This is a genomic window from Psychrobacillus vulpis, assembly GCF_006861825.1.
GTDB classification, from domain to species: Bacteria; Bacillota; Bacilli; order Bacillales_A; family Planococcaceae; genus Psychrobacillus; species Psychrobacillus vulpis.
Genome location: NZ_VDGI01000001.1, coordinates 363,393 through 421,063, shown reverse-complemented (window position 1 = coordinate 421,063; position 57,671 = coordinate 363,393). Strand labels below are relative to the sequence as shown.

Genomic DNA, 57,671 nt, shown 5'->3' with positions numbered 1-57,671 from the left:
TTACAAGGATTAACAGCGCAGTATTTAACAAGAGATAGCTATAAAGTAGGAGCTGGAGATACAATTTTAGTTCACGCTGCTGCAGGTGGAGTTGGGCAAAACTTAATTCAAATTGGAAAATTACTTGGGGCAAAAGTGATAGGGCTGACATCCTCAATAGAAAAGTCAGAAGCGGCAACTTCCGTTGGAGCAGACTACGTTTTTCTATACAAAGATAATTGGATAAATGAAGTGAAGGAAGTAACGAACGGTGTAGGAGTAGATGTTGTTTATGAGTCAGTCGGATCTACGTTAGAAGAAAGTTTTGAAGTCACTAGAATTGGCGGAACGGTTGTATTTTATGGAATGTCTGGGGGAGATCCATCACTTGTGGATCCAAGAATGCTGATGGATACATCCAAAACCTTAACTGGTGGAGACCTTTGGAATGTGCTGACATCCTATGAGGAAAGAAAAGTGCGATCCAAGCAATTATTTGATTGGATTTTAGAAGGGAAAATAAGCTTGAAAGAGCCTTCCATTTTTTCGTTGAAGGATGGAGCAGCAGCTCACTGCCTATTAGAAAGTCGAAAAAGCGTCGGAAAAGTCCTTTTAATACCTTAAATGTTTACTAAACTTATTTCGTGGAATAATAAGAGGGAACAAACAGATAAGGAGTGAGGAAATGGCTAAAATAGCAACATTAATCACAAACATGTTTGAAGACGTAGAGTACACAAGCCCTGCCCAGGCCCTGAATGACGCAGGTCACGAAGTATTTACTATTGAAAAAGAAGCAGGGAAAGAAGTCACTGGGAAACAAGGCGAAGCCAACCTGACGGTGGACTATAATATTGATGATGTAAAACCAGAAGACTTTGACGCATTATTCATTCCTGGTGGATTTTCCCCAGATATATTAAGAGCAGATGACAGATTTGTTGAATTCGCAAAAGCATTTATGGACGCAAAGAAACCTGTATTTGCAATCTGTCATGGCCCACAACTGCTCATCACTGCCAAAACATTAGAAGGCCGTGATGCGACCGGTTATAAATCAATTAAAGTCGACTTAGAAAATGCAGGAGCCACTTACCACGACAAAGAAGTATTCGTATGTGGCAATCAACTCGTAACGAGCCGTACACCTGATGACTTGCCTGCATTTAATAGAGAAATCGTCAAACTACTTAAATAGAAAGTATCGCTTGCGTAATGCGCAAGCGTTTTTTTGTTTAGGGGTTGGAATCTTATACAGGGCTTGGAATTTGCTCATGCGACGATTGAATTTGCGAATAGAGCCGGTGAATTTGCGCATGGAGTGGGTGAATTTGCATAAAGGGCATTTAATTTGCGGATAAAGCCAAAGAGTTTGCACTGGGGAACGGAATTTGCAGATACGGCACTTGAATTTGCGTATGGAGCGTCTGAATTTGCACATAGGGGTATCGAACTTGCATATAGAGAAAAAGAGTTTGCACTTGGCCTGGGAATTCGCGTATACGGCACTTGAATTTGCGTATGGAGCGTCTGAATTTGCACATAGGGGTATCGAACTTGCATATAGAGACAAAGAGTTTGCACTTGGCCTGGGAATTCGCGTATACGGCCCTCGAATTTGCGCATAGAGTAGGTGAATTTGCACATAGGGGTATCGAACTTGCATATAGAGAAAAAGAGTTTGCACTTGGCCTGGGAATTTGCGTATACGGCCCTCGAACTTGCGCATAGAGTAGGTGAATTTGCATATAGGGGTATTGAACTTGCGGATAAAGCCAAAGAGTTTGCACTTGCCATCGGAATTTGCGAATAGAGCGTCTGAATTTGCACATACGGGTAATGAACTTGAGCCCGATATTTGATCTCTAGACATAGGAGCATCGAACGTGTCCACCCGAAAGAATATCAACCTGAATACATATTAGATGACATAAAAAAAGGATCGTTAATTATCGATCCTTTTTCGGAGAATAATATGTCCAGGCTCCTCCTCTATTCGATTGTAGGTTCATTTTTTTGAGCATTCTAGACGCTGTATAAATAGAATCTACACCACAAAACTCTCGGAATTCTCGATTAGAAATATAATTTTTAATTAGTAAAAAATAATCATGAATAGTTTTGACGTGTGCATACATGGAATTTTTCTTGCAATTGGGGCATGTCCAAGTTCGGGGAAATCGTATCATGCCAAAAAGACCACAATGTGGGCATTCAACACCAGGTATTAAATCTTTTGGGGCAATTTGATAAAACTCACATAATGGTGGGAAAGTAAAAGAAGATTGTTTCTTTATAATCATTTGATCAAGAGCATGGAATTTTGTTTCAGATAAAAGAGGGGAAGGATATCCGGAGTACATATCTATAATTTTTTCGATAATACTTTCTAGCTTATAAATTGGATAGTGCGCAGGTTTTTTTCGAATTCTACAAAACCTCGGTGTCATAACAACAGCCCCAGTTAATTTAATTTCTGGGAAATCAATTCGAAGCCACTCTTTCAAAAATCTTAAATGCTTCATGAACTGGTAATACGGATTTGGATAAGACGTTTCCAATTGATTTTCATCTTGCCGATAGAAATCCTCTGACTCAGCATCAAAATACAAATCTCCATATATATTTTTGGATTCCAAGACTATACAACAGCGATCCGTCAAAATAAGACAATCGATTTGCACTCTCCAATCATCCATCTGCAACCGAACATTGGAATATATCTTGAATTGGCAAGGTAATCTTAGTTCTAATAGTTTTTGTAACAGACGAGTTTCTCCGCGTAATCCTGCTTCCATTCTACTAATATTATCTCGAATAGATTCTGCTTTCTTATGCAAATCTGGAATTCTTTTAAGTAAGACATAATGATTTTCAAAGGGTTTTTCCGTATTCAATCGTGATATTCACCTCCATTCTCCATAAATCATAACATAAAATACAGAATGTTCATTGTATTCTTACTATATATACTGGGAAATGTTTTTTATTGACACAAAATAACAGATTAAGTATGATGAATGTGCTGCATAAGAGGTCTTACCTTTTTGATAGTCGCGTAGATTTGGAGGGAAACGAATACGCGTAAAACTTAGGAAAACAATTACAGCGCCAGAGCTGAAGAAATCGGACGGAAATGTATCTTCAGCAGACGAGGTGGAGGTTATCGAAAATTCGGCGGATGCCTCCCGACCGTATTTGCCCGGTTGTTATTCTTTTTCAGAAACCATACAAGTGATTGTATGACAGAGGGGAAAAGAAGGCATTCTTAGCTTAATGAGTGACTGTGAAAAAACAGGTCGCTGATTTTGACATGAATGTAAACGGAGGAAATGAGAATATGTGTGGAATTGTAGGATATATTGGAGAAGCAGACGTAAAGGAAATTTTATTAAAAGGTTTAGAAAAATTAGAGTACCGCGGATACGATTCAGCGGGAATTGCTGTGCTCAATGAAGATGGAGTAGTCGTATTCAAAGAAAAAGGTCGAATTGCTGATTTACGTGACGTAGTGGACGAAGACGTAGATGCGAAACTTGGAATCGGGCATACTCGCTGGGCAACACATGGTGTCCCAAATCAACTAAATGCGCATCCTCACCAAAGTGCAACAAAACGTTTCACGCTTGTGCATAATGGTGTAATCGAAAACTACCACCTAATGAAAAAAGCGTATTTATCTAAAGTAGAAATGGCTTCTGATACAGACACGGAAGTGATTGTACAGTTAATTGAAAAATTTTCATCTGAAGGACTATCAACAATTGATGCACTTAGAAAAACATTGCATCTTATTCATGGTTCGTATGCACTTGCACTTCTAGACAAAGAAGATGCAAATACTATATATGTTGCAAAAAACAAATCACCACTTCTTGTAGGGTTAGGTGATGGATTTAATGTTGTAGCATCTGATGCAATGGCTATGTTGCAAGTGACTGAGCAATATGTAGAGCTTCACGATCAAGAAATCGTTATTGTGCATAAGGATTCTGTTGAAATTCAAAAACTAGATGGTTCAATCGTAGAGCGTCCTGCTTATAAAGCGGAGTTAGATCTGAGCGATATTGAAAAAGGAACATATCCTCATTACATGCTAAAAGAAATGGATGAACAACCTGCTGTTATTCGTAAAATTATTCAAGCATACCAAAATGATCAAGGCGAGCTTACGATTGATGCAAATATTTTGAAAGCACTTCAAGATGCAGACCGCCTTTACATTATTGCAGCAGGAACAAGCTATCACGCAGGTTTAATTGGTAAAGAATATTTCGAGAAGATAGCTGGTATTCCTGTAGAAGTGCATATTTCTAGTGAATTTGGCTACAATATGCCAATTCTTTCAGCAAAACCATTATTTATCTTTATCACACAATCAGGTGAAACAGCAGATAGCAGACAAGTGCTAGTGAAAATAAAAGAAAAAGGGTACCCAACAATTACGATGACAAACGTACCTGGGTCAACACTTTCTCGCGAAGCAGATCATACTCTTTTACTTCACGCAGGTCCAGAAATTGCAGTAGCTTCTACTAAAGCATATGTTGCACAAGTGGCAGTATTAATGGTAACGGCTTCTGTATTTGCACAGTCTCAAAATAAAAAAGTAGATTTTGATGTTGTGAAAGAACTGGGTATTGCAGCAAATGCAGTTCAAACGATTGTAGATTCCAAAGAAGAAATGGAACAAATTGCGACAGAATTTTTAGCAACAACTAGAAATGCATTCTTCATTGGACGAAACATCGACTTCTATGTAAGTTTAGAGGGTGCTTTGAAACTAAAAGAAATTTCCTATATTCAAGCAGAAGGATTTGCTGGTGGAGAATTAAAACACGGTACAATCGCACTTATTGAAGATGGTACGCCAATTTTCGCTCTTGCAACACAACAAGCTGTAAGCCTAAACATTCGTGGCAACGTCAAAGAAGTAGTAGCACGTGGTGCAAACCCATGCATTATTGCAATGGAAGGCTTTGAAGAAGACGGAGACCGCTTCGTGCTTCCAAAAGTACACGAGCTATTCTCACCATTAGTAGCAGTAGTGCCTTTACAGCTGATTAGTTATTATGCAGCATTACACAGAGATTGCGATGTGGATAAGCCGAGAAATTTGGCGAAGTCGGTTACAGTGGAATAAAAAAAGCTACAAAGTCACGACGTTTATGTGAAGAGACAATAAAGATGTATACTCTACAATAAAATGTAGACTAAAATAAGATGTATACTAAATATAGTGATTGTATAAAATCGTATTCAAGAGGTATTACTCTTGAATACGATTTTTTTCTTTTACTAAAAATATATAAGGTGTTCCTCCATGACAAAGCGTAAAAATAGTTGGTCTGAAGAGAAAAAAGAACGTTACATAAAAGAAGGTAGAGGCCAAGCGGAGCAAGAAAATTATATTCCTTGGTTGAAAATACAGGATGTCTCTTCAGATGGAAACGTATCACGATTAATTAGTTGGAAAACCAAAAGGCAGCATGAATTTTATCAAATTTAGAAAGAGACTATTTCGTTTTATTAGAATGGGCAGTTGACGTAGTAGATATTAGGGAACAGTTTCCATTGAAAGATAAAGAAACATTTAATATCGCTGAAGAAAAAGGGATTGCTCATTCAGTGGATAACGTTACAAAAACACTAATTATAATGACAACTGACTTATTTATTACTGTTATTAAAAATAATAAAAAAGAGTTTTTAGCCAGAACTGTAAAGCCTAGTAGTTTCCTGGAGGATAAAAGGGTACTAGAAAAATTTGAAATAGAAAGAGAGTATTGGAAACGAAATGAAATAAAATGGGGAATTGTGACTGAGAGGGGAATATACACTGAACTTACCAGAAATATTTTATGGATACATAAATATTATTATTAGATGAACAGAACGATATTGACAATGCGATTTTTTTCTTACGTATATACTTTCTAAAAAGGATAAGAATGAAAAAGTTACAGAAATATGTAATAAATTTGACGAAGATATCACTTAGAAACAGGGTCATCATTGAGCTATATTAAGCATTTTATAGCTCGGAATAAAGCCATTTCTCCCAGGATACATACAACCAGATTTTGGGGAACGAGGTGCAGAAGACTATCGTTTAGACGTCAAAATAACACTAGAACAATATACTAAAATTATAATAAATTTTGTCTTACATTATAACAAAAATTACTATATGAAAAATTATCTTAGAGATACAGATAAAATTGAAGACAATGTTAAGCCAACTCCTAATGAACTTTGGAAATGGGGAGTAAAAAATATGGTAGATTATTCGCTATGTGATTTTAAGTCGCAGTGGTTAGATTTAGTTCACCAAAATCAGACTTTATCAAAAACTGAGCTAAGAAAGAAGAACCCTTCAATTTATATGAGATTATATAGGGGTGATAAGGAATGGACTTACAAAAGAGACGTATAGAATGGTCTGTAAATCAGTTAAAAGATGAAGAGCTAACTAGATGGAAAATAAGGCGTAAGGCAGGAATCAAGGACTCTTATTATAAAGAACTTGAGGAAGACATAAATCGATATTTATAGCAAGTTTACCTATAAGGAAATTTAAACACCTTTTTTAATAAAGGTGTTTTTATATTAATCGAAAATCTAAATTTATAATTTTTATACGCTTAATGATGTAAATAGTATTCAGTGGAGCAGAAAAAGCCACCTATGAATTAAAATATTTTCATAAAAACAGTTGCAATTAATATATAAGCGGAATATTATATAAGTAAATCATTATGCGCTAATAATCAAATTGATAGGAGGTAGTTCAATGGAAATATCAACGATTGAAATCGAAAAAGCTGCAACAATTTTAAAATTGTTGGGTGATAAAACAAGACTAACAATGCTTAAAATGCTGGAGACACACGATTATTGTGTTTGTGAATTTGTTGAAATTTTTAAAGTAAGTCAGCCAGCTATAAGTCAACATGTAAGGAAGTTAAAGGATGCTGGGTTGGTACGTGAAATGAGAAGAGGTCAATGGATTATCTATTCAATGAACAAGGATAGCGACGTTTTTCCTTTTGTCCAAAGTTTGATTCATCATCTTCCAAACCAAGATTTTAAACTACAAGAATTAGAAGCACAGGGATTACGTATCTCTTGTGATTAATGGAGGTTAGCACTTTGTCGCCAGTAATTTTAGCATCATTGATTTTCTTGGTAACGCTTATCTTTGTCATATGGCAACCAAGAGGTTTGAACATAGGTTGGTCCGCCTGCGGAGGAGCGGTTATTGCATTATTATTGGGGGTTGTTGATTTTAGTAATGTGATAGAAGTAGTAGACATTACTTGGAATGCAACATTATCCTTTATCGCGATTATCCTCATTTCTTTAATATTAGATGAGATTGGATTATTTGAATGGGCTGCCTTACATATGGCAAGGGCTGCCAAAAGTAATGGTATTAAAATGTTCGTTTATGTAAGTGTTTTAGGAGCCATTGTTGCTGCCTTTTTTGCCAATGATGGGGCTGCATTAATTTTGACACCAATTGTTTTAGCGATGGTTCGTAATTTGAACTTCAAAGAAAAAATGGTCTTCCCATTTATTATGGCGAGTGGATTTATCGCGGATACAACCTCGTTACCATTGGTGGTTAGTAACCTTGTTAATATTGTATCAGCCGATTTCTTCAATATTGGTTTCGTGGAATATGCTTCACGAATGATTATTCCGAACATATTTTCACTAATAGCAACTATAGGTATCCTATTATTTTATTTTAGAAAAAGCATACCAAGAACATATGATTTATCTAAGCTAAGAGAACCAAAAGAAGCAATTCAAGATATAAAAATGTTCCATTTATCATGGTATGTTCTTGCTCTATTGCTTGTTGGTTATTTTATTAGTGAATTTATTAACATTCCCGTTTCGATTGTTGCCGGAATTATAGCTATATTTTTTATTATTATGGCAAGAAGAAGTACTGCAGTTGATACAAGAAACGTTATAAAAGGAGCTCCATGGAATATTGTATTTTTCTCAATTGGTATGTATGTTGTCGTATATGGGCTAGGAAATGCAGGACTTACGAGTGTGTTAGCTGGCGTGATTGAAGTAGCTGCAAATCAAGGTTTGTTCGTGGCTACGATGTCAATGGGATTCATTGCTGCTTTCCTATCCTCCCTAATGAATAACATGCCAACCGTTATGATAGACGCTTTAGCAATTGCAGAAACAAATACTACCGGAACTATACGTGAAGCACTTATTTATGCCAATGTCATTGGATCTGATTTAGGACCAAAAATCACACCTATTGGCTCACTTGCAACGTTAGTATGGCTTCATGTTTTATCTCAAAAAGGCGTAAAAATCTCGTGGGGAACTTATTTTAAAACTGGTATTGTCATAACGATTCCAATACTGTTCATTACATTATTAGGTCTATATATTTCGTTATCATTTTTCTAATATGAGCAACCAATTTACGTAAATCAAAATAAACTAATACTTTTTATTAAGTTGAAACCAAAGGAGATTACTAATTATGTCAAAAAAAACACTTTACTTTTTATGTACAGGAAATTCATGCAGAAGCCAAATGGCAGAAGGTTGGGGAAAAAAATATTTAGGTGATGAGTGGGAAGTTCTAAGTGCAGGAATTGAAGCACATGGCTTAAACCTGAATGCTGTTAAAGCAATGAATGAGATTGGAATCGATATTTCTAATCAGACTTCAGATATTATTGATATGGAAACGTTAAATAATGCAGATTTTGTAGTTACACTTTGCGGGGATGCTGCGGATAAATGTCCAATGACACCACCTCATGTGAAACGTGATCATTGGGGCTTTGACGACCCTGCAAAAGCACAAGGTACTGATGAAGAGAAATGGGCTACCTTCCAACGAGTTCGTGATGAAATTGGTAACAGAATCAAGCATTTTGCTGAAACAGGCAATGAATAAATTTACACCAAGAGAGCATTCTCTTGGTTCTCTTTTCATCAAAATATAAGTATATGCTTATTTAATATTATGACGGGGGTTTTTGCATGAAAAAAGTAGAAATTTTTGATCCTGCGATGTGTTGTTCAACAGGTGTCTGTGGACCAAGTGTTGACCCAGAATTAACAAGAGTAGCTTCGGCTCTGTATTCTCTCGAGAAAAAAGGGCTTAATATTACACGATATCAATTAACAAATAATCCGGATAAGTTTGTGGGGAATGGTGCAGTAAATAATGTTTTACATGAAAAAGGAATAGATGCTTTGCCAGTAATTTTAGTAGATGGTCAGATTGTAAAACTCGGATGTTATCCAACAAACGATGAACTAGCAGAATGGTTTAATGTAGATTTAGAAGAACTAAAAGAAAAGCCAAAAGTTCGACTTTCGATTGATTTAAATTCACTTTAAAACGGAAGGAAAAGATAAACATGTTTCAAGCTTTTCAGCCAAAGAATGTAATAAATACCGCATTTTTATTTTTTACGGGAAAAGGCGGGGTAGGAAAAACGTCAACAGCATGTGCTACAGCTGTTTCATTAGCGGATAAAGGGAAAAAGGTGTTGCTAATCAGTACAGATCCGGCTTCCAACTTACAAGACGTATTTGGTATCGAATTAACTAATATGCCAAAAGTAGTTCCAAATGTTGAGAATCTATATGCATGTAACTTAGACCCGGAGGCTTCTGCAAAAGCCTATCGTGAAAAGGTTGTGGGACCTTATAGAGGTAAACTACCTGAATCTGTAGTAGTCACAATGGAAGAGCAATTATCAGGAGCGTGTACTGTAGAAATAGCTGCATTTGATGAATTTACAAGCTTGCTTACAAACACAGAAATAGTAAGTCAGTATGATCATATTATTTTCGATACAGCACCAACCGGCCATACTTTACGACTTTTACAACTTCCAACAGCATGGACTGGGTTCCTAGAGGATAGTACACATGGTGCATCATGTTTAGGGCCATTATCGGGCTTAGCAGATAAAAAAAATCTTTATTCCAAAGCAGTTGAGGTTTTAGCTGATCCAGATAAAACTACATTAATTTTGGTTACAAGACCTGACGTCTCCTCCCTTTTAGAAGCTGATCGTGCCTCTATAGAACTAAAAGATATCGGGGTTAAAAATCAAATTGTTATTGTAAACGGACTACTTCGCGAATACATCCAAGAGGATGAAGTATCATCCGCATTTTATCAACGACAAAGAAATGCTTTAAAACAGATGCCTAGAAATTTGAAACAAGCTGTGACATATTCTCTCCCTTTTGTTTCATATTCCTTGACAGGTATAGAAAACCTTCGCTATCTGTTTAAAATGTACACTTTACCAACCACTATATCTAACAACCAAACTGAAACATATAACCATCTAAAATTAAAGGATGTTATAGATGACTTTTCCTCCTCGGATACAAAGTTAATCTTCACTATGGGTAAAGGTGGGGTAGGAAAAACAACAGTCGCATCAGCCATTGCAGTTGGTTTAGTTGAAAAAGGACATCGGGTCCATTTAACAACGACAGACCCTGCTGCACATCTTAATTATCAATTTCAAAGTAGTTTAATGAATCAAAACCTAAGTATCAGTTGTATTGATCCAAAACAAGAAGTAGAAAAATATAAAGCAGATGTTTTATCAAAAGCTAGTAAAGATCTTGATGAAGATGGTATTACATACCTACAAGAAGATCTAAATTCACCTTGTACGGAGGAGATTGCGGTATTCCGTGCTTTTGCAGAAGTAGTAGCAAAAACGGAAAATGAAATCGTTGTCATCGATACAGCACCGACAGGTCACACTTTATTGTTGTTAGATGCAGCGCAATCTTATAGTAAGGAAATAGAGAAATCTACTGGCGAAGTCCCAAAAAGCGTGGAAAAATTACTTCCACTACTTCGAGATCCAAAAGTAACAGAAATAGTTATCGTAACACTTGCCGAAGCAACTCCAGTATTAGAAGCATCTCGCTTACAAGAAGACCTTAGACGAGCAAAAATAAGCCCAAAATGGTGGGTGATTAATCAAAGTTTATATGTTACCGATACGATTGATCCTGTATTAAAAGGTAAAGCAATGGCTGAAGTGGAATGGATTCATGAAGTAAATGACAAGAAGGCAATAAACTGTGCAATAATTCCATGGCTACATGAAGAAAAAGTGGGATATGACAAACTAAAAGATTATATTAACTAAATGGTGGGTGAATAATTATGGAAAAGGTCGTAATTTTAGGAACAGGTCCTGCAGGATTAACAGCTGCTATTTATTTAGCACGAGCCAACATGAAACCAATCGTAATTGAAGGAGATCAACCTGGAGGGCAGTTGACACTAACAACAGAAGTTGAAAACTTTCCGGGATTTATTGATGGGATAATGGGCCCGCAATTAATGGAAAATATGCGAAAGCAAGCTGAACGTTTTGGAGCCGAATTTAAAAGAGGCTGGGTAACGGATATTGATTTTTCGAAAAAGCCACTTCGCTTACAAGTCAGTGGTTTGGGAGAAATTGAGACTGAATCCCTCATTCTTTCGACTGGGGCTTCAGCTAAACTTTTAAATATACCAGGGGAAAAAGAAAACATAGGGCGAGGTGTTAGTACTTGTGCAACGTGTGATGGATTTTTCTTCAGAGGTAAAAAAGTAATTATCGTTGGCGGTGGAGATTCAGCATTAGAAGAAGCAAATTTTCTAACGAAGTTCGCAAATGAAGTAGTTATTGTTCATAGGAGAACAGATCTTCGTGCCTCTAAAATCATGCAAGACCGTGCAAGAGAAAATTCAAAAGTATCATGGCAACTTAATAAAACACCTCTAGAAGTGGTTGCTAGTGAAAACGGAGTTACAGGGTTAAAAGTAACAAATAATGATACCAACGAAGAAGAATTTATCGAAACTGATGGAATTTTTGTTGCGATTGGTCATACACCAAATACGTCTTTCTTAAATGGCCAAATAGAAACAGATGAAACTGGATATATCCAAGTAGTACCTGGTACCACTGAAACTAATATTCCTGGTGTCTTTGCGTGTGGAGATGTGCAAGATAATAAATACCGTCAAGCAATTACCGCTGCGGGTACTGGATGTATGGCAGCTTTAGATGCTGAAAGGTATTTAGAAGGAAATGCCGTTCATGATTGGAGTAAGTCACAATAATCTAAGAGGGTGAATTAAATGACATTAATGAATTACCATGAATTGATTAAAAAACGTATTTATATCGGTGGTGCTGATGATGTAGATGATGTACTCGGAAATGAAAAAGTAGACATAGTATTTGATTTAAGAGTAGAATCACCAAATGGAAGCTTAAAGGATAAAAGAGTACACAGTCCAATTATTGATGATGCAGATCAACAAGACACTTCTATAAAGAACTCAATTGAACAGGTAGTAAAAGCGTATAATGAAGGGAAAAATGTTTACTTCCACTGTCAAGGTGGAAGTAACCGTACTGGCACTGTGGCGATTGGAACATTACTTTCTTTAGGCAAAGCAAACACTATTGAAGAAGCAGAAGAAATAGCTAAAAAAGTACGACCTAAAATTAGTGTAAAACCAGAAATGAAAGAAGCTTTGAAAAGAATTTTTCCAAATGCATAAAAAATTTAGGAGGTAGAAGTAAATGAATATTACAGATGGAGCGAAAAAATTATTAGAAAACGTTCTCAGAGAAAAGGGTTCAGAGGGTATTCGTCTTTTTACTAATGCTGGTTGCTGTGGACCTCAATTTGCATTGTCTTTAGATGCACCGCTAGAATCGGATACAATTCAAACTATTAACGGAATTAAACTGGCAATCGATTCACAAGTTAATACTACTGAAGGTCTGACTCTTGATATAGAAGAAAATGAAGTAGGTACAGGACTGGTTCTTATAGGAGGAAGTAGTGGTTGTTAATGAAATAGTACTATAATTATGCTTTCAAATTATGCTGAACTCAAAGCACTGGGTTGTTGGTATTGAATAAGTATAGGGATAGAAATAAGCTATATAAACTGCAAACAAAAGAGACCATTTTAAATTGATTAAAATGGTTTCTTTTCTTTATCATCGGTCTTATAAAAAATTGATTTCAATGATCTTTTATTTGCGAAATGCAAATAATTTATTCGAAGTTTTATTAAGAAATTGAAATTGTTCCTCTTTCTCTTCTATAGGAGGTTGACCAAAGAATTGCTAATAATAAAAATAAAATTGTCCCCCCCCAGTAAATGTAGGAGAAACCATTTTCTAATCCTATGAACAAGAAACTAATAAATGGACCAATGGATGCCCCAAGATCTTGAGCTATTGAATATATAGTAAGGAATGAAACTACATTTGAGTTCTTTGAAATGTCTAAGGCAATTGCATCAACAATTGTCGTAAGAGAGGTTGCTGCAATCATGACAAGAAAAGTAAAGAAAATCAATATTAGGATTGGAAGTTCATTAGAAATGATTCCAAACGTCAAACTTGCAAAAATTAGTGACATAATTAATACAGGCACTCTTCCTTTGACCCCATCAGACCAAGTTCCAAAACGTACCCCTAAAAATGGGCCCCATATCCATTGTAGCGATAAAATAATACCAGTTAGGAAAGTTGCACTGATCACAGTTCCGAACAAGATGACACTTTCTCCATGGTTTTGCTCAATTACAGAACTTAATGTTGATATAAATATCCCTTGAAATAATAAAGTGATACAGAAACCAGTAAAAACAATCCTTCCTCTGCCTAGTTTGAGACTGTTAACAATTGGATTCTCTTTAAATACAACCTTATCCTTATTATCCTGCACATGGTCTTTTAAAGGAGTTGTTTTAACATACAAGAAAATCATAGGTAGAGCTAACAGAGTAAGACTACCGAAAATAATCGAAATAGTACTTAAACCCATTATTGGCACCAGCAGACCTCCTGCTAACATGCCTACTAAGCTCCCTAATCGATATAGTCCATTGTAAAGACCAATTGATTTTCCCCTATTATTTTCTTCAGTATTAAAGGCTACAAACGATAAACCTCCAATTCTCAAAAAGGACCATGCAATACCCCATACCCCACGGAGAATAATCCATGCAATAAATCCATTTAATAATCCATAGCCTAGTGTCGTAAGACTACCTAATATGATCGCAATTACTAAACCTGTTTTTAGAGATATCCTATTATATATCCATCCAACTATTGGATTCAAGGGTAGTCGGATCAACCGATTAATAGATAGAATTACTCCAACTTGCCAAATCGAATCAAGACCTACTTCTTTCCAATACAAGGGCAACACAATGTATAACATTGAATCGCCGAACAGACTTATTGCAGTAATCAAGGCCACAAAGACAATTACAGATGATTTACTTTCCCCTTTGCTTGAATCGGACAATACTTATCACTCCTAACTCAGCATCGAATTAACTTAAGATTCTTACTAAGTAAGGATATGATGGTTTATTGCAAATTGCAACTAAATTTCAAGTGGAAATTTTATTAACTTTTTTCCTCACACTTTATCAATAAAGCTGACCGGTTAGCTGATAAAGAATCCTAACTATTAATTTTTATTACCATTTCCCAAAATTAATCTTACAAAGTGTAACCATAAGCGGCCATTTCTTTCAAAATAATATAAAAAATTGTATTTTACAAATAAATGTTGTATAAATATGTTAAGAGAAAAAATGATAGCATAGTTGCTTTTATATGGTTTAATAAATAAAAATCTTTATTAAAAGGACATTTCATAGCGAAAATTCAAACGAAGATTTATACAACGTGAAATTAATTACACTAACAACGGTTGCCTAAATGGTATTCATTGAATACATTTCTCTTAAAATACTTGCAAAATACAAATAAAAGGGAGTGTTAATGTGAAAAGGATTTTAGATACAATTGTTATTGGTGGCGGGCAAGCAGGTCTTGCTTCAGGATATCATTTACAAAAAAAGGGGTTGCGATATCTTATATTGGAAGCGAGCAATCAGGTAGGCGGTTCGTGGCTACATTATTATGACAGTCTTAAACTATTCTCTCCAGCAGGATTTTCATCGCTTTCAGGATTAAAATTTCCCGGAGAGCAAAATCGTTATCCGAATAGAGATGAAGTAGTTCAGTATTTAAAGGATTACAGGAGACATTTTCAATTGCCAGTTCGAACCAACCAACGCGTAAAGACAGTTGAAAAAAGTGGAGAAGGTTTTATTGTTCGTACGATGACAGAGGATATTTTTCATGCAAGAACCATCATCAATGCGACCGGCTCGTTTAATAATCCATTCATACCAAGTATTGCGGGGCAAGAAGAGTTTAAAGGATTAACACTGCATTCCTCTGAATACAAAAATTCGCAGGGATATCTCAATCAAAGAGTGGTGGTCGTAGGACGAGGAAATTCTGCAGTACAAATAGCAGTTGAGTTGTCCGAGGTGAGTCAGACATCATTAGCTGTGCTAAGACATGTCCAGTTTGTGAAACAACGTATATTCGGTAAGGATTTGCATTTTTGGATAAAACTAATTGGCTTTGACGCATTTCCATTTTGGAGATTTAGAAAAACCGCACCGAGTTCTAGTGCTGTAAACGATACGGGCCAATACAAAGAGCGATTAGCGGGAGGAAAGCCGGATCAACAACAGATGTTTACCTCCTTTTATGAAAATGGCGTCATTTGGCCAAACGGGATAAAAGAACCGGTGGATACAGTAATTTATGCGACAGGTTACAGACCACAACTTCCATATCTTCAAGCGATTGGTGCGTTGGGTGCGGAAGGAAAGCCGGTTCATAAGGCGGGAATAAGTAATGTACCTGGTCTATATTATGTAGGGATGGAAGGGCAGCGTTCCTTTGCTTCTGCTACCTTGAGGGGTGTGGGACCGGATGCGCAGTATGTTGTAAAGAAACTAGTTCATTATCTGAGACATTGAATGCAATTGCACAAACTGAATTGAAGAAAGAAATTTAGTATAAAGCTACAATATACTTTGTTATTGGATGTGATGGAAGCGATATATTAGCAGATAAAAAACCAAGCTAATTAAACGTTAGAATGCGTTTGATAGTAGCTTGGTTTTAATTTTACTTCGTCTATTAAGAGGGTTGTTACCGATTTTCAGCTCCCTCTAAGTAGCGATAAAGTGTTGTTTTACTGATGCCTGTTTCATTTTTAATATCAAGTAAAGTGAATGTGCCAGAGTGGTACATGGTAATCGCCTTTTTAATGTTGTCATCAGATTTCTTAGGGCGCCCAATGGATTTGCCTTTTTCCTTTGCTTGTGCAATTCCAAGTGTTGTAGATTGTTTTACGATATCGGATTGAAATTGAAGCATATGTAGCATCATGTCCTGCAGAGAGAGTGTTAAAACTTCATTGCTTTGAATCTCTTCCATTAAGAAATGAATAGTAACTCCATCTTTTTCAGATAGTTTTAAAAGTTCAACGAGATGTCTTGTCGTATCGGCTAGCACAAACATTCTCTCTACGACAATTGTATCGCCATCTTGTAATGCCATGAGCATGGCTTCTAGTTGTTCCCTCTTCTTCGGTGAACCATGTGATTCACGATAGATTTTTCTACATTGCGTTTGCAAACTGCCGAGTTGATTTTCACACTGTTTATCATCATATAATGGCCTTACATAGCCGTAAATCATTCTATTCGCTCCTAACTAATTCCCGAAAGCGTTCCTTTTTGGGAATAAAAGTGTTATGATAATCAAAGAATTTTAAGAATAAAGGAGATTATCATGCAAAGTATAAAACAACAATGGTTTGGAAACGTGCGTGGCGATATATTATCAGGTATTGTCGTTGCACTTGCACTTATTCCTGAAGCCATAGCCTTTTCCATTATCGCAGGGGTTGACCCTATGGTCGGTCTATATGCGTCATTTTGTATCGCTGTCATTATCGCATTTGTTGGTGGTAGACCAGGTATGATTTCAGCAGCAACGGGTGCTATGGCCCTACTTATGGTTCCATTAGTAAAAGATCATGGTCTAGATTATTTATTAGCGGCTACGATTTTAACTGGTATTATTCAAATATTATTCGGTGTGTTTAAAGTAGCGAAGGTAATGAAGTTTATTCCTAATGCCGTTATGATCGGCTTCGTTAACTCATTAGCTATTCTAATATTTTTAGCACAAGTACCACATTTCATCGGTATTTCTACCATGACATATGTATTTGTTGCTGTGACACTTTTACTTGTCTATACATTACCACGTTTTATAAAGGTGCTGCCAGCGCCACTTATTGCGATTGTCGGTTTAACGGCTGTTGCACTCTTTAGTGGGGTGGAATTAAAAACAATTGGGGATTTAGGTAATATTACGCAAACCCTCCCATCTTTCTTAATTCCTAATGTACCGTTTACATTTGAAACACTTCAAATTATTCTTCCTTATTCAATTGCTTTAGCTATCGTTGGTTTACTCGAATCATTATTAACGTCTCAAATTGTTGATGATATGACAGCAACAGAAAGTGATAAAAATAAGGAGGCAAGAGGGCAAGGGATTGCAAATTTCATTAATGGATTTTTTGGCGGAATGGCTGGTTGTGCAATGATTGGCCAATCTGTGATTAATGTTAAGTCTGGAGGTCGTGGACGTTTATCGACACTTGTAGCTGGGTTATTTTTGATCTTTTTAATCATCGTGTTAGGTGATTTAGTGGTAAAAATTCCGATGCCTGTACTTGTGGGGATTATGATTATGGTAAGTATCGGTACATTTGATTGGAATTCATTTAAGTATTTAATAAAAGCGCCACGTACAGATGCCTTTGTAATGCTTGCGACCGTCATAATCGTTGTTTATACACATGACTTATCAAAAGGTGTCATTGCGGGGGTGATTTTAAGTGCTATCTTCTTCGTAGTAAAAATATCGACACTGAAAATTACAAAACAAGATTATCGTTATATTGTAGATGGTCAGCTTTTCTTTGCCTCAACTGATGCTTTTATTGATTACTTTAAAAAAGAAGAAATGCAAGAGAAAAATATTCAAATTGATTTCTCAAATAGTCGCATTTGGGATGATTCAGGCGTAGGGGCATTATTGAAAGTAAAAGGGATGTTGAGTGAAAATGGTATTAAGGTGGAAGTAGTAGGATTAGATGCTTCAAGTCAAAAGGTAATCACACAATTAGATGGGATGACATCATCTCATTAAAGGGGGATATAGCATGTATAAACATATTTTATTGGCTGCTGATGGATCAGAAAATGCTGTTCGTGCTGCGAAAGAAGCAATCAAAATCGCTTCGTGTAGTTCAGACTCACTGGTCGAAATCGTGTATGTAGCGAATATTGATAAAGCAAAGTCGGAAGTGTTGCATACAAGATCTAATGAGGCATTAAACCTTGAACGGCGAAAGAAAATTCAAAATATCGAGCAACTACTTCGAGATGCCAGCATTTCTTACAATGTGAGGATTTTACATGGAGCACCAGGACCAGAAATCGTAAAGTATGCGAACGAACAAGTTGTTGATCTTGTTATTATTGGTAGTCGAGGACTAAACGGTCTACAAGAAATGGTTTTAGGTAGCGTCAGTCATAAAGTGATGAAACGTGTAAATTGTCCAGCATTGATTGTGAAATAGATGTATTTTTTTAAGCATTGGATCTGATGAAATGTATATTTTCAAAAAGAAAAGACCGAAATTCAGTTTTTCGGTCTTTTCTTTATATACGAGCAATGTAAATAGCACTTAATATGTGTTTGGTATTCTAAACTGAAATAATAACCCTATATTAAATCAATTTTTAGAAGATGAGATATGGTTAAAAGAAATTTATTACGAATGAATATAGTAAAATTTATTCTTCTAATCCGACTAAACTACTTCTTCTTTCTAATAAAACATTATCTCTCCAAACACCATTAAATTTCCCTATTTTTTCTCGTATTCCTACTTCTCTAAAGCCGTTTTTCTTATGCAAATAAACACTACTTTTATTTTCTGAAAAGATTGAAGCCTGTAATGTCCAAAATCCTTGCTGTTCAGACCTAATAATCAAATTTTTCAAGAGTAAATCACCGATACCTTTCCCTTGTACTGTCGGATGCACATAAATACTAACTTCTCCTACACCTACATAAGCCAACCGATCTGATACGGACGAAAGTTTGCACCAACCAAGAATTTTATTCTCTTCTTGTACAATTAGAGTACACTCAGGATGTGCTTTTAAAAACCATTGCTCGTATGTAGATGGAGCTTTGGTTTCGAATGTAGCTAGTCCTGTGGAAATACCTGCTTCATAAATGTTTTTAATTTGATCCCAATCATCTTTTTTAGCATTTCTAATCATAAAATTCATGTCACATTTCCCCCAATATTAAAAATAAGAAGTATTTAATGAAATTTTAAAGTTATTTGTTGCACATTGCAAGTAAGTGGTGTATATATTATATAAGAGGTGAAAACATGGATAACAAACGTGAACTATTTCAAGTGCTCACTCGTAGGTTTGGACTTCTTAATAAAAATTGTTGTTCAGTTGGAGCTATAGATATATCCTCTGTACAAAGTCACATTCTTTATGAAATAGATAAACAAACATCACCATCCATGCAACAAATTGCGGACACAATTGCGATGGATATTACAACTTTTAGTCGACAAATCCAGACACTCATTAAAATGGAATTAGTAAAGAAAACACCTTCCTCAACAGACAAAAGGGTATTTATATTATCTCTTACAGTACAAGGTAAGTTTGTTGCTACAACCATTGACGAATCGATGAATGCTTATTTAGAGGAAGTATTCTCGCATATGAACGAATTTGAAAAAGAAACAGTTATTCGCTCTATTAAATTACTAAATCAAGCTATGTCCAAATCAAGCGTTTGCTGTACACCTCTACTTTAAGCAAGAGTAAGTTTTGCTTAAAAAAACATATATTACTTGTAAAATGCAATTAATTAAACTTTTTATTTTGGTAATACCATTAAAATTTTACGGAGGTAAGAAGATGAATAACATTGAGCTTAAACAAATTAACACTGGTGGATGTTGCGGACCTTCTGCAAAAATAAAGGCCCCGTGAGTTCAATAAGAAAAAAGAGTTGCCTAAGCAACCCATGATCTTTAACTAAGTACCCGTTAGCTTAATAACTCCATAATTCAATAAAACTATGGTTTCGACTTATTTCTTTTCATTAGATAAAAAATTATAGCAAATATAACCTGAATTAAAGGGACGAATTTTGCCCAAGGAAATGGCGGATAACCACTAAAAAACCAAGCATCAGGATAAAGTAAAATTGCACTTAACAACATCCAAATCCAAGAACGCTTAATGAGTGCATATACAAAAGTAATTACTGATGCTATAAGCAGAGGATAAAACAAACCTAATTGACCCAACAAGCCTCCCATAATTTCTTCCAAGTTATAACCTCCCCAAATTTTTAAATTTTTTCTTTTCCTTCTTAAAGAAACATGCTCCTTTAGTTGAACAAGAAAAAAGAGCCGTTTAGCGCTCAAAGATCTTCAAGTAAAGCACCCGTTACTTTAAGTACATTTATTCACAAACTTTACTACTTATACTTAATGAAAACTCAATTCATCACTATAATGCAAATGAAAAAGCTGTCTCGGCCTTATTTGTTAAATACAATTGGCATTTGTTTTTGATATGTGTTCCTTTGTGCAATATCATACATACATTGAGCAACGTTATCTCGTGAGACTCCCATTTTCCCATTCGTATTTCCAAGTGAGATATTATAGCCCTTACCACTTTGTTTTAGATTGGGATTAATAATCCGAACGACAGTCCAATCTAATGTTGACTGTTTTACAAGTTGCTCAATCTCTTTCATTTCTTGATAACCTGTTGGAAATAACATTTTAGCCATTATACCTGGTAACACCGTTATAAGTTGTTTCTTGTCTTCCTTTGCTTTTACAGTTGGAGTGCCCAACGTTATTAGACGTTTTATATTCATTTTTTCCATAACATGAATAATCATTTTATGACCACTTGCAATAGGAAGACTTTTCACTTTTCTTGAATTATCAAGAGCAGGACCTAATGTGCTAATTACCACATCAGCATCTTCAATTGCTTCTTCCATCTTCCTTTCATTAGATAGTTCTCCTATAATAATTTTTAATCTTTTATGACTAATCGAAATAGAATCTTCTCGTCGAACATACGCTATTACACGATCTCCATTTTGAATAGCTTTTTGAATAACCAGTTGACCTATTGCTCCACTTGCTCCAAACAATGTAATGTTCATTTGTAATTCCTCACTTTCATAACACCTTTCGTATAAACAACACCTGTTGTATAGTTGATTGTAAGATAAGATTCATTTACTCTCAATCACCAGTTCTGAAGATTTGTAGCTTATACAACGAATGTATAAAAATGTTGTATAGATATAATAAGGAGAAAGATAAAAATGGGAAATAACAAAGTAGACCCACGTATTTTACGAACAAGAAGATTAATATGGATTCTTTTATAAAAATAGCTCAAAAAATCAATGTTAAGGACATTACAATAAAAGACATAACCAACGAGGCAACTGTTAATAGTGCTACTTTTTATGCCCATTTCACTGATAAATACAATTTACTTGATGCCGTCATTACGGAAAATATCTTGGAAAACGTTATAGAAAAACTTCATCGTCACGATACATTTAATGATAAGTCTATTCAAGAGATATTTCTGGCTCTAACTACATTTCAAACAGATTTGAAATCACAATGCAGTAAGAGTTTTGAATCTTTCAGTATAACAATTGAGAAAAAAATAAAAAATGAGCTAGAGAAGTTATTTCTTTCTTTGCTTATTAAACAGCAGTCAACTCCTGAAGTTGAATCACTAAAAGTTGGTGCTGTAATGTTAAGCTGGGGAATTTATGGAGCATCAATTGATTGGCAAGAGAATAGTTCTTTATCAGCAAAAGAATATATCAAGATAGCCATACCTTATATAATGAAGGGGATAGGTGAATATAAAAGTTAAAGGATGACTTATAATCATCCTTTATTAATTTTAAAATTTTAACCTTATTCAACTAAACTGCCCCGTTAGCCATCCATGAAGCGAAAATCAGCGCTTCACCACAGAGAATGAAAATGGATAGCCCTGTCTATACTGTTTCTACAGCTGGCGAAGAAGGTCGATACACTATGGTGCCATAGAGCCCATCCGTTAGTCTGACTCCAACGATCTCGGTACATCACAGACTGTCGCACCCTATATGGGTAGCACTTATGGGAGATTAATCCTTTTTGATTGGTTGCACCAGCCTTGCCTTTATTTTAGGAAGAATGGAGATGTTTCTTGATTTACCTATTAACTCAATATAATCATTCTGAAGGCTCAGCCTTTTTTTAAAAAAGCTTTTTCTGAGTCTTTTTTGTTATGCACTTTTACTGTTTTAGAGAGTTTTTAATTTTCATGGGAGTTTAAGTGAAAACCCTCACAATCTCTTAGTATATACAAGAGGGCAATTCCAAAAAGTGTTTTTTTGAGGTATTTGAACAATTAAAACTAAATAAATAACGTAATATACACAAAAATTTTGCAAACCTAATCTTTAGTTACATCCAAATCCTTCATAATTCTTCTTGATCTAATCAGCAAATCTTCTCCGTTCAAGTTAGTAATTTTAATTTTGTACGTCCTCGGAGTAATCGATCCATATAAATTAACTTCAAATTTACCGATTGACCCTTGAAATACTTTATAGATTCCCGTGTCTACAACTGATTCGTCTTCCAGCTTCATAAGATATTCCACTATCGCTTTTTTCCACATTGAATCCGTTTTCTGTTTGATCTTATTCAGTTTCAAAGTAGTTATCGGTTCAGTTATAACAAACTCCTCTGTATATGCGGATGTAGCTAGATCTTGAAAATCCCATGAAACCGATGCTATTTGATCAGCATCCGGAGGTGCTTGTATTATGGCCAGTATTGTAAAGATAAACGTAATTTTGTGTAATAGTAAGCACATTTAAAATCCAGAACCACATCTTGAAAATCTGTTGTTGTTTGAGACATTCCCAATTTATTCTGTACTATTTCTCGACCAAAGTACAATTCCTACGTATCTCCACTTGCTTTTTCAAATAAATAACCTAATATTGCGTATATATCTATAAAATATATCTATTTACAACCAAGCTCCCAAAAGCACTTAATATTACAATTCGTCATAAACATAATTAACACCGTCCTAGATTTGGACGGTGTTAATAAAGTTATTTAATTAAATTATGTTCTTTAATGCCTCTATTTTTGTTCTTAATTAGATAAATTATAAATTCAATAAAAGCAATGACTATAAGAGATATGCCAAAAAGGGGCATTACTATTCCAAGCATCACTAATATAATGATGAACCCTGTAAAACCTTTTCCCATTGGTGTTTTTGGAGGAGCTGACACTTGACCCTTTACCTTTCGATCTAACCACATCTTATATCCCCAAAAAATCACTGCTAGGAATGCTAAACAAACTATAAGATTTATTATTTTATTTGGCCATCCGAATAAGTGCCCCTCATGCAATGGAATCCCCCATGTAAACCATTTTCCCAAAATACCATATTCCTCATAGCCAACCTTAGAAATGAGCTTCCCGCTATACTGATCAAAGTAAGTAGTCATTTCTTCATACGGACTAACATCTAAACCAGTAACCCCCGTATTACTACCTTTAGATACAGTATATACACCGTCATCACTTATTGGATAGACGATAGAATACGGCTTGGAGATTTCAGCTTCCTCAACCTTTTGTATAAGATTTTGCACACTAATCATATTACTATTATCAGTCTTATTAGACATACCGTTATGCTGAGCATGAGCATCAGTTGATGCTGGTGGTTCATTTTTTCGAGTAGCCCAAGGAATTTCGTTATTCTCTGATGTTGGCGGAACTTGTTGTAGTTCTGGAATACCAATGGAGGGATGTGATTGTGCCGCTGAGTATATGAAATTACCCATAAGAGCCGACCAAGGTAAACCAGTAAAGATCAGGACAACCATTGGAATAGCAATTAAAGTACCTGTAATAGCATGAAGTTTTTTATGTCCCTGTCTCTTATTTTTGGTTCCCTTCTGTCTTTTAAAGACTTTACCTTTAAATGACATATAAACTCCCGAAATAAGTAAAAATATAGCCCAACATGCTGCTAATTCAACCAAATAGTTTACAACTGTTCCACCTACAAATAAGGAACTATGTAATCCTCTCATGACATTCGAATAAGTAGATGCTGCGTTCTGACTACCTACAATCTGATTATGATCATCAATGAAGACATATTTTTGATTGCCTTCTGTATTGGTCATAGTAAGTCTTGTATTGTAATCATCTTTCAAAACAATTACTTTAGTTACACTATAACCGTCATATTCATTTTCCGCATTCTCTATCGCTTCATCTATAGAGACACTTTCACTTTTGTTACTGTCGCCAAAAAATAAATTATCATATAATTGATTTTCAACGTTTGTATAAAATAAATATCCAATACCACTAATTGTAAGGGTTATCAGCAATGGTGCTATAAATATCCCTGCATAAAAGTGCCAACGCCAAAAAATATTATAGAAATGCTTTTTATTTTTCACTTTATTTCCTCCATAACATTAGATAGCCTTTTAATGGTTTTCATGATTGCCATTTAAAGCATTTCTACAGCTGGTAAGCATATTACTTAAAATAACAATAGTAAATATAGAAATTACAAGTTATTAAATACTCGCTACTCCTTCCTCGAATCCTTACTTCTTTAGCAAAAAAATACAATAACAATCAAATAAATTCATTAATAAGTGTGATTTTTTACCAAAATGTAGTTTATACTTATTAATTTAATTGAATGAGTAGGTAATTTATCTGATTAGAACTGTAATAATGACACAAATATTATTCTAGTAGACAAATGTGAAATTTGAACAAAATCTAAAGCATAAATATGAAATTTATCGAATCAGAAATTATGTTCTATTTTTGAACCATCCGAACGCAGCTTCATTTATCTTTAACAAAATTACTTTACAAAAATATCTACATTACCATTTACAATACAAGTACTAAAATATTCACAATAATTTTCATCTTTTTTCACAATTGTCTTGTAACATTATAAGAAATTGGAGGGAGAGGTAGAATTATGAAAAATAAATTAGGCATAACTCTTGTATTCACATCAATATTACTTGGCGCATGTGGGCAAAATGAGGCTAAACCAGTGGATGAAAGTCTGGAAACAAAAAGCCTAACAACAGAACAACAAAACGAAGAGGCAATAATTACAGATGGCAACTCAGTAGATGAACGTTTACAAGAAGTAACGGAAGATACCATTTGTGAATTTTGTAATATGAAAGTATATGAACCAACGCATGAACTAGGAGCCTTTACAGCTCAAGGGATTAAGGAAGATGGATCAACCCTTTTCTTTGATGATGTCGGCTGTATACTAAACCAAGAACGTGTAGATGGCATAGAATTCGAAAAGTTTGTACGTGATAATAATTCAAAAGACTGGTTAAAACTAGATAATGCAATTATCGTTAAAGCAGATATTAAAACCCCAATGAATTATGGTTACGCCTTCTTCAAAGATCAAGGTAGTGCAGATTCCTTTATCAAAGAAAATGAAGGTTCAAAAGTTGTTACTATATCAGAAATTGATGATGTTTCAAAGGTACGCTACGATACTCATATGGAAAAAATGAAAAATAGTGATTCCAGCGAAACAATGGAAATGGACATGGATGCAGAAAATAGCGACTCTAATTCAAGTAGCCATGGGCACACTGACTCAAGTAGTCATAATCACTAAGCTTATACTAAAAGGGCTGGAGGAGACTCTGCCCTTTTAGTCGTTGAATGGGGGGTGGAAAGATGAAATGTTTGTGGACTATCTTATGTTTTAGTAATCTACTTTGGTTCATTTTTGCAATGCCTGCCAAAGCAGATATTTTAACTTTACAAGAACAAATTGATGCAACGCCCTCTGGTGGAGTACTTGTGCTAAAGGATGGCATTTATACAGGACAGTTTTCTATTACAAAGCCAATTACATTGAAGGGTTCCAAACATACCGAGCTAAAGAGTAATGCTAAGGAATCGTTACTGAAAATAGAAAATACACAAAATGTTTCATTAGAAAATATTCTTATTTCCGATGCACATATAGGCATTGTAATGAAAAATACTTCAAATGTAAGTTTGCACGATGTAAAACTTCAAAACGTTTGGAGTGGTGTACAAATTTACAATTCTAAGGATGTAGTAGTTAACGGCTTAACAATAACTGGAATTGATGGGCATTACTCAAAAAAAGGGAATGGACTTGCGATTTTTAACAGCCATAATTTGACTATTTCAAATAATAATTTCACAAACGTACAAGATGGTTTTTATATTGAGAAGGTTCAGGCAATCACGCTTGCTGATAACACTGTGAAGAATAGTCGCTATGGAATCCACTTTATGTATACCGATAATGCACTTGCAAAGAGTAACGAGTTCAATCAAAATGTTACAGGTATTATGCTTATGATGACGGAAAATACTCAGATAGAAAACAACAATGTTAAAGAACAAAATGGTTTAAACGGTGCTGGATTTATCCTATTTGAAGCTAAAAATATCGACATTCTTTATAACCATTTCCAAGCAAATAGAACAGCTCTATCTACGCAAAAACTAACCACTTCCACTGTGGGACACAACACTTTCCAGATGAACCAAACTGCTGTTGAACTCATTCGTTCTAACAAAGAGAATATCGTTTATGCAAATGACTTTGTGGGCAATATTGTAAATATACGTTCTGACGGAACTGATAGTAGTATAAAACAAAATTACTATGATGACTACGCTGGTATTGATATCGATGACAATGGTATTGGTGAACGCCCTTATGTTGCATTGCAAAGCTTCGGTCAATGGATGGTGCGGCAGCCTGCCTATCAATACTTCATCGAATCGCCAGGTGTTGTACTACTAAATGAAATGGATCGACAAACGAATTTACTAGAAACAGAGCAGTTAGTAGATGAAGAACCGATGATGCACAGTTCTCATAAAGCGACAATTGAAAGTAATATTCTAGTGTGGGAAGTAGTTGTCGGTTTAATAGTACTAGTTTTTGGATTATGGCTTTGGAGAAGGGAAGTAGCAATATGAAGATAAAATGGTTAGTTTGCTTTTTCGTAGTTGTCTTATTACTACAAGCCTGTGGCAATAAAGACTATAAACCACGTGATCTCGTTAGCGAAACGGATGTCTGTAAGGTCTGCAATATGAGTATTGTGCATGAAGAATACGCAGGACAAATTGCTTTATCTAATGGTGATTATGAAATGTTCGATGATCTGGGCTGTTTAATTGAATATATGAAGAATCTGAACAAGAAAGATATCGGCAAAACTTTTATTAAAGACGAAGGGAGAGAAAATTGGATCAATGTTGAAACTGCTTCCTTTGTTTATGATAAAGATATTTGGACACCCATGTCATATGGCGTCATAGCATTTGAATCAAAAGATGTGGCACAACAATATATCGTCAATGAAGGAAAAGGGAAATTACTTAGCTACGCAGATTTAGATACCTTTGAATGGGGTGTGCATCATTGATGAACGTACTCTTTTTTCGTCTTGAATGGAAGCAAATGCTCCGAAGTCGCTGGATGCAACTAGTAGCTATATTATTTGTTTTTATATTCGTAGCTATTTCATTAATACAGCAAATTGGTTTACCTAATGTGGATGGTTTCACTAGACAAACAGCTAGTTTTTTAAATTTACTACTATTCTTATTACCTCTGTTTATCTTAACAATTGGCAGTATGGGAGTGGCGAGTGATTTGGAATCTGGCTGGTACTCACTATTAAAAACTTATCCGATGTCAATTACACAATATATTGTAGGCAAGTATTTGGCATTGCTGCTATCATTTATGCTCATATTACTATTAGCCTTTAGTGTGGTGCTTGGGATGAGTGGATTGGCGGGACAGTCACATTTGCCGACTGTTTTTGTTGGTCTATCTATAATAACAGTACTTATTTTTTCAGCATTGGCCATTATATGTGGTGTTGTAGCTAAAAGCCGTTTACATGCATTAGCACTATCACTTGTTGTATGGGCATTTGCTTTATTACTGGTGTCCTATACATTGATGGCAGTGGGTACATTAGTAGCTGGGCATATTTTACAAAAACTAACAATTATCATGATTCATTTGAATCCAGCAGAATGGATCCGATTTGGCTATTTTATATTTTCTGGACAATCTTCTGTTTTAGGGCCATCATTTTATGAGTTTACGAAATTCTATAACTCCCCAACAGGATTTATTGTGTATGGCCTTGTAACAATTAGTTGGGTAGTGTTGCCTTTATTACTAGCTGGTGTATTACTACGTAGAAAGGAGGGTCGAGCATGATTGTAGAAGGTAGGTCATTACTGAAAAAATATTCTGAGAACCAAGGCTTGGAGGATGTTTCTTTTTCTTTATGCGCAGGTCGTATTATTGCACTAGCTGGTGGCAATGGTGCTGGAAAAAGTACGTTAATTAGATTACTGATCGGCGAGGAACAGTCGGATAGTGGAGAAATTCATTGGGCAGTGGAACGTTCGATTCGCTATATGCCAGATGAAGTGAATTTTCCTGCTGCACTCACAGCAGAGGAAATTTTACAACTACTCGCTGGTTTGAAAAAAGTATCAATAATTGAACGGGAAAAAGTATTGAAACGAGTAGGACTGTGGGATTTCCGTAAACAAAAGGTTAGTCAGTTTTCAAAAGGAATGCGACAACGATTAAATTTAGCTCAAAGTTTGCTCGGAGAAGAACAGCTCCTTATTTTAGATGAACCAACGAATGGTTTAGATATACTATGGATTGCAGAGCTGAAACAAATTTTAAAGGAACAAAAAGTAAAAGGGAAAACGGTGTTGTTTTCGACGCACTTATTGTCATTCGCAGAAGAGCTAGCTGATGATGTTCTTCTCTTACATGAAGGAAAGATACTTCTCCATGGAGCAATTCAAGATGCTTTGTCAGAAACATCTTGTGAACATTTAGAGGAGCTGTTTATGAATAGAGTTATGTAAAAATATAGTTCATTGAATATATAAACCCCATCCGATGACGCTCAAGATATATTAAATTGTTTTTCTAATAATGATGTTTTACGTTATTACGGGCAGAAACCACTAACAAGTATAGAACAGGTGAAACAAATCATTAGAAATTTCTCAAGGAATTTCAAAGAAAAAAGTGGGGTTAAATGGGGGATTGAACTAAGAGAAACAGGTACTATTATTGGAACTATTGGTTTTCAAGAGTGGTCTCTTGAACATAAAAGAGCAAACATAAGCTATGCACTTTTCCCAGAGAAATGGGGCAATGGATATGCAAGTGAAGCTGTTGATAAAGTTATTTCTTATGGATTTTAAGAACTTGGTTTAGAGCGTATAGGTGCAGTTGTTTTTGTTGAAAATAATGCTTCGAATCAGTTATTAATAAAATTGGGTTTTACAAAAGAAGGTACTTTGAAAAATTATATGTATCAAAATGATATACCATATGATACTAATATTTATGCTTTGTTAAAGTAAAAACCTTGCAGAGTTTTAATTAGTCATAAGTGCTGGTGCCGCTGTTCAAGGGAGGCTTATACTACTCCCTATGACGACAATATAAAAACCGTCCTATAGGACGGTTTTCTTACTCCTTGAAGTCTCTAAACTCAGCGTATACGATTATTTGCATTTTAATGAAATTCATTCCTTGGAATACTCTTGGGTATAATACTCCATACCTTCTTCATCAACAATTATACGTTCCCCGATTTTTTGAAACTCTAATGATATATCATTGTCAGCAGTAAGATAATACTTATCTCCTTTTGTCTTAATTTTGACATTTTTATAGAGTTTCTCAAACCTTACACTTGATTGAACATTTTCTAATTCTAAAATATTGTCGATGCTACTTTTCTCTTTTGTATGTCCATAATTGGCACTGATCAAAAGTTCATCACCAACGACTACAATTAACTGACTACTTCGACTGGTGAAACCTGAATCTTCAAAATCACTAGCTTTGGCAATATATGTGGATTCCTTCGCTTCTTCAGAACACGCAGCTAAGAAAAAGATTAAGCTAATACTTAAAAAAAATAGAGCTGTATGCTTCTTTATTTTCAATCCTCACCTTTCTTTTGTAGAGTTTTCTTAATTAACGATACGTTAAGAAATTAAAAAAGTTTCATATTTTAAAATATTCAGAAAGTAAACGAGTGTTAAATGACAACAAAGTCGGGAACTGACCTATTGAATTTGTTTTTCAAGTAGTTAATCTAAAATAGTGGCTATTGTTACTCCCCATTTTGGTATATAAGCATTTGATATTGACTGTTCGTTTACCTTTTTGATAAAGTCAGTGAAATACATTGCAAGCATCTGTACACAATCGTTCAGTAGTCTAGAGTTAATTACTCTTTTTTATAACCAAGCTTTTTTTAATAGCTCCACACCTTGCTGGATTTCGTCACAGGATAGATTACTAAATCCAAGTTTAATAATTGGTTCGTCGGTATTGTTTTCGATGAAGTAGAGTGAGGTAGGATACACTTTCACTCCATAAAGGGAAGCGCGCTCGATTAGCCATTCTTCTGAATGCTTCATATGTACTTTTACCAAAACATATAAACCAGACTGTTCTCCAATAATGGATATTCGTTGACCGAATTGTTCTTTTAATGCGGATACTAGGTGCTGCATTTTTCGTTTATAAACAAGACGCATGCGTTTAATATGACGATTCCATTCACCATCTTCCATAAATTTAGCCATGGTGAGTTGTCCAAAAAGTGAAGTGGTACTCTCAAAATGAAGAAATTGGTTTTTATAACGATTTAATAATGACTGGGGCAACACCATATAGCTTAATCGGATTCCTGGAAGAAAGGATTTTGAGAAATTCCCTATATAAATGACTCTTGTAGAATCGATGGAAGCGAGGGCTGGAAATGGCTGTTGCGTATAGCGAAATTCACTATCATAGTCGTCTTCGATAATATATCCATTCCTCTTGTTAGCCCAGTGGATAAGTGCTTGCCGTTGTTGGATGGACATGCTTACCCCGATTGGACTGTGATGGGAAGGTGTTACATAGATGACTTGTGATTTCATTTGTTCTAATTGTGAAAAATCAGCACCTGTTTCATAAACGGGTAAAGTTTCAAGTGCAAAACGATGGAATTGAAAAGCTTCTCTAGCACCATCATAGCCAGGGTCTTCTACGATAACGCTTTGGAAATCATCCTTCAGTATATGCCCAAGTTGAATAAGCATTTGTTGGGTACTACTACCGATAATAATGGAATCTACATTTGTTTTTACCCCACGAGATTGGAGTAAGTACGTAGCAATTTGTTCACGTAGACATACTTCACCAAAAGGTTCTCCATATAGAAAGCTCTCCTTTAGCGTTAACACTTGATTGGAAATTCTCCTCCAAATTTTTAAAGGGAAATGTGTTTGATCTACGGCGCCTGCTCGAAAATCAATGAGGATATGTATCGACACTGTATTCTTTTTATTATAGGAGGTTAAAACTTCTTGAAACAAAAGTGGCTCTAATTCATTTACAAAATAACCTTTTCTCCCTTCTCCACGAATATAGCCTTCCGCTACAAGTTGATCATAAGCCATTAATGTCGTATTGCGACTCACTTGTAGGGAGTCAGCTAGCCTTCGAATGGAGGGCAATTGTTCATCATTCGGTATGTCGCCTCGCTCAATAAACAATTTTAACTGCTCATAGATTTGTTTGTATTTGGGGGAGTCCTCCTTAAAAGCAAAAATGGTTTCTTTCATCGATACGCTCCTTTGACATGTTTATATATTTAAAATTGTACCTTTTTGTATGTCAATTTGTATAATACTATTAAATCAGACGTATTACACAAATCAAGGGGGAGTCAATTATGTACATACCAAAATATTATAAAGTAACAGATTTTGATGAAATTAGAGAATTTGTTCAAAAGAACTCATTTGGAACGATTGTTACAACAAAACAAGGTAAACCAATTGCTACTCATTTACCATTGGGATTAAATAAAATAAATGATGATTACTATATAACTGGGCATATGGCTTATGGGAACCCGCAATGGAGAACATTCGAAACGAGTGAGGATATACTCGTAATGTTCCAGGGACCGCATGCTTACATTTCTTCTTCTTGGTATGAGAATGAAAATGTCCCAACATGGAATTATCAGGCTGTACATATATATGGCACGGCTAGTATTTTGAATGAAGAAGAGTTGCAACAAGAACTTACGATGATGCTACAAAAATATGAAAAACATCGTGAAAATCCAGTTTTATGGGATACACTTTCTCCACAAGTTTTAGAAAAAGAATTGAAAGGTATCATTGGATTTAAAATTAAAGTTAAAGAAATTCAAGCTGCCTATAAATTAAGTCAGAATCGCAACGCAAAGGACTATCTTAATATCGTGAATAAACTACATGAGGAAGAAGATCCAAACTCTCAACAGATGGCAGAAGTTATGAAAAAGAGAACAAAAGATTAAGGATAATGGGGTTCATACTAGGGAACCAGGTTGGAAGATTTAATTAATATTTACCGAAAATTATCAACTTTAAAGAGGTTGTCTAAAAAGCTAAAAAAGTAGAGGGAGAACTTCAACATTCCCTCACTTTATACTACTTTTCATTTCTGGAAAATTGTTCAAAAAGGCGATACTCCTGCTGGAATAGAGTTAGCTTAAGACTCCGCAGCAAAGTGAGGAGGCTTAAGCATCGCCAACGGAAAGGGAGCCGTTTCAACGATTTTATACTTATTGGACAGCCCCTTGTTTTTTACATCAAAAAAATTAGGTGAACTTTATTTTAAAGAGCCTTAATTTTTTTGATAAGTTTTAATCACAGGGGGAGTATAAGTTAAGAATTTTTCTAATAGACCTGTAACGTCAGTATCTACTAAAAGAGTATTCCTATATTGTGCTTGCAAAAACTGTTCGTCCTGCATATGGTCAAATAATGCAATTAGTAAATCATAATAATGATTAATGTTTAAAATGCCACAAGGTTTTTGATGCAATCCAATTTGACTCCATGTAAATACTTCAAAAAATTCTTCTAATGTACCTGGACCTCCAGGTAATGCAATAAATCCATCTGCTAGCTCCATCATTTTGCTTTTCCGCTCGTGCATGGAATTTAGAACAATTAACTCCGTTAAATGTTTATGAGAAATTTCTCTTTCTTCAAGTAATGCAGGGATGACACCAATGACCTTACCACCTTCTTGAAGGACAGTGTCTGCTACTATTCCCATAATGCCTACACTAGCACCACCATAAACTAATGTAATATTACGTCTAGCTAATTCTTTTCCTAAAAGAATAGCTCCTTCCCGATAAGCTTCAGAAGCACCATTACTTGAACCACAAAAAACAGCAATACTTTTCATGCATTTGTCCTCCATATCGCTTAATTGATATTATACTAGATTAGTATACGTAAAATTTTTAAAGAAAGAAATGAGGTACAACTAAATGGAATTAAATGCGTTTCAGCAGTGGGTAAAAGATTACTATGAAAAGCGGGGTTGGTCTGATTTAAATATTTTCACACGAATTGGTTTTTTGGCTGAAGAAACAGGAGAAGTGGCACGTGCTATAAGAGCACTTGAAATTGGGCGAGATCGTCCGGATGAAGTAGTAGGTTCCTACGAAGAAAATAAGCAAGAATTAGTAGAGGAGCTTGGCGATGTGTTAGGAAATATTATAGTAATAGCTAATAAATATGAAATCTCACTTGAAGAAGTATTTAGTGCACATCAAGAAAAACTACATAAACGGTACAAAGGATAAAATAATTAGTATAAGTAGATTAAATAAAAGACCATTAAGATGAAGTGAATGGTATCTCTAGTTATCAACTATAATGTCGGGTATTGGTATATCGAAAAAAATCGTATTCAAGTGATTATTTCTCTTGAATACGATTTTTCTGTCTTTTGATCATCCTTCAAAGCCCGAATTTTAGGGTAGAAGTTTTATAAATAATAAAATCGATGTTATTTAATAAATGCGACAGCGCGAACTGGTGAGGCTGCAGTGCGGTCCCCATAAAGCCACAGTCAATAATACATACATGTTGTATAAGAAGACACCTCCTTAATCGTTAAAAAAGGCTTGAATGCCTACTGCATAAATGCAAATTGTTTTAATATCTTGTAATACAGTATCGGTTGCCCCTAATTGAATTGCGTTCGATTTATGAATTTCAATGCCTTTTGGATACTGATCACAAAGGTTTATAGCGTATAAAAGCAATTCCTTTAAGTAACGTGAAACTACTCCGTCACGAAGGGAAGTAGTACGTAAATTGCTATACTTTAATAATGTGTCGGGAGCATAATCTACTAAATACTGAATCCATTTAGGTAGTTGCTCAAATTCTGATTGATAATAACTTACACATTCTTCTTGGGTTGAAAAAGTAGAAATTCTATGTGTTTCAAGCGTGGATTCAGCTATTCCTGTTAGTTCAATTGCCTTTGAAATTGCGTCAATGCCTGATAACCAGGTTGGTATTCCCCGAGAAATAATTGTGGCAGAAATTAGTTCAGCAATTTCATGTACCGTATTTCCCGCATCAATGGCTACTTCGGTAAAATGAAGCATAGCTTGTTCTTCACGTCGAGCGGCAAATAAACCAACTACTAGTAACGATTTTTCTTTTTTAGATAGAGAAGAATCTTCAAGTAAAGTGTGCATAACGAACCTCCGTTTATGTAAAAGAGCCATTGTTATAAAAACAAAGGCTCTTTTTATTATTAGAATAGGTAAGACCAAGCAAGTGTAGCAACAATATAGACAATTCCAACATAAAACATGATCATTACTAAGAAGCCCATAATGTCTTTTAGTTTTAAACGAGATAGTGCTAGAGCTGGTAAAATCCAAAATGGTTGTACTAAATCATTCCAAGCATTTCCGAGCATGACTGACATAGAAGTCTCTCCAAGTGAAGCTCCCAGTTCTTTTGCTGCATCAATCATGAAAGGACCTTGTACAGCCCAGTGACCGCCAGCAGATGGAGCGAAGAAGTTAATGAAGAAAGAACTTATCAATCCCCAAAACGGTAACGAATGTTGAGTAGAGATGTCTACGAATACTTTTGCAATTGTATCAACTAAACCTGATGCTGCCATGATTGCCATAATACCAGCATAGAATGGGAATTGCAGAATGATACCGGATACGGTTTTGATACCATCTGATAAATGCTCTGTATATTTTGCAGGAGTACCAAGCAAAATAATCCCTAGGAATAAGATGATAAAGTTAAGAATATTTAAATCTAATGATTTTCCATTAGCAAAATAAATAATAACGTAAATAACTCCTAGAATACCAATTGTATAAGAAAGTAGACGGCTATTATTTAATTTGTTAGCAAATGTATTATCGCCAAGTATTTTTGCTTTTACTTGTTCAGAATCCGCATATAAAGAAGGATCGATTTCGATTACATTTTTTGCGTCTTTTGGATGAAGCATAGCGTTAAACAAAGGTAATGTAATCAATAAGAAAATAGTAGTAAGAATCATTGGTAAACTAAAAATAGTTTCTGATAAAGCGATCAGACCCATTTTTTCTTCCAAGAAATGTCCAGGTGTTGATATTAAGATTGGAATAGAAGCGGAAAGTCCTAATCCGTAAAATGTGAATCCAGAATAAGCAGCAGCAATAATCAATGGATAGTGGACACCTTTTACTTTAACTGCTAATTTTTTTGCGATGATTCCACCGATAACTAGTCCAAAGCCCCAGTTTAAGTAACTACCGATACCACCAACTAGTGTTGCCACAATAATAGCTGCCTTAGGTGTATGTACCATACTTGCAATTTTATTTAAGAAGCGGTCTGTAATAGGTGCTGTTGCTAATACATAACCCATAGCTAAAATAACAGCCATCTGCGTAGTGAAGGCTAAAAGATTCCAAAAACCGCCACCCCATTCTGTTGTCAAATTGAAGAAAGAAATATCTTCAATTAAAAGCGCTAATATAAATGTTAGAATCGTTAAACCAATCGCAAATACGAATGGGTCTGGTAAATATTTCTTCATTATTGAAGTGAAGAAATTCGTTAATCTTTCCATCATAATGTCCCCCTAAAATCCTTTAAAATTGTTTGATATATGAACAAGTACTCCCTTTTAAATCTTTTGTTTAGTTAATTAAGTAATAGCTTAATTTGCATAACAATGCCTAATTTTCAGAATAACTATGCTAAAATAAATCTGAATTCTAATTAACGGAGGTTCTTTTAATGCAAAAGTTAAATACTATATTAGTGACTGCATATGCTAAAGCTCCACATGGTACATCCATGTATGAGGTCTATAAACATGCAGGCATTGTGCTTGAGATTGACCAACAGTCACATAAAATAATAGATGCTGAATTTACATTTGTAACGGAATTAGCACAAGATTTCTTTAAACGCATGTTAATTAATTTCGATTTTACATCTGATATCAATATTTTGATTGAGCGTATTGAAGAGCATTATTTAGCTCCCTCAAGTGGCTCTGTTATTGTCGCTTTAAAATCTGCACAGAAAAGATATTTAGAAAAAATTGCTAAATAGTTTTTCGTAAAGTGTTAAGTCAAATTAAAGCGTTTACATTTCTAGTGGAAAGAAAGTTCTCTTATGAGAACTCTCTTTTTAATTTGCTTGGCAATTTTCTACGATTGTTGTAATACCTAGTCCACCAGCGATACAAAGTGTAACTAACCCATAACGCTTACCGGTACGATCTAATTCATGAATAAGCTTCGTCATTAAAATAGCTCCTGTTGCCCCAATGGGATGTCCCATTGCGATGGCCCCACCGTTAGGGTTTACTTTACTTTGATCTAATCCCAGTTCTTCGATTACTGCCAATGATTGGGAAGCGAAGGCTTCGTTTAGTTCAATCACATCGATATCTTCAATGGAAAGTCCTGCTTGTTTTAATGCTTTTCTCGTTGCAGGGACAGGTCCTATGCCCATTATAGAAGGGTCTACACCTGCAGCAGCTTGAGCAATGACTTTTACCTTTGGCTGAAGCCCTAGTGCTTCAGCTTTTTCTTTAGACATTACTAGAAGAGCAGCAGCTCCATCGTTACGACCACTTGAGTTAGCAGCGGTGACGGAACCACCTGCACGAAAAACAGGTTTTAAGGTAGCCATTTTTTCAAGTGGCGTCAATCGTGGATGCTCATCCACTTTAAAGATTTCGATCGATTTACGTGTTTTAATCTCATATGGGACAATTTGTCCTTCAAAATAGCCATTCTTAATAGCTTGATCTGTTCTTACTTGGCTTTGATAAGCAAAGGCATCCTGTGCTTCACGAGAAATTGAGTATTTTTCAGCTAAGTTTTCAGCCGTCTCGCCCATTGTTTTTATCTCATAGGATTCTGGTTGGGAGCCTGGTTGACTCTCGGTATTTGGGTCTAATAAAAGGCTATTTCCTACAGTTAATCCGTATCGAGCATTGCGAATATAGTAGGGTGCTGTGCTCATCGATTCTGTACCACCTGCAATAATAACATCACTTAACCCAAGAGCGATTTGTTGTACGGCATTATTAATAGATTGTAAACCAGAACCACATTGACGATGTACAGTATAGCCGGGCACTTCAAGTGGAATATCTGCACGTAACGATGCAAGGCGAGCAACATTGGATTGGTCAGCACTTTGTTTCGCTTGACCTAAAATCACTTCATCCACTTCATTAGGGTCAATTTCTGTGCGAGTCATTAATTCTTTAATAACAGTAGCACCTAAGTAATCAGCGGTCTGATTCATTAGTGAACCGCCGAGCTTTCCAATTGCTGTACGAACGCCGTCAACAATCACTACTTCTCTCATGTTGCTTCCTCCTTATTTCAACGCATTGATGAAACTAGCTTCTGTATTTGCTTCAACAGTTTCTAAATCTGCCCCTTGCATTAATTCAACTAAATGTAATTGACCGTCAATGTATTTGAAAACCGCTAAATCCGTAATAATCATGTCTACACTACGAGTAGAGGTAATTGGGTAATTACACTCCTTTAAGATTTTGCTTTTTCCATCTTTTGATGTATGAGTCATGGTTACAATGACCTTGCGGGCACCAACTAGTAAATCCATTGCACCACCAACACCGATAATGTTTTTTCCTGGTACTGCCCAGTTAGCAATTCGTGCGTGTTCATCTACTTGAAGAACTCCTAGTATTGCAACGTCCACATGGCCACCACGAATCATAGCGAAAGAAGCTGCGCTATCGAAATAAGAGGCACCAATAGCTTCGCCGACAGCGAATTTTCCTGCATTGACGATATTAGGGTCGATATCATCTTCACTCACGTCCTCGACGCCAAGCATGCCATTTTCAGTGTGGAAGAAAACATGGTTATGTTCCACATAATTGGCTACAAGTGTTGGAATCCCGATACCTAAGTTAATGATTTGCCCGTGCTCTAATTCTTTTGCAGCACGCTTAGCAATTGCTTCTTGAATTGGATTAGCCATGTTCGATGACACCTTCCTTTGTCAAAATCTTTTTCGCTAAGATGACGCGATCAACGAATAGGTGAGGTGTAACTATGTCATCACTTTTTAGTTCGCCAGCTTCTACAATTTCATCCACTTCGACAATAACGGTTTGAGCAGCCGTTGCCATAAGAGGGTTAAAGTTACGCGCTGTTTTGTAATATACGAGATTGCCTAGTGTATCTGCTTGATGAGCGCGAATAATAGCTACATCTGCTTTTAAAGCCTCTTCTAGTACATATTCCTCGCCATTAAACATTTTTATTTCCTTATCATTTGATAATTCTGTTCCAAATGATGTTTTTGTATAATAGCCAGCAATCCCGGCACCACCAGCACGAATAGATTCTGCTAATGTACCTTGTGGCAACAGATCAATTTCGATTTCACCACGTTGGAAAGCATCACCTACATCACGATTTCCTGTGAAATAAGAACCTATCGCTTTTTTTACTTTCTTTTGTTCTAGTAATTTTCCTAAACCTTTACCTTGCTCACCGAGGTTATTACTAATAATAGTTAGATCCTTTACATCAAGTTCTACTAAAGTATCAATTAGTGTAAGAGGGCCACCTACTAGCCCAAAGCCGCCAACCATAATTGTTTGACCAGTTTGGACACAATCGAGTGCCTCTTCTGCTGAGTTATAAATTTTCATTCTTTTTCACTCCGTTATTTTTGAATTAGTGCGTCACTAATTTCGAACCAAGATGGGATACCAGCCGTTAAAAGGCAAATGTATCCAAGTTCTGCTAAGCGAGGTTCATCTACGCCTTTTTCACGTGCTTTTTTTGCCCAGTAATCTGTTTCTGAGTTTTTTAAAGCAGTAGTGTAAATACCTGTCATTAAAATGTATTTCATTTGTTCATTTACTACGTTTGATTCAAGTAATTTAACAAGTAAAGCGTTTTCATTACCCGCCACAAAAAGAGGGATTAGCTGTTCGTAGTATTTTTTACTTTCATCAGTGGAAGCAAAATTTGCGTAGTAACGTACAATATCTACTGCTGTTGCATTATGTGAAATTTTTTCAACCTTTTCGCCAGTTAGCTCAAGTGCGTATTCAAAAGATTGAAGACCAATTTGTAGCGCTATTTCTCCACCATAGTTGTATGCTACAAGTAAATACTCAGCCAATTCTTCAAGAGTAGCACCGCCATCGATTGCGCCTTTTGTATGGTAAACCATGCTTCGAGCATAGTGTCGAGCGGAATTCATGCCAACAAGTAAGATATCTTTTTCTTTCACAGAAAGTACGCCATCAGCCATTGCTGCACCACGTAATGCCGTGTAATGATCTAACATTGCCGGATTGTAATCATGCATTTTTTGTACCCATCCCGGTACGACATCATACACTTTTTTAAAGTACTCTAATCCAGTTGCCATCTACTTTTCACTCCTTTAAAAATAAAAAGGCCACACTATTCCCATGAACACGTAACAAAAGTGTCATTTAAGAATAATGAGGCCAACAGTCAAGCGGGGATAAACAAAGAAAGGTTATTTCTTTGTGGCCACCTGATAGGCTGTATATTATGATTAATTAATTATTCACATAAAGTTCAACAAATTTCAATCTTTTTTTATAATTTTTTTACAAAATCTTTTATCGTTGGGTTTACATCGCTACGTTTTTCGAAAACAAGAGTGTAGTGATTGCTGTCAGTAGTAATTTTATGGATATTTTTTGCGTATTGTTGCGTATCGTTATAGGATTCAGCTAAAAATAGCGCCGGCATAGCACCAATAACCCCTGTTGAATGTACAAGTAATACTGGGCATTCCACATTAGCGAATACTTCAGCTGGTTTGTAATCGTAAAAGCTTTGGAAGTCTTGTCGAATTTTTGCTTCATCGGACTTATTCTCCCAATGTCCATCGACTTCAGTGATTTCATATCGACCAACACTTTCCATATGGTCATCCCAAACTACTCCAAGATTGCTATAAATTTTTTTGATTTCTTCCAAATAAGCTTCTGCGGATTCATAATGTTTACTTATGCGACCTAGGGAAGGTTCAACAATTTGGCGTTGGTGATCTGTACATGTGGCAGCACCATCCAGTATAATGACACCTTTCACATCATCGCGTTTACTAGCGACTTTTGCCATAATGAACCCACCCATTGAATAGCCCATTAAAATTGGATTTTCAATGTTTAATGCATCAATTAACGCAATAATATCTTGTGTATGTTGCTCGATACCTGTATTTTCGGTTGCAGCAGAACTATTGCCACGTCCTCGTAAGTCGATAGAAATGAATCGGTAGTCTCCTTTAAGTAATTCAGCGTAATAATGTAGTTGTTTACTGTTTCCAGTTAAGCCATGAACCCCGATGATTACACCCTTTGATCCTTCATATTCAGCATAAGCAAGTGTGCCGCCGTTGATTTCGATTGAACGATATTCCATATGCATCCTCCTTATGTAAAAAGTCTAAAATAATTTGTACACCTACTTTCCGGAAATGTCAAAAAATTTTTAAAGATAAACTGAGATAAATGTTAATTAAATGTCAAAAAAAGTATTAAAATGTGCCTTTGTTTATTATATTAAAATAATTATATTCAGTGGATTATTTTCTCCTTCTACAATTTCCGATATTGTGAAGGGGATCATTTTTTCTTAATTCTTCTTTCCATATGTCATAAATCGCCACAATTTTTCTAGTGGTCCCATAGAAAAGAACTTGAACCAGATCGTACTAAAAATTATTTGAATAACATAAATCAGAATTGCGATATAGACAACATCTTTTGGTGAAACGACATCGAGATATATTAATGAAATGATTGACGTTCCTATAATGCTTTGAGCTATATAATTTGTAAAAGACATTTGTCCGACAAATGAAATTGGTTTTAGTAATTTCACGACGGGTTTATATTCTAATAGTAAAAATAATGTTGATAAGTAAAACAAGGTTGTTGGTATTACTCCCAATGCAATAAGTAAATCCACATTATTGTCCTCGTTTTGTGAAGCGTTCCAAATCAATAGAGAGAAAACGATAGACAATAGAAGTGTTCCAATTTGTATCCATCTAATTTGTTTAGCCAATCGTTGTATTTGGACAAGCCAACCTGCTTTAGCGGTTAAAAAACCAGCTAAAAACATAATAAAGATTAGTATCAAATCATTAGAAAAGAAATCTAAGATAGGTCTGATTGGTTCGAGAGATGGTAAGAAAATTTTTAATGTTAGGGACACTATGTAAATAATTGTCATACCAACAATCCACTTTTTAAGTGTAGAAATCTTTGTGCGATAAAAAGGGATTAAAAGCAATCCGACAATTGAGTAGATTGGTAGAATTGTTCCCCAAAATATAAATAAATGAATGATTCCAAGGAGTAAGAGAGCAAGTAATCGCCTTACCATTCGTAATCTAGGTTTATCTCCCTGATTTTCCGCTCTTGAAGCGAATATATACAACCCAACTCCAAATAGGAAAGAAAAAATAGAAAAAAATTTCTTTTCCACAAAGATTTCTATCAATGTACGGATGATTCCATTAATGCCACTAAAGTCGGGTAAAGGATCTCCTTCTATAATAATTTTGAACGCTCCAACATTAATAAGCAGTATGCCAAAAAGAGCAAGGCCGCGAATTATGTCCAATGATACAATTCTTTCTTTTTGTGAAATGGATGGACTCATTGTGTTCCTCCTTTGAACTTATTTTTATTTGCTTAATGGACAGTATAATTCACTAACCTTACATAATATTAATGCCAACCTTACAGAAACCTTAAAACAGCAAAGAAAGGTTGCAACTCAGTTCGAGAGAGCTCAGAGGATGTATTTATTTTATTCAAAAATATTATTGAGAGAAAAGCACATGTTATGATGGAGGGCATAAAAATAGTTTCATGAAAAGAGGGAGAGAAATTGACAGCCTATACACAGCCAATCTATGTGGCAGCCATCTTTTTTGTTATATTAGCATTTATGCTATTTATTCCGTGGCTCATTTTTACATATAGGAAATATAGTTACTTACCACTTTCTACTACATTAATCACATTTTCATTTGTGTTTTATTTTCTAACAGCGTTGTTTTTGGTATTATTACCGTTGCCTGAAATACGTGATACTTGTTCGTTACAAAAAACTGATACACAGCATTATTCACTAGTGCCATTTCAATTTGTAGCAAATACCTTTGAGAATAGTGGGATTGCTCTGTCACAACCAAGTACTTATATGCTGTTATTTAAACAACCTTCATTTTTTCAAGCACTTTTTAATTTCCTATTATTATTGCCCTTTGGCGTTTATCTACGTTATTTTTTCCAAGAGAAAAAGTATTGGAAGAAGGCTTTAGGGTTTACGTTTGTATTAACATTATTTTACGAAGTAACACAGGTAACTGGCATTTATGGCATTTATAATTGTGCTTATCGAATTTTTGATGTGGATGATTTAATGTTGAATACAGCAGGTGGCGTACTAGGTTTCTTTATCGCACCAGCCGTATTAGAGTTATTTCCGTCTAAGCAGAAGGTTAATGCGAAAGCAGAAAAATTATTAGCCCTTGATGAAGTAAAAGCGATGTCAGTTTTGCTGGCAATTATTATTGATTTATTCATCAGTAATATGGTAGTCCAAATTGTTTTGAACATGACTAATGTGAATGAGGTTACTGAAATTATTGCAAGAACAATAGTATTATTTGTAATGTTTTTTATCATTCCATTGCTTTGGGGTGGACATACAGTTGGCACGAAGATTATGCGTTTTCACTATTCTAGTAAAGTGGGCAGGGTAGAAACAAATAAGCGATTGTTCAAACGCTTTGGTGCAATTTATGCCATGTACTTTATAACAGTGATTGCAAGTACTTTGAATAATATGGAAGTAACGATGGACTCTCCTTACTATAAGTTATCCGTATTTTTAGCGCTGGGTACTTGGGTTATCTTCATGATTTTAACGATTGTACTATTCATTCACATTATGTTAGTTCTGTTTAGTAAAAAGAAACGCCGTTTCTACTTCGATGAAGCATCTGATTTATATACAACTAGGAAAAAATAATGTAAAGATCGACTTCTATTAATAAAAGTCCGCCCCAGACTGTAGACAACTCAAAGAAATTTGAGTTTGTCTATAGCTTTTTTTATTTCAAATAAAATAAAGAATGAAAGCAGTTGATTTCCGCTGCTGGCGAACGCTTTCCGCGGGCATCGTCGCCCTTCACTCCAATAACTAGTACTTTGAAAAATAACAGAACATTTAATGGTTTGGAGAAGCGTCTGCTCGACTCCTGCGGGAAAAGCGAGACAGACGAGACCCTGCAGGAGAGTAACGACGAAGCGGCTCGGCGCTCGCCCGCGGAAAGCGAGCGGTAAGCTTCGGAGAACCTAATCTATTCTATATAAAAATAAAAAAGACTGTAGACAACTCGTTTTTATCAATTGTACTCAATCTGAACCGACTTCTATTTATATAGAAGTCGGTTTTTTTTATAGATTTAAGCTTGTTGTAAGGTTGGCATAAAAATGCTGTAAGGATGAGCATTTATAGTATGAGTATCAACAACATGACGAGGTGAAACAAATGGAACCATTATTAAAAGTAGAAAACATTAAGAAAACATATGGTAAATCGAGCGCAACTTACACTGCGTTAGAAAATATATCTTTTGACATTCATGAAGGAGAGTTTGTAGGTATTATGGGACCTTCTGGAGCAGGGAAATCAACTTTGCTTAATATGTTAGCAACGATTGATTCCCCAACTGAAGGAAAAATTTATATGAATGATACGAGTATTCATGATATGAAGGAAGCAGCTTTAGCGGATTTTAGACGTGATAATCTAGGTTTTATCTTTCAAGATTACAATTTGCTCGACTCACTGACCGTGAAAGAAAATATATTATTACCGCTGGCAATTGCGAAAATTCCAGCGAAAGAAATTAATAGTTTAGTGACTCGTATTTCTAAAGTATTTGGTATTGAAGATTTACTAGCTAAATATCCATACCAAATTTCGGGTGGACAAAAACAAAGAACAGCAGCAGCAAGAGCTCTTGTAACTGAGCCTGTTCTGATTCTAGCTGACGAACCAACAGGTGCACTCGATTCAAAATCAGCGACAGATTTATTGGAAAGCTTAAGTAAACTAAATGAAAATAATAATTCTACCATTATGATGGTGACACACGATGCATATGCCGCTAGCTTCTGCCGTCGTATTATTTTCATAAAGGATGGTGCACTTTCAACAGAAATTTACCGACGTGACCAAACACGTAAAGCTTTCTTCCAAGAGATTTTAGACGTCCTTGCAACAATTGGAGGTGAGGTAGATGACGTTATTTAGTCTAGCGAGAAAAAATATTGCACGAAACTTCTCTCAATATTTTTTATATATCGCATCTATGGTTTTTAGTATTGTTATCTACTTCACATTTGTGACATTAAAGTATAGCGATACGATTGCAGAAAAAACGGCTTCATCACAAAAATTAGATTCACTTATGAGTGGTGCGGCAGTCATTCTAATATTTTTTGTTGCCATATTTATTGCGTATTCGAATTCATTCTTTATGAAAAAACGTAAAAAAGAAGTGGCATTGTATGCATTACTAGGAGTACGTAATCGTCAAATTGGTTTTATGCTCTTTTTTGAAAATTTATTATTAGGTTTGGTTTCTTTAGGGGTGGGGGTTGTTCTCGGATTCCTTTGTTCCAAAGGATTTATGACCATTTTGATCCATTTAATGGGCTATGATGTCATAGCGCCATTTACATTTTCGGGATCGGCCGCTTTGAATACCGCTATCGTATTTCTTATCATTTTCTTAGTGACATCATTCCAAGGCTATCGTTTAATTTATCAATTTAAACTAATTGATTTATTCCATGCGTCGAAAAAAGGGGAAGCGGTTCCGAAGCCATCTATGATCGTAGCTATTTTTGGAGTATTACTAATAGCCATCGGTTATTGGTTAGCGATGCAAGATATTTATACTTCTAAAGTGTGGGAAAAAGTCGGCTTTTTAATGACGGCGCTAATTATTTTAACAACAGTTATTGTCGGTACTTTTTTATTGTTCCACAGTGTGACAGACTTTTTGTTAGCAGTGATTAAGAAAAATGAAAGATGGCTGTGGAAAGGTCTTCATTTAATGACGATCTCACAACTATTATATCGTGTACGAGGTAATGCACGTACATTGACTGTAATTGCGGTGCTAAGTGCTACGACTGTAACAACAGGTGGAGCAGTGTATAGTCTTTATTACAACACAAATGACCAAGTTATGACCGCTAATCCGAATAGCTTTATGTATGAGCAAATGGATGCAAAAACCGATCAACAAATTAGCGCTGTACTGTCAGAAACCAAGTACGATGAAAGTATCGAAGCTCTATCTGTCACATTTAATACAAAAGAATTCAACGAGGCATTAATATTCAATAGCTCTGACAAAAGAATTTATACGGTTATTAATGAAAAAACATATAACAAATTAGCAGCAATACAAGGCAAGGAAAAGCTACACGTTAATGAAGACAATGCTGTTATTTTAGATATTGGATATGACAAAAGATTCTCACCTAAATATAAAGGTAAGACCATAACGACAGAAAACAACACTGCAATCACATTTCAAAGCTTTAAAAAGCAAACAGTTTTAAACGTCGGCACAGTAGGTATTGCAGTGGTTGTATCAAATGATCAATTTAAAACATTGCAAGAAGAAGGAGAAGTACTAAAATATCGTGTCATTGGTGTGGATCAAGCTTCTATAGATTTATCAAAAAAAATGGCAAAAGAATTACCTGAAGAAGCGCTATTTTCTAGTGCTCCTCAAGATTTCCAAACAGGTATCGAAATTGTAGGATCACTGCTTTTTATCGGAAGTTTTCTAGGTCTAGTGTTTTTAGCTGCAACAGGAAGTATCATTTACTTTAAAGTTTTAACGGAAGCAGAGGAAGATAAATCACAATATAATATCCTTCATAAAATGGGTGTTAGCGCAAAAGAAATGCGTAAATCCATTGCATCACAAGTATTTGTCATCTTCTTCGTTCCGCTAGCAGTAGGGTTATTACACAGTGCTATTGCTTTAAAAGCATTCTCTAGTTTATTAATGCTGGATCTAGCAAAGCCTGTGTTGATCTGGATGATTGCTTATACAGTTATCTATGGCCTGTATTATATATTAACGGTAGCTTCTTACAATCGTATTATCACACAAAATAATAGAACAGAAGGATGATTAAGATGAAGAAATTTCTTACTATAGTTGGTATTTTGTTTGTAGTAGGAGTAGCGGGGCTCTTCGCTCTTACTAAAATTGACTTCAACCGCATGAATGCTGACAATTATTATTTACAGATTACAGAGGATGGGGTACAACATGAAAACAAGCTAGATGATGGTTCAGTGATGATCTCTTATTCTTATAAACTAGAGGCTACAAATGCTGATGGTGAAACAATCCCACTTGAATTCACAGCACATAAAAATCTACGAGAAGATGCCTACTTAAAAATGTACGTAAAAAAAGATGATCAAGTATCTTCTTATGATGAAGTGAAATTTGAGGATATACCTAAAAAGGCACAAGAAAAATTAAAATAGGAAAAAGGGCTGACTTTAATAAGTAAGTTGGAGAACAGCCCTTTTCTCTTACGTTTAAGATAAATAGAATTAGCGTTATAAAAGTATAGTAATCGAGGTTCCCTTATTTTCAACGCTAGTCAAATCAAGTTTCCCATTATGAGCTAGAATAATATCTCTTGCAATAGCCATTCCTAAACCAGTTCCATGTGTATTGGCAGTATTCGTACCTCGGTAATAACGTTCAAAAACCTGTTCTAAATCTTTAGAAGGAATACCGCGGCCGTTATCAGCAATGGTAATTTGCGTATGGAATACTGGAGCTGTGGATATGTTACCTGACTTTTGCTCTTGTCCACAATGTGGATAAATATTATCAATTCGTATAGTTACTAAGACATTTTCATCGTTATGCACAAGAGCATTGTAGATAAAGTTTAAAATCGCACGTTTCAGTAGTTTTTTATCCACTTTATGCACTGCTTTGTCCACATTTGCCTGAAATTCAATCTGTCGTTCACCAAATGGTGAATCATTTAAAAGTTCAATCGTCATTTCACGTAAAAATACAACTATATCTACATCTTCAAATTGCAAAGGGAGTTGCTGGTTGCGCAAACGCATCGTTAAATTGAGGTCGTCTAACAAATCCTTCATATATAGAGACTGTCTATTAATAATAGTTGTATACTCATGCAATTCTTGCGGAGTTAAATCGGTGCCGCTATCTTTCATTAATTCTGCATATCCATGAATAGAAGCAAGTGGTGTTTTCATATCATGCGAAACATTGCTAATCCATTCTTCACGCATTCGGTCAAGATGATCACGTTCTTTCTCATACTGATCTAACTTCACTGAAAGTTCATTCATATTGCGAAATACATCTTCGTAAACACCTTTTGGTATGGCCATCTTTTTAAAACGTCTTTCCCGAAGCTGTTGAATTCCTTCTACTAAGATGTAAAGTGGAGTTGTTAATCTTTTACCAAATAAAAGTCCAATAACTAATGCAATAATAATATCGACGATTAAAAATAGTAAAAGTAAGATATTAATGTTTTTAAAGATCTTTGCATAATCGTAGGTCAAAACATATCGACCTATTCCTTGATCTTTAACCCCCACAAAATAGCTGAAACCATCAGTTTCACCTATAAAAACGGTCGTCTCTGTATCTATTTCTTTATACTTATACATTTGTACAATTTCAATTGGCGAATACTCTGTTTTCAAATTTGAGGGTGTATAAAAGGCTGCCACTTGTTCACCTTTTTTATTCAAAATTTGTACCCAAGCTTTCAACTCTTGTAACTTTTCTAAGCCTTTTTCATTTACAATCGGTTTGTCATCTTGTAGCTCTACATATTGTGAAAAAGTTCGGCTAAAGTTTTCCATAGATTCTTCTTCTGCGTCGAAATTATACATTGTTCGAAAAACGAGTAAGGAGAAGAGTAAAATCGCGTTGACAAGCCCTACGATTACAACAATTGTCACTACGGATCCTAAAAAGCGCCGTGTCAATTTCCACTTCATCTAGCCTCACCCCTTCGTATGTAATTTATAACCAAGCCCTTTAACTGTTAATAAATACGAAGGATTTGACGGATCTATCTCAATTTTTTCGCGTAAACGGCGAATATGCACCATCACCGTATTATCGGATCCAAAGAATTCATCTCCCCAAACATGTTCAAACAATGTTTCCTTGCTCAAAATCTGATTTGGATGATGCATAAAACAGCTCATCAGTCCTATTTCTTTAGCTGTGAGCTCAATCGTTTTGCTATCCTTTTTCAATTCTGTTTCATTGGCACTAAGCTCAAATGGTCCAACTTGCAAATTTTTCGGTGCCGCTTTCTCCTCTGAAAAGCCAGCACGTCTCAGCTGTGCCTTCACCCGATAAGCAACCTCTTTCGGACTAAATGGTTTGGTTATATAATCATCCCCACCTATCGCAAGTCCTAAAATCTTATCAATTTCCTCATCCTTTGCAGACATAAATAAAATTGGCACATTTGATACTTCACGAATTTGCTTACATAAGTCATAGCCTTCGCCATCTGGCAGCATAATATCTAGCAATACAAGTCCAGGATTAAACTCCTGAAACTTTGCCCAACCATCAGCTACCGTCCCCGCAGTTACAACATTTATAATTCCCTCTTTATGTAAAACTGTCCCCATCAGACGTGCCAAATCTTCCTCATCGTCAATTATTAAAATCCACTGATCACTAGCCACTTTTTTCTACCTCCGTAACAACAATCTATCTTTACTACAGTATAGATTACCTTGTAATTCTTTCGCAAAATATAAGGAGAATAGTGAGATATTGTTTTGAGAGCTAAGCAATATTGAACGGTTCTACTTTTTTCTGAAGTCTAACTCGTTTTTGTTATACTTGAAAACGTATATACTTCAGATAGTACTGTAAATCTAGGAGATCTTAATATGGAAAATACATTTTTGATAGGTGAGATATCGAGGCTTTTTCAGGTAGATATTCGGACGTTAAGGTATTATGATACGATTGATTTGTTTAAACCAAAATTTGTAGATTCTGCGACCGGTTATCGATATTATTCCATCGAACAATTTGAACAATTAAATACAATCTTATATCTCAAATCTCTTAATATGCCATTAAAGAACATTAAGCTTTTTTTAGACAATCGCGAAATTGATAAAATATTGTTGCTTCTAAAGGAACAACAACTTGAAACGGAAAAGAGGATTCAGGAATTTACTCAGATTCAACAAAAGCTTGAAAATAGAATCCATCAGATTACCGATGCGGGGAATTCTAAAGAACTAAATAAGATTCGAAAAATGGATTTACCTGAACGAGAAATTGTATTGTTAAAACAAAAGATTTATAAAGACAATAATTTAGAAATGTTAATTCGTTTATTAGAAAACAATGCAAAGATGAAATCTGCCATATTTCTGGGGAAGATAGGATTATCTATCTCCATCGAGAACTTGAAAATAGGAAGTTTCGATGAATACAATTCAATATTTATCATCGTAGACACTGAAAACTACTGCTCGGATAATGCAAAGATTCTTTCGAAGGGCACATATCTTTCTATTCGTTTTGAGGGAACACATGAAGATGCTTCCCCATATTATAAAAAACTTATGGAGCATGTTGAACATAAGGGATATGAAATATTAGAGGATGCTATAGAAGTCACGTTAATCGACTATGGATTTACAAATGACAGATCTAAATTTGTGACTGAAATTCAAATATTGATCAAATGACCATTGACCCTCCAGCTGCTGGAGGGTTTATTGTTTCCTTAATGTGATTGAGTTAAGGAGAGGTTGATATGATTGGAACAATTGTAAATTGCACGACAATTATTGTTGGAAGTGTTATAGGGAGTACTTTAAAAAAGGGAATAAAAGATTCTTATCAAGATATCCTCATGCAAGCAATGGGATTAGCAGCAATAGCATTAGGCTTAAATTCAATTGTTGAGTACCTTCCATCTAGCAAATTTCCTGTTTTATTTATCGTTAGTCTAGCAATTGGGGGATTGATTGGAGAAAAGTTAAATTTGGAAGAGGGTTTTAAAAAAATCGTATCTAAATTTTCAACTGGAAATTTATCAGAAGGATTATCTACTGCAATTCTCTTATTTTGTGCAGGAACTCTTTCTATTTTGGGGCCAATTGAGAGTGCACTAAGAGGTAATAATACATACCTTTTTACGAACGCGATTTTGGACGGTGTTACGTCAATTGTACTCGCCTCTACTTTTGGAATTGGAATTGCTTATTCAGCACTTGTTTTGTTGTGTTGGCAAGGATTTTTCTATTTTTTAGCAGGATCAATTACAAGTTTTATTACGCCAGATCTCTTAAATGAAATGTCTATTATCGGGGGTGTATTAATTCTCAGTTCAGGACTAAGTATTTTAGGTATAAAAAAAATGAAAACGATGAATCTGATACCAGCGTTACTAATTCCAGTAATTTTTTTAACAGTAAGTAGTAAACTAGGATTTTTATAATATGATTTTACTATAAAATGATGGAGTTCAAGTGGGAATTAATTTCCTTCAAATGATTGAAAAAGGGCACTGATATTCATTTATTAAAAAAGGCAGAATGCTTAAAGCGAACTGCCTTTTTAGTTTTAAAACTCAAAATAACTACGAAGTAAATAAGATATCCATTTACAATGGGGATGATTTCGAATGTTTTCTTGTAACCCTTTCACTATAGCTGGACTTAAAGTTGGTTCAAGTATTTGCTGCTTTAGCAAGATTAAAGATTCCTTTTCGATAGAATCTCCCAGTTCCATTATTTTTTGGTCCATAATTTCGAGAATCTGCTCCCTCGATTCTTCTTCATTCATCGGTTGCTGAAACAACTGGATAAGTTCCTGAGATATAAATGGTATGGTAATATGTCTAGCTAGTAAATTTGTTTTTTCTACAAGCGATTGGGCTAGTAAATTCAAATCTAATGGCAAATTATAGAATAAAAATAACTCTGAATAAGTTTTCATAAAACCTTTAATACAATAGATTAAATCATATTTTGTATGACTAATCTCTTCTCCATATAATCGTTCAACCATCGATAAGATAACTTTCTCCATGGATTGGTCATAGTAACGCATTTTTATTATGAATTCTTCATTAAGGGATCGCATTTGCTCTTTCATAAGAATTTTTGCAAAATCCGAATGCTGATGAAATGAATAGAACGTCGAGTAATAGAATTTGTATAAAAGTTCTTCCGTGTTTTCTTCGTTCTTGACCAGGTAGTCAATATCAGAAGTGAACTGTGTCATGAAATGATTGATCAATTCTAAAATCAATTCATCCTTTGACTTAAATGATAAGTAAAAAGCGCCTTTAGAAATACCGCAATGCTCTGTTATTTGCTGAACGGATGTCGCTTCAAAACCTTGTTTAGCAAATAGTTCTAATGCTTTCTCCATTATTAATTGTTTTTTAATCATTTTATTTTATCGCTCCTAAGTACTTTCGTTGACAAATGACTAATTAGTCATTATTATAAATAATTGAGTCCGATAAGTCAATTAAGGGTAGGTGCTAGAGTGAAAGGTTTAGTAAATTTTGTCCTGAAAAATAAATTAGCAGTATGGTTGCTTACAATTATAATTACAGTATCTGGAATTTACTCGGGTACTCAAATGAAAACAGAGACGCTGCCAGATATTTCGATTCCTTACTTAATGGTAATGGGTGTATATCCTGGAGCAACTCCTGAGCAAGTGATGGAAGATGTATCCATTCCATTAGAAAAAGCCGTAGACAATCTAGAGAACGTGAAAGCTGTATATTCTAATTCATATTCTAATATGGCAAGTATTCAAGTAGAGTACGAGTATGGTATAGATATGGACGAAGCAAAGCGTGCTTTGTCGTCTGCTTTAGATGCTGTGACTTTACCAGAAGGGGCACAAGCTCCAACAATTACAGCTATTAGCATGAATATGATGCCAGTTGTTGCGTTAAGTATAAGTAGTAAGACGGAAGATATTGTGGATTTAACGTCAACAGTAGAGGATATTATCCTTCCAAAAATGGAGAAAATAGATGGTGTAGCTTCTGCAACTATTACAGGTCAGCACATTGAAGAAGTGGAACTGACATATAACGAAGCAAAAATGGCTGAACTTGGCATAACAGAAGATGCGGTTAAGCAAATGATTCAGGCAAGTGATCTAGCTGTTTCATTAGGTCTTTATGAGTTTGAAGAAGGTGAACAAGCTGTAGCAGTGGATGGAAAGTTCATGACAGCTGATGAATTAAAAGGAATGCTTATTCCTGTAACACCATCAGAAACAAATCCATCGCCATTTGTGAAACTTAGCGACATTGCTACAGTTGAAGTAGTAGGTAAAGTACAATCAGTTTCACGTACAAATGGTGAAAATGCGATTGCCATTCAAATTGTTAAAGGGCAACAAGCGAACACAGTGGATGTTGTAAATGATGTGAAGAAGTTAATCGAGGAAGAAGAGGCAAAGATCGATGGTCTTGTCATCGATGTATCACTAGACCAAGGTGCTCCAATTGAAAAATCGGTTGCCACAATGATTGAAAAAGCAGTTTTCGGTGGTTTAATCGCTGTATTAATCATTCTTTTATTCTTACGTGATTTCAAATCTACCATTATTTCAATTGTTTCCATTCCAGTTTCGATTTTCATGGCTTTGCTGCTATTAAATTGGATGGACATTACGTTAAATATGATGACACTTGGAGCGATCACGGTTGCCATCGGTCGTGTAATCGATGACTCCATCGTAGTAGTGGAAAATATTTATCGTCGACTACATTTAAAAACGGAGAAGTTGACAGGGAGAGCACTTGTACGAGAAGCGACTATTGAAATGTTCAAGCCTATCATGTCCTCAACATTAGTAACCGTTGCGGTATTTGCACCGCTTATCTTCGTTGGTGGTATGGTAGGAGAGCTGTTCATGCCGTTCGCGTTAACGATGACGTTTGCGTTAGGTGCATCATTAATTGTTGCAATTACAATTGTTCCTGCATTATCTCACTTCTTATTTAAGAAGAAGTTATATAGTGAGAAAACAGAAAGTAGTCATAAAGAAGCGGGTAAATTAGCGAAAGGGTACAGAGGGATCCTTGGCTGGACTCTAAATCATAAAGTCATTACTTCTTTAATTGCTATTGTTTTATTAGCAGGAAGTGTGGCATTAACACCATTAATCGGTTTAAGCTTCATGGGTAGTGAAGAAGAAAAAGTGATGTACTTAACGTACACACCAGAAGCAGGCGAGCTAATGGATGATACATTAGCAAACATTGAAGTGGTAGAACAAGAGTTATTAAAGCGTGATGATATTGATATTGTTCAATTATCCGTAACGGAGAGCGGCGATGAGATGACTGCTATGATGGGTGGAGGAGCTGGTGGTGCTTTAATGTACCTAATCTTTGACCCAGAAATGAAGGACTTCCCAGAAGTACGTACGGAAATTGAAGACTATGTATTCAATATTGGCCAAACAGGTGAGTGGAAAAGCCAAAACTTCACTTCTATGTCTGCGCCTACTGATCAAGTTAGCTACACTTTCTACAGTGAGGATTTAGATAAACTAAATGAAGCTGTAAAAATGGTAGAAGGCGTTATGAATGAAAATAAAGGCTTAGAAAAAGTTTCTTCTAGTGCAGAAGAAGCGTACGTTGAATATACATTCAAAGTAACACAAGATGAATTACTACAGTATGGTTTAACAACTGGTCAAATCGTTATGATGTTAAATCCAACGAAAACGCAAGATGTATTAACAACGGTTGAAAAAGACGGTAACACATTAGAAGTTATCGTTCAGCAAGAACAAGCTGCACAACCAAAATCAATTGATGATATTTTAGTAACTGAAGTACCAACAGCACTTGGTACGACAATGAAGCTTTCTGACCTTGTAAAAGTTGAGAAGGGTACAACGTTAAATACACTTGCTCGAAGTAAAGGTGAATACTTTGCAACAGTTTCAGGAACAATCATTGGTGATGATATTTCCAAGGCAACATCTGAGGTAGATAAAGCAATTGATAAATTAGATTTACCTAAAGGTGTTACAATTGGCGTTGCTGGAGTAGCTGCAGATATGACGGAAACATTTACACAACTCATAGTAGCAATGCTTGCGGCAATCGCAATCGTGTACTTTATCCTTGTGGTAACATTCCGTGAAGGTGTTGCGCCATTCGCAATTCTATTCTCGTTACCATTTGCAGTAATTGGTTCATTTGTTGGTTTATTAATCGCTGGTGAAACAATCTCTGTATCTGTCATGATGGGTCTATTAATGTTAATCGGTATTGTTGTAACGAACGCCATCGTACTTGTAGACCGTATTATTCATATGGAACGTGATGGTATGAATATGCGTGAAGCAATTCTAGAAGCTGGTGCAACGCGTCTCCGTCCAATTTTAATGACGGCAATCGCAACAATCGGTGCGTTGATTCCATTAGCAATTGGATCAGGCGGCGGTGGCGGTTTAATCTCGAAAGGTCTTGGTATTACAGTAATTGGCGGTTTAATAAGTTCAACATTATTAACATTAATCGTTGTACCAATCGTTTACGAAATATTATCAAAAATATTCAAGAAAAACCGTAAAGAAGTAGAAGAGAACTAATCGAAAAGCCCTGCAAGATGATACGTCATCTTGCAGGGCTTTTGCTTTAAGGATCTCACTATATTTTATTCAAAGTATAGGAACTCGTTAGAAAGGAGTTAGAAGAATAAAGAAGAGGCTATCTAATTGCTCTCTTTTATTATCATCTTCAGTCCTGTCAACTGCCAGTTTCCTGAGATGGTTGGGCAACAGCCTTCTCTGAAACCGTTTCTCTTTTACTCCGAGACCAAATAACGACTGGGATAAGCAATAAGGAAAGAATACCTCCAGTCAGTGAGAGTGTTGTATAACTGGAATGAGCTACGACCATGCCAGATAGTGCTCCACCAGAGGCCCCTGACAAAGCTATTAAGACATCAACAGTTCCTTGTGTCTTTGCACGAGAAGATAGATTGGTTGAATCTACGATGAGCGCTGTGCCACTAATTAATCCAAAATTCCAACCAATACCGAGCAAAGAGAGAGCGACGATAAGTACAAGCATGGAATCAGTAGGTGCAATAGCAGCTATAACACCAGCAAGAAGTAATGTGGCACCGGCAACTGTTGCCATAGCAGTCCGACCAATTTTGTCTACGAGGATTCCGGTTATGAGTGACGGCAGGTACATTGCACCTATATGGAAGCCAATTACCAATCCAACCTCTTTCAAGTTATGTCCATGATGCATCATATGTACAGGGGTCATTGTCATAATTGCAACCATGACAATTTGTGTTAAGACCATTACTGTAGCTCCTACAACAATTCCTGATTTGTTATTAGTTTGTGTATTGGAATGTGTATCTAATTGTTTATTATTTTTCGCTTCATTCGCTTCAGTAATTGCTTTCGCTACATTAAAAGGATCTGGACGAAGTAAAATTAGAATAACTAAACCAGCAAGTATAAAGGCAGCTGCTGCTAAAATAAACGGGCCTGTAAGAGCAGGGACGCCGATGGATACAGCAAATCCACCCATCACCTCAACCAGATTTGGCCCTGCAACAGCACCAAATGTGGTTGATACCATTGCGATACTTACTGCAGTTGCACGCTGTTTAGGCTTTGCTAAATCTGTACCTGCATAGCGTGCTTGCAGGTTTGTAGCAGTCCCAGCACCGTAGATTAGTAGTGATGCAAAAAGAAGAAGAATATTATTGGTTGTGGCTGAAATCACTATCCCAACTGCACCAATCCCGCCAGCCAAAAATCCTGCTGCGAGTCCAAAACGTCGTCCAAAACGTTGAGATAGTCGCCCTACAAGAAGTGCTGCCCCAGCAGAACCGAAAGTGATCAATGCCACCGGAATCCCCGCAAAACTGTCTGTACCTAGCATTTCTTGCGCTAGAAGTGCTCCTACCGTTGCTCCAGCAGCAAGTCCAGCACCGCCAAAAATTTGTGAAATAACAACGATGATCAACGTCCGACGATATAATTGTCTTTGCTTTTCTGGAGAATCAATGTAACTTTTTAACCAAGCTGGTTGACTCTCTAAATCTTTTGATTTAGTGCTATCATGCGACATTACTTAGTTCCCCTTTCCAAGTAACTTATGTATTGTATATTTTCATTATCCATACAATTCCTAATTTTATCTTAGTTTCTCTATTAGAAAAAGGTGCCATTTAAACTAGTGTTGGAGTTAGAACGAATAAAATATGGTTTGATTGCTCGCTCTTGTTCAAAAAACGATGCTTCACATTTGGTGGAATGCGGACAACATCCCCTTCCTCTAAGAAATATTCGATACCTTCCAGTTCAACATACGCCTCTCCTCTCATCACTACAGCAATTTCTTCTTTATTGTCATGAGAGTAGTGACTTTCAGTAGTACATGCGTGTGCATTTAAATCCATCATTAAAAGCTCAATATGTGCTTTCATAAAATCTGGCGTTAACACATCATAGACAATATGGTCACTATTTTCACGATAGACTTTCTTCCGGTCTTGTTTTCTCGAAATAAGTGAATCCGTATCAATGTCATGAATGAAAAGCGTAAAAAGTGGTACATTTAATGCTCGTGCAACTAGTTCTAACACACTTAATGAGGGATTTGCTTGTCCTCTTTCCAGTTGGCTAATGAGCGAGGTGCTAATTCCAGCATAATCGGCAAATTCACGAATTGTCATACCATTTTTCTTTCGGTAGCTTAATACAGTTTGGCCAAGTCGATGATTGATCATAGTAAAACTCCTTTCTAAAATAATGTGTGTTTAAGCTTTTTTGTGCTAACTTACTAAACAAAGAGAAAAAAGATGTCTTTCATTGTGCAAAAACTTTATACTAATTTT

Annotated in this window: 59 protein-coding genes and 2 pseudogenes (1 of these 61 only partly in view); 37 read left to right on the top strand and 24 right to left on the bottom strand. The window is 35.5% G+C overall.

The annotated features are described in order from the left end of the window. On the top strand, window positions 1-603 hold the 3' portion of the coding sequence (locus FG384_RS02125; RefSeq protein WP_142640895.1) for a quinone oxidoreductase family protein. It extends 363 nt beyond the left edge of the window; the window shows 603 of its 966 coding nt (coding positions 364-966); its start codon lies off the left edge, out of view; its stop codon occupies window positions 601-603. 61 nt (window positions 604-664) lie between these two features. Continuing rightward, window positions 665-1,177 (top strand): type 1 glutamine amidotransferase domain-containing protein, encoded by a 513-nt coding sequence (locus FG384_RS02120; RefSeq protein ID WP_142640894.1) that lies wholly within the window; start codon window positions 665-667, stop codon window positions 1,175-1,177. 751 nt (window positions 1,178-1,928) lie between these two features. Here the strand turns inward: FG384_RS02120 and FG384_RS02115 are convergent. Further along, on the bottom strand, window positions 1,929-2,876 hold the full coding sequence (locus tag FG384_RS02115; protein WP_142640893.1) for a nuclease-related domain-containing protein: 948 nt from the start codon (window positions 2,874-2,876) through the stop codon (window positions 1,929-1,931). A gap of 443 nt (window positions 2,877-3,319) precedes the next feature. On the opposite strand from FG384_RS02115, the gene glmS reads away from it, so the two are divergent. The 14 genes and pseudogenes from glmS (at window position 3,320) to FG384_RS02060 (ending at window position 12,875) form a co-directional block, all read left to right on the top strand. Then, window positions 3,320-5,122, top strand: coding sequence for a glutamine--fructose-6-phosphate transaminase (isomerizing) (glmS, locus tag FG384_RS02110; RefSeq protein ID WP_142640986.1), 1,803 nt, complete (start codon window positions 3,320-3,322; stop codon window positions 5,120-5,122). Window positions 5,123-5,302: 180 nt separating this feature from the next. Next, entirely contained in the window at window positions 5,303-5,488 is a 186-nt protein-coding gene (locus FG384_RS20110) for a hypothetical protein (RefSeq protein WP_240793319.1), read from the top strand. A gap of 65 nt (window positions 5,489-5,553) precedes the next feature. Next, a complete protein-coding gene (locus FG384_RS20105) occupies window positions 5,554-5,865 on the top strand; it encodes a TnsA endonuclease N-terminal domain-containing protein (protein WP_240793318.1) in 312 nt (103 codons plus the stop codon). A gap of 160 nt (window positions 5,866-6,025) precedes the next feature. Then, a pseudogene (locus tag FG384_RS20100) lies at window positions 6,026-6,256 on the top strand (DNA-binding protein); the annotation flags it as partial. Further along, complete coding sequence (locus FG384_RS20395; protein WP_338101309.1) at window positions 6,257-6,415, top strand: TnsD family Tn7-like transposition protein; 159 nt, start codon at window positions 6,257-6,259, stop codon at window positions 6,413-6,415. Beyond that, window positions 6,391-6,534 carry a hypothetical protein gene (locus tag FG384_RS19680; RefSeq protein WP_166462352.1) on the top strand — a complete coding sequence of 48 codons (144 nt, stop codon included), beginning with the start codon at window positions 6,391-6,393 and terminating at the stop codon, window positions 6,532-6,534. Before FG384_RS20395 ends, FG384_RS19680 begins: the two co-directional genes overlap by 25 nt. A 238-nt stretch (window positions 6,535-6,772) precedes the next feature. Beyond that, window positions 6,773-7,117 (top strand): ArsR/SmtB family transcription factor, encoded by a 345-nt coding sequence (locus FG384_RS02095; protein ID WP_142640892.1) that lies wholly within the window; start codon window positions 6,773-6,775, stop codon window positions 7,115-7,117. Between the two features lie 14 nt (window positions 7,118-7,131). After that, on the top strand, window positions 7,132-8,427 hold the full coding sequence (locus FG384_RS02090) for an arsenic transporter (RefSeq protein WP_142640891.1): 1,296 nt from the start codon (window positions 7,132-7,134) through the stop codon (window positions 8,425-8,427). Window positions 8,428-8,503: 76 nt separating this feature from the next. Beyond that, window positions 8,504-8,926: an arsenate reductase (thioredoxin) gene (gene arsC / locus FG384_RS02085; protein WP_142640890.1), complete on the top strand. Its 423-nt coding sequence runs from the start codon at window positions 8,504-8,506 to the stop codon at window positions 8,924-8,926. 86 nt (window positions 8,927-9,012) lie between these two features. Then, the gene (arsD, locus tag FG384_RS02080) at window positions 9,013-9,375 is read left to right on the top strand and encodes an arsenite efflux transporter metallochaperone ArsD (protein WP_142640889.1); all 363 of its coding nucleotides are present in this window, start codon (window positions 9,013-9,015) and stop codon (window positions 9,373-9,375) included. A gap of 20 nt (window positions 9,376-9,395) precedes the next feature. Continuing rightward, window positions 9,396-11,165 (top strand): arsenical pump-driving ATPase, encoded by a 1,770-nt coding sequence (arsA, locus tag FG384_RS02075; protein ID WP_142640888.1) that lies wholly within the window; start codon window positions 9,396-9,398, stop codon window positions 11,163-11,165. 17 nt (window positions 11,166-11,182) lie between these two features. Further along, entirely contained in the window at window positions 11,183-12,130 is a 948-nt protein-coding gene (gene trxB / locus FG384_RS02070; protein ID WP_142640887.1) for a thioredoxin-disulfide reductase, read from the top strand. Window positions 12,131-12,148: 18 nt separating this feature from the next. Then, window positions 12,149-12,577 (top strand): protein-tyrosine phosphatase family protein, encoded by a 429-nt coding sequence (locus FG384_RS02065; RefSeq protein WP_142640886.1) that lies wholly within the window; start codon window positions 12,149-12,151, stop codon window positions 12,575-12,577. 22 nt (window positions 12,578-12,599) lie between these two features. Beyond that, window positions 12,600-12,875: an iron-sulfur cluster assembly accessory protein gene (locus FG384_RS02060; protein ID WP_142640885.1), complete on the top strand. Its 276-nt coding sequence runs from the start codon at window positions 12,600-12,602 to the stop codon at window positions 12,873-12,875. Between the two features lie 223 nt (window positions 12,876-13,098). On the opposite strand, the gene FG384_RS02055 is transcribed toward FG384_RS02060, so the two are convergent. Next, on the bottom strand, window positions 13,099-14,349 hold the full coding sequence (locus FG384_RS02055; protein WP_240793317.1) for an MFS transporter: 1,251 nt from the start codon (window positions 14,347-14,349) through the stop codon (window positions 13,099-13,101). Between the two features lie 487 nt (window positions 14,350-14,836). Between FG384_RS02055 and FG384_RS02050 the strand changes: the two genes are divergently transcribed. Beyond that, a complete protein-coding gene (locus FG384_RS02050) occupies window positions 14,837-15,892 on the top strand; it encodes an NAD(P)-binding domain-containing protein (RefSeq protein WP_142640884.1) in 1,056 nt (351 codons plus the stop codon). A gap of 175 nt (window positions 15,893-16,067) precedes the next feature. On the opposite strand, the gene FG384_RS02045 is transcribed toward FG384_RS02050, so the two are convergent. Further along, a complete protein-coding gene (locus tag FG384_RS02045) occupies window positions 16,068-16,619 on the bottom strand; it encodes a recombinase family protein (protein ID WP_142640883.1) in 552 nt (183 codons plus the stop codon). A 90-nt stretch (window positions 16,620-16,709) separates the two neighbouring features. On the opposite strand from FG384_RS02045, the gene FG384_RS02040 reads away from it, so the two are divergent. Together FG384_RS02040 and FG384_RS02035 are read left to right on the top strand one after the other, a co-directional pair. Continuing rightward, entirely contained in the window at window positions 16,710-18,146 is a 1,437-nt protein-coding gene (locus FG384_RS02040; protein WP_142640882.1) for a SulP family inorganic anion transporter, read from the top strand. A gap of 13 nt (window positions 18,147-18,159) precedes the next feature. Beyond that, window positions 18,160-18,579 carry a universal stress protein gene (locus tag FG384_RS02035; RefSeq protein WP_142640881.1) on the top strand — a complete coding sequence of 140 codons (420 nt, stop codon included), beginning with the start codon at window positions 18,160-18,162 and terminating at the stop codon, window positions 18,577-18,579. Window positions 18,580-18,796: 217 nt separating this feature from the next. Here FG384_RS02035 and FG384_RS02030 read toward each other — a convergent pair whose 3' ends face one another. Further along, entirely contained in the window at window positions 18,797-19,300 is a 504-nt protein-coding gene (locus tag FG384_RS02030) for a GNAT family N-acetyltransferase (protein ID WP_142640880.1), read from the bottom strand. 107 nt (window positions 19,301-19,407) lie between these two features. Here FG384_RS02030 and FG384_RS02025 point away from each other — a divergent pair, with 107 nt between their 5' ends. Beyond that, complete coding sequence (locus FG384_RS02025; protein WP_142640879.1) at window positions 19,408-19,854, top strand: MarR family winged helix-turn-helix transcriptional regulator; 447 nt, start codon at window positions 19,408-19,410, stop codon at window positions 19,852-19,854. Window positions 19,855-20,118: 264 nt separating this feature from the next. On the opposite strand, the gene FG384_RS02020 is transcribed toward FG384_RS02025, so the two are convergent. Beyond that, window positions 20,119-20,376, bottom strand: a complete 258-nt coding sequence (locus tag FG384_RS02020) for a hypothetical protein (protein WP_142640878.1) — start codon at window positions 20,374-20,376, stop codon at window positions 20,119-20,121. Between the two features lie 212 nt (window positions 20,377-20,588). Then, window positions 20,589-21,233, bottom strand: a complete 645-nt coding sequence (locus FG384_RS02015; RefSeq protein WP_142640877.1) for an NAD(P)H-binding protein — start codon at window positions 21,231-21,233, stop codon at window positions 20,589-20,591. Between the two features lie 215 nt (window positions 21,234-21,448). Between FG384_RS02015 and FG384_RS02010 the strand changes: the two genes are divergently transcribed. Continuing rightward, on the top strand, window positions 21,449-21,970 hold the full coding sequence (locus tag FG384_RS02010; protein ID WP_240793316.1) for a TetR/AcrR family transcriptional regulator: 522 nt from the start codon (window positions 21,449-21,451) through the stop codon (window positions 21,968-21,970). A 570-nt stretch (window positions 21,971-22,540) separates the two neighbouring features. On the opposite strand, the gene FG384_RS02005 is transcribed toward FG384_RS02010, so the two are convergent. Next, the gene (locus tag FG384_RS02005) at window positions 22,541-22,966 is read right to left on the bottom strand and encodes a hypothetical protein (protein ID WP_142640876.1); all 426 of its coding nucleotides are present in this window, start codon (window positions 22,964-22,966) and stop codon (window positions 22,541-22,543) included. 247 nt (window positions 22,967-23,213) lie between these two features. Beyond that, window positions 23,214-24,593, bottom strand: coding sequence for a PepSY-associated TM helix domain-containing protein (locus FG384_RS02000; protein WP_142640875.1), 1,380 nt, complete (start codon window positions 24,591-24,593; stop codon window positions 23,214-23,216). A gap of 545 nt (window positions 24,594-25,138) precedes the next feature. Between FG384_RS02000 and FG384_RS01995 the strand changes: the two genes are divergently transcribed. From FG384_RS01995 to FG384_RS01970, 6 genes and pseudogenes are all read left to right on the top strand, one after another. Next, window positions 25,139-25,813, top strand: a complete 675-nt coding sequence (locus FG384_RS01995) for a nitrous oxide reductase accessory protein NosL (RefSeq protein WP_142640874.1) — start codon at window positions 25,139-25,141, stop codon at window positions 25,811-25,813. Between the two features lie 62 nt (window positions 25,814-25,875). Next, window positions 25,876-27,165, top strand: coding sequence for a right-handed parallel beta-helix repeat-containing protein (locus FG384_RS01990; protein ID WP_166462350.1), 1,290 nt, complete (start codon window positions 25,876-25,878; stop codon window positions 27,163-27,165). Next, entirely contained in the window at window positions 27,162-27,617 is a 456-nt protein-coding gene (locus FG384_RS01985; protein ID WP_142640872.1) for a nitrous oxide reductase accessory protein NosL, read from the top strand. Before FG384_RS01990 ends, FG384_RS01985 begins: the two co-directional genes overlap by 4 nt. Further along, window positions 27,617-28,429: an ABC transporter permease gene (locus FG384_RS01980; RefSeq protein ID WP_142640984.1), complete on the top strand. Its 813-nt coding sequence runs from the start codon at window positions 27,617-27,619 to the stop codon at window positions 28,427-28,429. Before FG384_RS01985 ends, FG384_RS01980 begins: the two co-directional genes overlap by 1 nt. Next, on the top strand, window positions 28,426-29,100 hold the full coding sequence (locus FG384_RS01975; RefSeq protein WP_142640871.1) for an ABC transporter ATP-binding protein: 675 nt from the start codon (window positions 28,426-28,428) through the stop codon (window positions 29,098-29,100). Before FG384_RS01980 ends, FG384_RS01975 begins: the two co-directional genes overlap by 4 nt. Window positions 29,101-29,136: 36 nt before the next feature. Further along, window positions 29,137-29,607: pseudogene (locus FG384_RS01970) on the top strand (GNAT family N-acetyltransferase); the annotation flags it as partial. A 165-nt stretch (window positions 29,608-29,772) separates the two neighbouring features. Here FG384_RS01970 and FG384_RS01965 read toward each other — a convergent pair. Then, entirely contained in the window at window positions 29,773-30,198 is a 426-nt protein-coding gene (locus FG384_RS01965; protein WP_142640870.1) for a protein-disulfide isomerase, read from the bottom strand. 297 nt (window positions 30,199-30,495) lie between these two features. Further along, complete coding sequence (gene pdxR, locus FG384_RS01960; protein WP_142640869.1) at window positions 30,496-31,872, bottom strand: MocR-like pyridoxine biosynthesis transcription factor PdxR; 1,377 nt, start codon at window positions 31,870-31,872, stop codon at window positions 30,496-30,498. Window positions 31,873-31,982: 110 nt separating this feature from the next. On the opposite strand from pdxR, the gene FG384_RS01955 reads away from it, so the two are divergent. Then, window positions 31,983-32,600: an FMN-binding negative transcriptional regulator gene (locus tag FG384_RS01955; RefSeq protein ID WP_142640868.1), complete on the top strand. Its 618-nt coding sequence runs from the start codon at window positions 31,983-31,985 to the stop codon at window positions 32,598-32,600. Between the two features lie 329 nt (window positions 32,601-32,929). Here the strand turns inward: FG384_RS01955 and FG384_RS01950 are convergent, their stop codons facing one another. Continuing rightward, window positions 32,930-33,502: an LOG family protein gene (locus tag FG384_RS01950; RefSeq protein WP_142640867.1), complete on the bottom strand. Its 573-nt coding sequence runs from the start codon at window positions 33,500-33,502 to the stop codon at window positions 32,930-32,932. 85 nt (window positions 33,503-33,587) lie between these two features. On the opposite strand from FG384_RS01950, the gene FG384_RS01945 reads away from it, so the two are divergent. After that, window positions 33,588-33,905, top strand: a complete 318-nt coding sequence (locus tag FG384_RS01945) for a MazG nucleotide pyrophosphohydrolase domain-containing protein (RefSeq protein WP_142640866.1) — start codon at window positions 33,588-33,590, stop codon at window positions 33,903-33,905. Window positions 33,906-34,211: 306 nt separating this feature from the next. On the opposite strand, the gene FG384_RS01940 is transcribed toward FG384_RS01945, so the two are convergent. Both FG384_RS01940 and FG384_RS01935 read right to left on the bottom strand, forming a co-directional pair. After that, window positions 34,212-34,814: a carboxymuconolactone decarboxylase family protein gene (locus tag FG384_RS01940; RefSeq protein ID WP_166462349.1), complete on the bottom strand. Its 603-nt coding sequence runs from the start codon at window positions 34,812-34,814 to the stop codon at window positions 34,212-34,214. 59 nt (window positions 34,815-34,873) lie between these two features. Then, window positions 34,874-36,208 (bottom strand): short-chain fatty acid transporter, encoded by a 1,335-nt coding sequence (locus FG384_RS01935; RefSeq protein ID WP_240793315.1) that lies wholly within the window; start codon window positions 36,206-36,208, stop codon window positions 34,874-34,876. A gap of 167 nt (window positions 36,209-36,375) precedes the next feature. Here FG384_RS01935 and FG384_RS01930 point away from each other — a divergent pair, with 167 nt between their 5' ends. Beyond that, window positions 36,376-36,696: a DUF3870 domain-containing protein gene (locus FG384_RS01930; RefSeq protein WP_142640863.1), complete on the top strand. Its 321-nt coding sequence runs from the start codon at window positions 36,376-36,378 to the stop codon at window positions 36,694-36,696. A gap of 78 nt (window positions 36,697-36,774) precedes the next feature. On the opposite strand, the gene FG384_RS01925 is transcribed toward FG384_RS01930, so the two are convergent. From FG384_RS01925 to FG384_RS01900, 6 genes are all read right to left on the bottom strand, one after another. Then, on the bottom strand, window positions 36,775-37,968 hold the full coding sequence (locus tag FG384_RS01925; RefSeq protein ID WP_142640862.1) for a thiolase family protein: 1,194 nt from the start codon (window positions 37,966-37,968) through the stop codon (window positions 36,775-36,777). A 12-nt stretch (window positions 37,969-37,980) separates the two neighbouring features. After that, window positions 37,981-38,616 (bottom strand): 3-oxoacid CoA-transferase subunit B, encoded by a 636-nt coding sequence (locus FG384_RS01920; protein ID WP_142640861.1) that lies wholly within the window; start codon window positions 38,614-38,616, stop codon window positions 37,981-37,983. After that, entirely contained in the window at window positions 38,609-39,295 is a 687-nt protein-coding gene (locus FG384_RS01915; RefSeq protein ID WP_142640860.1) for a CoA transferase subunit A, read from the bottom strand. The genes FG384_RS01920 and FG384_RS01915 overlap by 8 nt, the downstream gene beginning before the upstream one ends. Window positions 39,296-39,309: 14 nt before the next feature. Further along, complete coding sequence (locus FG384_RS01910; protein WP_142640859.1) at window positions 39,310-40,026, bottom strand: carboxymuconolactone decarboxylase family protein; 717 nt, start codon at window positions 40,024-40,026, stop codon at window positions 39,310-39,312. Between the two features lie 197 nt (window positions 40,027-40,223). Next, window positions 40,224-41,057 carry an alpha/beta fold hydrolase gene (locus tag FG384_RS01905; RefSeq protein ID WP_142640858.1) on the bottom strand — a complete coding sequence of 278 codons (834 nt, stop codon included), beginning with the start codon at window positions 41,055-41,057 and terminating at the stop codon, window positions 40,224-40,226. A gap of 213 nt (window positions 41,058-41,270) precedes the next feature. Further along, window positions 41,271-42,305, bottom strand: coding sequence for a DUF418 domain-containing protein (locus FG384_RS01900; RefSeq protein ID WP_142640857.1), 1,035 nt, complete (start codon window positions 42,303-42,305; stop codon window positions 41,271-41,273). 231 nt (window positions 42,306-42,536) lie between these two features. On the opposite strand from FG384_RS01900, the gene FG384_RS01895 reads away from it, so the two are divergent. The 4 genes from FG384_RS01895 to FG384_RS01880 all read left to right on the top strand — a co-directional run bounded on the left by FG384_RS01895 (window position 42,537) and on the right by FG384_RS01880 (window position 47,246). After that, window positions 42,537-43,685 (top strand): VanZ family protein, encoded by a 1,149-nt coding sequence (locus FG384_RS01895; protein WP_142640856.1) that lies wholly within the window; start codon window positions 42,537-42,539, stop codon window positions 43,683-43,685. 522 nt (window positions 43,686-44,207) lie between these two features. Next, window positions 44,208-44,975: an ABC transporter ATP-binding protein gene (locus FG384_RS01890; protein WP_142640855.1), complete on the top strand. Its 768-nt coding sequence runs from the start codon at window positions 44,208-44,210 to the stop codon at window positions 44,973-44,975. Next, entirely contained in the window at window positions 44,962-46,881 is a 1,920-nt protein-coding gene (locus tag FG384_RS01885; protein WP_142640854.1) for an ABC transporter permease, read from the top strand. Before FG384_RS01890 ends, FG384_RS01885 begins: the two co-directional genes overlap by 14 nt. Window positions 46,882-46,886: 5 nt before the next feature. Further along, entirely contained in the window at window positions 46,887-47,246 is a 360-nt protein-coding gene (locus FG384_RS01880) for a YxeA family protein (RefSeq protein WP_142640853.1), read from the top strand. A gap of 75 nt (window positions 47,247-47,321) precedes the next feature. Here the strand turns inward: FG384_RS01880 and FG384_RS01875 are convergent, their stop codons facing one another. Beyond that, the gene (locus FG384_RS01875) at window positions 47,322-48,761 is read right to left on the bottom strand and encodes a sensor histidine kinase (protein WP_142640852.1); all 1,440 of its coding nucleotides are present in this window, start codon (window positions 48,759-48,761) and stop codon (window positions 47,322-47,324) included. A gap of 6 nt (window positions 48,762-48,767) precedes the next feature. Further along, complete coding sequence (locus FG384_RS01870; RefSeq protein WP_142640851.1) at window positions 48,768-49,469, bottom strand: response regulator transcription factor; 702 nt, start codon at window positions 49,467-49,469, stop codon at window positions 48,768-48,770. A gap of 210 nt (window positions 49,470-49,679) precedes the next feature. On the opposite strand from FG384_RS01870, the gene FG384_RS01865 reads away from it, so the two are divergent. Both FG384_RS01865 and FG384_RS01860 read left to right on the top strand, forming a co-directional pair. Beyond that, entirely contained in the window at window positions 49,680-50,495 is an 816-nt protein-coding gene (locus FG384_RS01865; RefSeq protein ID WP_142640850.1) for a MerR family transcriptional regulator, read from the top strand. Between the two features lie 68 nt (window positions 50,496-50,563). Beyond that, entirely contained in the window at window positions 50,564-51,250 is a 687-nt protein-coding gene (locus FG384_RS01860; RefSeq protein WP_142640849.1) for a DUF554 domain-containing protein, read from the top strand. A gap of 125 nt (window positions 51,251-51,375) precedes the next feature. Here the strand turns inward: FG384_RS01860 and FG384_RS01855 are convergent, their stop codons facing one another. Beyond that, window positions 51,376-52,209: a TetR/AcrR family transcriptional regulator gene (locus FG384_RS01855; protein ID WP_142640848.1), complete on the bottom strand. Its 834-nt coding sequence runs from the start codon at window positions 52,207-52,209 to the stop codon at window positions 51,376-51,378. A gap of 99 nt (window positions 52,210-52,308) precedes the next feature. Between FG384_RS01855 and FG384_RS01850 the strand changes: the two genes are divergently transcribed. Continuing rightward, window positions 52,309-55,395, top strand: a complete 3,087-nt coding sequence (locus FG384_RS01850; protein WP_142640847.1) for an efflux RND transporter permease subunit — start codon at window positions 52,309-52,311, stop codon at window positions 55,393-55,395. Between the two features lie 157 nt (window positions 55,396-55,552). Here the strand turns inward: FG384_RS01850 and FG384_RS01845 are convergent, their stop codons facing one another. Both FG384_RS01845 and FG384_RS01840 read right to left on the bottom strand, forming a co-directional pair. After that, window positions 55,553-56,902 carry an MFS transporter gene (locus FG384_RS01845; protein ID WP_142640846.1) on the bottom strand — a complete coding sequence of 450 codons (1,350 nt, stop codon included), beginning with the start codon at window positions 56,900-56,902 and terminating at the stop codon, window positions 55,553-55,555. Between the two features lie 100 nt (window positions 56,903-57,002). Next, window positions 57,003-57,563 (bottom strand): helix-turn-helix domain-containing protein, encoded by a 561-nt coding sequence (locus tag FG384_RS01840; protein WP_142640845.1) that lies wholly within the window; start codon window positions 57,561-57,563, stop codon window positions 57,003-57,005. Window positions 57,564-57,671 lie beyond the last annotated feature (108 nt).

Coding starts and splice junctions, on each gene's coding strand:
- FG384_RS01840 (WP_142640845.1), bottom strand. CDS start 57,563: ATGATCAATCATCGACTTGGCCAAACTGTATTAAGCTACCGAAAGAAA.
- FG384_RS01945 (WP_142640866.1), top strand. CDS start 33,588: ATGGAATTAAATGCGTTTCAGCAGTGGGTAAAAGATTACTATGAAAAG.
- FG384_RS01900 (WP_142640857.1), bottom strand. CDS start 42,305: ATGAGTCCATCCATTTCACAAAAAGAAAGAATTGTATCATTGGACATA.
- FG384_RS01990 (WP_166462350.1), top strand. CDS start 25,876: ATGAAATGTTTGTGGACTATCTTATGTTTTAGTAATCTACTTTGGTTC.
- FG384_RS01925 (WP_142640862.1), bottom strand. CDS start 37,968: ATGAGAGAAGTAGTGATTGTTGACGGCGTTCGTACAGCAATTGGAAAG.
- FG384_RS01845 (WP_142640846.1), bottom strand. CDS start 56,902: ATGTCGCATGATAGCACTAAATCAAAAGATTTAGAGAGTCAACCAGCT.
- FG384_RS01975 (WP_142640871.1), top strand. CDS start 28,426: ATGATTGTAGAAGGTAGGTCATTACTGAAAAAATATTCTGAGAACCAA.
- FG384_RS19680 (WP_166462352.1), top strand. CDS start 6,391: ATGGACTTACAAAAGAGACGTATAGAATGGTCTGTAAATCAGTTAAAA.
- trxB (WP_142640887.1), top strand. CDS start 11,183: ATGGAAAAGGTCGTAATTTTAGGAACAGGTCCTGCAGGATTAACAGCT.
- FG384_RS01915 (WP_142640860.1), bottom strand. CDS start 39,295: ATGAAAATTTATAACTCAGCAGAAGAGGCACTCGATTGTGTCCAAACT.
- FG384_RS02010 (WP_240793316.1), top strand. CDS start 21,449: ATGGATTCTTTTATAAAAATAGCTCAAAAAATCAATGTTAAGGACATT.
- FG384_RS02035 (WP_142640881.1), top strand. CDS start 18,160: ATGTATAAACATATTTTATTGGCTGCTGATGGATCAGAAAATGCTGTT.
- arsD (WP_142640889.1), top strand. CDS start 9,013: ATGAAAAAAGTAGAAATTTTTGATCCTGCGATGTGTTGTTCAACAGGT.
- FG384_RS20110 (WP_240793319.1), top strand. CDS start 5,303: ATGACAAAGCGTAAAAATAGTTGGTCTGAAGAGAAAAAAGAACGTTAC.
- FG384_RS20395 (WP_338101309.1), top strand. CDS start 6,257: ATGGTAGATTATTCGCTATGTGATTTTAAGTCGCAGTGGTTAGATTTA.
- FG384_RS02120 (WP_142640894.1), top strand. CDS start 665: ATGGCTAAAATAGCAACATTAATCACAAACATGTTTGAAGACGTAGAG.
- FG384_RS01855 (WP_142640848.1), bottom strand. CDS start 52,209: ATGATTAAAAAACAATTAATAATGGAGAAAGCATTAGAACTATTTGCT.
- FG384_RS01880 (WP_142640853.1), top strand. CDS start 46,887: ATGAAGAAATTTCTTACTATAGTTGGTATTTTGTTTGTAGTAGGAGTA.
- FG384_RS02060 (WP_142640885.1), top strand. CDS start 12,600: ATGAATATTACAGATGGAGCGAAAAAATTATTAGAAAACGTTCTCAGA.
- FG384_RS01930 (WP_142640863.1), top strand. CDS start 36,376: ATGCAAAAGTTAAATACTATATTAGTGACTGCATATGCTAAAGCTCCA.
- FG384_RS01950 (WP_142640867.1), bottom strand. CDS start 33,502: ATGAAAAGTATTGCTGTTTTTTGTGGTTCAAGTAATGGTGCTTCTGAA.
- FG384_RS01910 (WP_142640859.1), bottom strand. CDS start 40,026: ATGGCAACTGGATTAGAGTACTTTAAAAAAGTGTATGATGTCGTACCG.
- arsA (WP_142640888.1), top strand. CDS start 9,396: ATGTTTCAAGCTTTTCAGCCAAAGAATGTAATAAATACCGCATTTTTA.
- arsC (WP_142640890.1), top strand. CDS start 8,504: ATGTCAAAAAAAACACTTTACTTTTTATGTACAGGAAATTCATGCAGA.
- FG384_RS01890 (WP_142640855.1), top strand. CDS start 44,208: ATGGAACCATTATTAAAAGTAGAAAACATTAAGAAAACATATGGTAAA.
- FG384_RS01995 (WP_142640874.1), top strand. CDS start 25,139: ATGAAAAATAAATTAGGCATAACTCTTGTATTCACATCAATATTACTT.
- FG384_RS02095 (WP_142640892.1), top strand. CDS start 6,773: ATGGAAATATCAACGATTGAAATCGAAAAAGCTGCAACAATTTTAAAA.
- FG384_RS01955 (WP_142640868.1), top strand. CDS start 31,983: ATGTACATACCAAAATATTATAAAGTAACAGATTTTGATGAAATTAGA.
- FG384_RS02025 (WP_142640879.1), top strand. CDS start 19,408: ATGGATAACAAACGTGAACTATTTCAAGTGCTCACTCGTAGGTTTGGA.
- FG384_RS02030 (WP_142640880.1), bottom strand. CDS start 19,300: ATGAATTTTATGATTAGAAATGCTAAAAAAGATGATTGGGATCAAATT.
- FG384_RS02065 (WP_142640886.1), top strand. CDS start 12,149: ATGACATTAATGAATTACCATGAATTGATTAAAAAACGTATTTATATC.
- FG384_RS01985 (WP_142640872.1), top strand. CDS start 27,162: ATGAAGATAAAATGGTTAGTTTGCTTTTTCGTAGTTGTCTTATTACTA.
- FG384_RS01905 (WP_142640858.1), bottom strand. CDS start 41,057: ATGGAATATCGTTCAATCGAAATCAACGGCGGCACACTTGCTTATGCT.
- FG384_RS01935 (WP_240793315.1), bottom strand. CDS start 36,208: ATGATGGAAAGATTAACGAATTTCTTCACTTCAATAATGAAGAAATAT.
- FG384_RS01920 (WP_142640861.1), bottom strand. CDS start 38,616: ATGGCTAATCCAATTCAAGAAGCAATTGCTAAGCGTGCTGCAAAAGAA.
- FG384_RS01885 (WP_142640854.1), top strand. CDS start 44,962: ATGACGTTATTTAGTCTAGCGAGAAAAAATATTGCACGAAACTTCTCT.
- FG384_RS01865 (WP_142640850.1), top strand. CDS start 49,680: ATGGAAAATACATTTTTGATAGGTGAGATATCGAGGCTTTTTCAGGTA.
- FG384_RS02015 (WP_142640877.1), bottom strand. CDS start 21,233: ATGAACATTACATTGTTTGGAGCAAGTGGAGCAATAGGTCAACTGGTT.
- FG384_RS01860 (WP_142640849.1), top strand. CDS start 50,564: ATGATTGGAACAATTGTAAATTGCACGACAATTATTGTTGGAAGTGTT.
- FG384_RS01875 (WP_142640852.1), bottom strand. CDS start 48,761: ATGAAGTGGAAATTGACACGGCGCTTTTTAGGATCCGTAGTGACAATT.
- FG384_RS02045 (WP_142640883.1), bottom strand. CDS start 16,619: ATGATTTACGGCTATGTAAGGCCATTATATGATGATAAACAGTGTGAA.
- FG384_RS01940 (WP_166462349.1), bottom strand. CDS start 34,814: ATGCACACTTTACTTGAAGATTCTTCTCTATCTAAAAAAGAAAAATCG.
- glmS (WP_142640986.1), top strand. CDS start 3,320: ATGTGTGGAATTGTAGGATATATTGGAGAAGCAGACGTAAAGGAAATT.
- FG384_RS02005 (WP_142640876.1), bottom strand. CDS start 22,966: ATGTGCTTACTATTACACAAAATTACGTTTATCTTTACAATACTGGCC.
- FG384_RS01980 (WP_142640984.1), top strand. CDS start 27,617: ATGAACGTACTCTTTTTTCGTCTTGAATGGAAGCAAATGCTCCGAAGT.
- pdxR (WP_142640869.1), bottom strand. CDS start 31,872: ATGAAAGAAACCATTTTTGCTTTTAAGGAGGACTCCCCCAAATACAAA.